General features: G+C 58.7%; 51 protein-coding genes and 2 pseudogenes (1 of these 53 running past the window's edge). 18 read left to right on the top strand and 35 right to left on the bottom strand.

Annotated elements, in window-relative coordinates; all coding sequences use genetic code 11:
* From FHX09_RS07015 to FHX09_RS06950, 14 genes are all read right to left on the bottom strand, one after another.
* On the bottom strand, nt 1-710 hold the 5' portion of the coding sequence (locus FHX09_RS07015) for an ABC transporter permease (protein ID WP_184449592.1). Its footprint begins 232 nt before the window's first position; only the first 710 of its 942 coding nucleotides appear in the window; its start codon is at nt 708-710; its stop codon lies off the left edge, out of view.
* The gene (locus FHX09_RS07010; protein WP_183723169.1) at nt 698-1756 is read right to left on the bottom strand and encodes an ABC transporter permease; all 1059 of its coding nucleotides are present in this window, start codon (nt 1754-1756) and stop codon (nt 698-700) included. The genes FHX09_RS07015 and FHX09_RS07010 overlap by 13 nt, the downstream gene beginning before the upstream one ends.
* Complete coding sequence (locus FHX09_RS07005; protein WP_132593661.1) at nt 1746-3272, bottom strand: ABC transporter ATP-binding protein; 1527 nt, start codon at nt 3270-3272, stop codon at nt 1746-1748. Before FHX09_RS07005 ends, FHX09_RS07010 begins: the two co-directional genes overlap by 11 nt.
* Nucleotides 3269-4693 carry an amidase gene (locus FHX09_RS07000; protein ID WP_183723173.1) on the bottom strand — a complete coding sequence of 475 codons (1425 nt, stop codon included), beginning with the start codon at nt 4691-4693 and terminating at the stop codon, nt 3269-3271. The genes FHX09_RS07005 and FHX09_RS07000 overlap by 4 nt, the downstream gene beginning before the upstream one ends.
* A gap of 15 nt (nt 4694-4708) precedes the next feature.
* Nucleotides 4709-5695 carry a BMP family protein gene (locus tag FHX09_RS06995; protein WP_132593657.1) on the bottom strand — a complete coding sequence of 329 codons (987 nt, stop codon included), beginning with the start codon at nt 5693-5695 and terminating at the stop codon, nt 4709-4711.
* Nucleotides 5696-6103: 408 nt separating this feature from the next.
* Nucleotides 6104-7015: an ABC transporter permease gene (locus FHX09_RS06990; protein ID WP_007801382.1), complete on the bottom strand. Its 912-nt coding sequence runs from the start codon at nt 7013-7015 to the stop codon at nt 6104-6106.
* The gene (locus FHX09_RS06985) at nt 7012-8112 is read right to left on the bottom strand and encodes an ABC transporter permease (protein ID WP_184449590.1); all 1101 of its coding nucleotides are present in this window, start codon (nt 8110-8112) and stop codon (nt 7012-7014) included. The genes FHX09_RS06990 and FHX09_RS06985 overlap by 4 nt, the downstream gene beginning before the upstream one ends.
* Nucleotides 8109-9632: an ABC transporter ATP-binding protein gene (locus FHX09_RS06980; RefSeq protein WP_132593653.1), complete on the bottom strand. Its 1524-nt coding sequence runs from the start codon at nt 9630-9632 to the stop codon at nt 8109-8111. Before FHX09_RS06980 ends, FHX09_RS06985 begins: the two co-directional genes overlap by 4 nt.
* A 3-nt stretch (nt 9633-9635) precedes the next feature.
* Nucleotides 9636-10733 (bottom strand): BMP family ABC transporter substrate-binding protein, encoded by a 1098-nt coding sequence (locus FHX09_RS06975; protein ID WP_132593651.1) that lies wholly within the window; start codon nt 10731-10733, stop codon nt 9636-9638.
* 24 nt (nt 10734-10757) lie between these two features.
* Nucleotides 10758-12137: an amidohydrolase gene (locus FHX09_RS06970; RefSeq protein ID WP_184449588.1), complete on the bottom strand. Its 1380-nt coding sequence runs from the start codon at nt 12135-12137 to the stop codon at nt 10758-10760.
* A 1-nt stretch (nt 12138) separates the two neighbouring features.
* Nucleotides 12139-12798, bottom strand: a complete 660-nt coding sequence (locus FHX09_RS06965; RefSeq protein WP_007801387.1) for a glutathione S-transferase family protein — start codon at nt 12796-12798, stop codon at nt 12139-12141.
* Complete coding sequence (locus FHX09_RS06960; RefSeq protein ID WP_132593645.1) at nt 12795-13640, bottom strand: aromatic ring-hydroxylating dioxygenase subunit alpha; 846 nt, start codon at nt 13638-13640, stop codon at nt 12795-12797. Before FHX09_RS06960 ends, FHX09_RS06965 begins: the two co-directional genes overlap by 4 nt.
* Nucleotides 13637-14290 (bottom strand): Rieske 2Fe-2S domain-containing protein, encoded by a 654-nt coding sequence (locus tag FHX09_RS06955; protein ID WP_132593643.1) that lies wholly within the window; start codon nt 14288-14290, stop codon nt 13637-13639. Before FHX09_RS06955 ends, FHX09_RS06960 begins: the two co-directional genes overlap by 4 nt.
* Nucleotides 14291-14443: 153 nt before the next feature.
* Nucleotides 14444-14719, bottom strand: a complete 276-nt coding sequence (locus tag FHX09_RS06950; RefSeq protein WP_007801390.1) for a hypothetical protein — start codon at nt 14717-14719, stop codon at nt 14444-14446.
* 350 nt (nt 14720-15069) lie between these two features.
* Between FHX09_RS06950 and FHX09_RS06945 the strand changes: the two genes are divergently transcribed.
* Complete coding sequence (locus tag FHX09_RS06945; protein WP_184449586.1) at nt 15070-15351, top strand: hypothetical protein; 282 nt, start codon at nt 15070-15072, stop codon at nt 15349-15351.
* Nucleotides 15352-15499: 148 nt separating this feature from the next.
* On the opposite strand, the gene FHX09_RS06940 is transcribed toward FHX09_RS06945, so the two are convergent.
* Nucleotides 15500-16519: a LacI family DNA-binding transcriptional regulator gene (locus FHX09_RS06940; RefSeq protein WP_184449584.1), complete on the bottom strand. Its 1020-nt coding sequence runs from the start codon at nt 16517-16519 to the stop codon at nt 15500-15502.
* A 146-nt stretch (nt 16520-16665) separates the two neighbouring features.
* Between FHX09_RS06940 and FHX09_RS06935 the strand changes: the two genes are divergently transcribed.
* The 8 genes and pseudogenes from FHX09_RS06935 to FHX09_RS30430 all read left to right on the top strand — a co-directional run.
* Nucleotides 16666-18999 carry an alpha-L-rhamnosidase gene (locus FHX09_RS06935; RefSeq protein ID WP_184449624.1) on the top strand — a complete coding sequence of 778 codons (2334 nt, stop codon included), beginning with the start codon at nt 16666-16668 and terminating at the stop codon, nt 18997-18999.
* 73 nt (nt 19000-19072) lie between these two features.
* On the top strand, nt 19073-20347 hold the full coding sequence (locus tag FHX09_RS06930; protein ID WP_132593733.1) for an extracellular solute-binding protein: 1275 nt from the start codon (nt 19073-19075) through the stop codon (nt 20345-20347).
* Between the two features lie 59 nt (nt 20348-20406).
* Nucleotides 20407-21270, top strand: coding sequence for a sugar ABC transporter permease (locus FHX09_RS06925; protein WP_132593635.1), 864 nt, complete (start codon nt 20407-20409; stop codon nt 21268-21270).
* Nucleotides 21267-22091 carry a carbohydrate ABC transporter permease gene (locus FHX09_RS06920; protein ID WP_132593633.1) on the top strand — a complete coding sequence of 275 codons (825 nt, stop codon included), beginning with the start codon at nt 21267-21269 and terminating at the stop codon, nt 22089-22091. The genes FHX09_RS06925 and FHX09_RS06920 overlap by 4 nt, the downstream gene beginning before the upstream one ends.
* 3 nt (nt 22092-22094) lie before the next feature.
* On the top strand, nt 22095-23075 hold the full coding sequence (locus FHX09_RS06915; protein ID WP_132593631.1) for an ABC transporter ATP-binding protein: 981 nt from the start codon (nt 22095-22097) through the stop codon (nt 23073-23075).
* Nucleotides 23076-23284: 209 nt separating this feature from the next.
* Nucleotides 23285-23707, top strand: a complete 423-nt coding sequence (locus tag FHX09_RS29695) for a hypothetical protein (protein ID WP_348649159.1) — start codon at nt 23285-23287, stop codon at nt 23705-23707.
* Nucleotides 23676-24176: a GNAT family N-acetyltransferase gene (locus FHX09_RS06905; protein WP_183723175.1), complete on the top strand. Its 501-nt coding sequence runs from the start codon at nt 23676-23678 to the stop codon at nt 24174-24176. Before FHX09_RS29695 ends, FHX09_RS06905 begins: the two co-directional genes overlap by 32 nt.
* A gap of 63 nt (nt 24177-24239) precedes the next feature.
* Nucleotides 24240-24434, top strand: a pseudogene (locus tag FHX09_RS30430) (hypothetical protein); the annotation flags it as partial.
* Between the two features lie 77 nt (nt 24435-24511).
* Here the strand turns inward: FHX09_RS30430 and FHX09_RS06900 are convergent.
* From FHX09_RS06900 to FHX09_RS06890, 3 genes and pseudogenes are all read right to left on the bottom strand, one after another.
* Nucleotides 24512-25543: a helix-turn-helix domain-containing protein gene (locus FHX09_RS06900; RefSeq protein ID WP_132595281.1), complete on the bottom strand. Its 1032-nt coding sequence runs from the start codon at nt 25541-25543 to the stop codon at nt 24512-24514.
* Nucleotides 25519-26691, bottom strand: coding sequence for a type II toxin-antitoxin system HipA family toxin (locus tag FHX09_RS06895; RefSeq protein ID WP_184449582.1), 1173 nt, complete (start codon nt 26689-26691; stop codon nt 25519-25521). Before FHX09_RS06895 ends, FHX09_RS06900 begins: the two co-directional genes overlap by 25 nt.
* Nucleotides 26692-27279: 588 nt before the next feature.
* Nucleotides 27280-28618: pseudogene (locus FHX09_RS06890) on the bottom strand (IS1182 family transposase).
* Between the two features lie 378 nt (nt 28619-28996).
* Between FHX09_RS06890 and FHX09_RS06885 the strand changes: the two are divergent.
* Complete coding sequence (locus FHX09_RS06885; RefSeq protein WP_184449580.1) at nt 28997-29176, top strand: hypothetical protein; 180 nt, start codon at nt 28997-28999, stop codon at nt 29174-29176.
* Between the two features lie 36 nt (nt 29177-29212).
* Entirely contained in the window at nt 29213-29713 is a 501-nt protein-coding gene (locus FHX09_RS06880; protein ID WP_132595275.1) for a hypothetical protein, read from the top strand.
* A 130-nt stretch (nt 29714-29843) separates the two neighbouring features.
* Here FHX09_RS06880 and FHX09_RS06875 read toward each other — a convergent pair whose 3' ends face one another.
* Complete coding sequence (locus FHX09_RS06875; protein WP_184449578.1) at nt 29844-30182, bottom strand: hypothetical protein; 339 nt, start codon at nt 30180-30182, stop codon at nt 29844-29846.
* Between the two features lie 257 nt (nt 30183-30439).
* Between FHX09_RS06875 and FHX09_RS06870 the strand changes: the two genes are divergently transcribed.
* Entirely contained in the window at nt 30440-32188 is a 1749-nt protein-coding gene (locus FHX09_RS06870) for an adenylate/guanylate cyclase domain-containing protein (protein ID WP_184449576.1), read from the top strand.
* A gap of 460 nt (nt 32189-32648) precedes the next feature.
* Nucleotides 32649-33926, top strand: coding sequence for a DUF3422 family protein (locus FHX09_RS06865; RefSeq protein WP_132588880.1), 1278 nt, complete (start codon nt 32649-32651; stop codon nt 33924-33926).
* Between the two features lie 128 nt (nt 33927-34054).
* Here FHX09_RS06865 and FHX09_RS06860 read toward each other — a convergent pair whose 3' ends face one another.
* From FHX09_RS06860 to gabD, 4 genes are all read right to left on the bottom strand, one after another.
* Nucleotides 34055-35596: a SpoVR family protein gene (locus FHX09_RS06860; RefSeq protein ID WP_132588881.1), complete on the bottom strand. Its 1542-nt coding sequence runs from the start codon at nt 35594-35596 to the stop codon at nt 34055-34057.
* Between the two features lie 10 nt (nt 35597-35606).
* Nucleotides 35607-36923 carry a YeaH/YhbH family protein gene (locus FHX09_RS06855; RefSeq protein WP_132588882.1) on the bottom strand — a complete coding sequence of 439 codons (1317 nt, stop codon included), beginning with the start codon at nt 36921-36923 and terminating at the stop codon, nt 35607-35609.
* Nucleotides 36924-36948: 25 nt separating this feature from the next.
* Nucleotides 36949-38898 carry a PrkA family serine protein kinase gene (locus tag FHX09_RS06850; RefSeq protein WP_132588883.1) on the bottom strand — a complete coding sequence of 650 codons (1950 nt, stop codon included), beginning with the start codon at nt 38896-38898 and terminating at the stop codon, nt 36949-36951.
* Nucleotides 38899-39307: 409 nt separating this feature from the next.
* Nucleotides 39308-40762 (bottom strand): NADP-dependent succinate-semialdehyde dehydrogenase, encoded by a 1455-nt coding sequence (gabD, locus tag FHX09_RS06845; protein WP_184449574.1) that lies wholly within the window; start codon nt 40760-40762, stop codon nt 39308-39310.
* A gap of 245 nt (nt 40763-41007) precedes the next feature.
* On the opposite strand from gabD, the gene FHX09_RS06840 reads away from it, so the two are divergent.
* The 4 genes from FHX09_RS06840 to FHX09_RS06825 all read left to right on the top strand — a co-directional run bounded on the left by FHX09_RS06840 (nt 41008) and on the right by FHX09_RS06825 (nt 43339).
* Complete coding sequence (locus tag FHX09_RS06840) at nt 41008-41703, top strand: RNA polymerase sigma factor (protein WP_132588885.1); 696 nt, start codon at nt 41008-41010, stop codon at nt 41701-41703.
* Between the two features lie 87 nt (nt 41704-41790).
* Nucleotides 41791-42315 (top strand): DUF4142 domain-containing protein, encoded by a 525-nt coding sequence (locus FHX09_RS06835; protein WP_184449572.1) that lies wholly within the window; start codon nt 41791-41793, stop codon nt 42313-42315.
* An 11-nt stretch (nt 42316-42326) separates the two neighbouring features.
* Complete coding sequence (locus tag FHX09_RS06830; protein ID WP_132588887.1) at nt 42327-42644, top strand: cupredoxin domain-containing protein; 318 nt, start codon at nt 42327-42329, stop codon at nt 42642-42644.
* A 107-nt stretch (nt 42645-42751) separates the two neighbouring features.
* Nucleotides 42752-43339 (top strand): YigZ family protein, encoded by a 588-nt coding sequence (locus FHX09_RS06825; protein WP_184449570.1) that lies wholly within the window; start codon nt 42752-42754, stop codon nt 43337-43339.
* A 13-nt stretch (nt 43340-43352) separates the two neighbouring features.
* Here the strand turns inward: FHX09_RS06825 and FHX09_RS06820 are convergent, their stop codons facing one another.
* The 12 genes from FHX09_RS06820 to FHX09_RS06765 all read right to left on the bottom strand — a co-directional run bounded on the left by FHX09_RS06820 (nt 43353) and on the right by FHX09_RS06765 (nt 56374).
* Nucleotides 43353-44375: an LLM class flavin-dependent oxidoreductase gene (locus FHX09_RS06820; RefSeq protein WP_184449568.1), complete on the bottom strand. Its 1023-nt coding sequence runs from the start codon at nt 44373-44375 to the stop codon at nt 43353-43355.
* Nucleotides 44376-44519: 144 nt separating this feature from the next.
* Entirely contained in the window at nt 44520-46064 is a 1545-nt protein-coding gene (locus FHX09_RS06815) for a DHA2 family efflux MFS transporter permease subunit (protein ID WP_132588889.1), read from the bottom strand.
* 45 nt (nt 46065-46109) lie between these two features.
* Nucleotides 46110-46487 carry a VOC family protein gene (locus FHX09_RS06810; protein WP_132589067.1) on the bottom strand — a complete coding sequence of 126 codons (378 nt, stop codon included), beginning with the start codon at nt 46485-46487 and terminating at the stop codon, nt 46110-46112.
* A 294-nt stretch (nt 46488-46781) separates the two neighbouring features.
* Nucleotides 46782-47003 (bottom strand): hypothetical protein, encoded by a 222-nt coding sequence (locus FHX09_RS06805; RefSeq protein WP_132588890.1) that lies wholly within the window; start codon nt 47001-47003, stop codon nt 46782-46784.
* A 310-nt stretch (nt 47004-47313) separates the two neighbouring features.
* Complete coding sequence (locus tag FHX09_RS06800; RefSeq protein WP_132589068.1) at nt 47314-48408, bottom strand: helix-turn-helix domain-containing protein; 1095 nt, start codon at nt 48406-48408, stop codon at nt 47314-47316.
* Nucleotides 48409-48543: 135 nt separating this feature from the next.
* Nucleotides 48544-48882: a hypothetical protein gene (locus tag FHX09_RS06795; RefSeq protein ID WP_132588891.1), complete on the bottom strand. Its 339-nt coding sequence runs from the start codon at nt 48880-48882 to the stop codon at nt 48544-48546.
* A gap of 18 nt (nt 48883-48900) precedes the next feature.
* Nucleotides 48901-49455, bottom strand: coding sequence for an ATP-binding protein (locus FHX09_RS06790; protein WP_132588892.1), 555 nt, complete (start codon nt 49453-49455; stop codon nt 48901-48903).
* Nucleotides 49456-49459: 4 nt separating this feature from the next.
* On the bottom strand, nt 49460-51817 hold the full coding sequence (locus FHX09_RS06785) for a SpoIIE family protein phosphatase (protein WP_132588893.1): 2358 nt from the start codon (nt 51815-51817) through the stop codon (nt 49460-49462).
* Complete coding sequence (locus FHX09_RS06780; protein WP_132588894.1) at nt 51814-52992, bottom strand: class I SAM-dependent methyltransferase; 1179 nt, start codon at nt 52990-52992, stop codon at nt 51814-51816. Before FHX09_RS06780 ends, FHX09_RS06785 begins: the two co-directional genes overlap by 4 nt.
* Nucleotides 52989-53447, bottom strand: a complete 459-nt coding sequence (locus FHX09_RS06775) for a ubiquinone biosynthesis methyltransferase UbiE (protein WP_165933063.1) — start codon at nt 53445-53447, stop codon at nt 52989-52991. The genes FHX09_RS06780 and FHX09_RS06775 overlap by 4 nt, the downstream gene beginning before the upstream one ends.
* A 59-nt stretch (nt 53448-53506) precedes the next feature.
* On the bottom strand, nt 53507-55249 hold the full coding sequence (locus tag FHX09_RS06770) for an EAL domain-containing protein (protein ID WP_132588896.1): 1743 nt from the start codon (nt 55247-55249) through the stop codon (nt 53507-53509).
* A 246-nt stretch (nt 55250-55495) separates the two neighbouring features.
* On the bottom strand, nt 55496-56374 hold the full coding sequence (locus tag FHX09_RS06765) for a LysR family transcriptional regulator (protein ID WP_184449566.1): 879 nt from the start codon (nt 56372-56374) through the stop codon (nt 55496-55498).
* 115 nt (nt 56375-56489) lie between these two features.
* Between FHX09_RS06765 and FHX09_RS06760 the strand changes: the two genes are divergently transcribed.
* A complete protein-coding gene (locus FHX09_RS06760) occupies nt 56490-56708 on the top strand; it encodes a hypothetical protein (protein ID WP_132588898.1) in 219 nt (72 codons plus the stop codon).
* Nucleotides 56709-56849: the final 141 nt, after the last annotated feature.

Here is a 56849-nt window from a genome sequence, read left to right as displayed (position 1 = left end):
ATGCAGATCCAGCCGCGACCCTGTACCATGGTCGGAAAGAAACTGTTGAAGGCCGAAAGTGTCAGGAAGGCGCCGCCCATGCCCATCAGCGCGCTGCCGGCGATCACGGAGCCATAACGAACCCTCATCGGATTGAGCCCCTGGGCCTCGGCGGCATGCGGATTTTCGCCGGTCATGCGAATCGCAAGCCCGACCGGTGTGCGCATGAGGATATAGGCCATGATGAGCGCCACCAGGATCGCTAGGTAGGTCGGTGCCGTTTGTGTGAACAAGGCAGGGCCGGCGAAGGGCAGGGTCGAAAATCCGGGAATGGCAACTGGCTGGAAGGGCACGATCGTCGGCGGCGTTCCCGCGACGGGAACGATCAGCCGGAAGATATAGTAGCTGAAGCTCGATGCGAAAAGCGTCACGCCTAGGCCCGAGACATGCTGAGACAATCCCAGCGTCACCGTCAATGCCGAATGCAGGAGGCCGAAGATGCCACCGGCAAGCGCCGCAATCAGAAGTCCCGTCCACAGATCGGCGCCGTGATAGACTGAAAGCCAACCGATCATCGCGCCGAACGTCATGATGCCTTCGATGCCGAGATTGAGAACGCCTGCCCGCTCGCACAGAAGCGCCCCGAGCGTGCCGAAGATCAGCGGCGTGGCGATGCGCAACACGGCGGCCCACAGGCCGGCGGAAGCGATGATGTCGATCAGTGTGCCCATCGGCGGATCCTGTATTGCGTGAAAAACAACGCGATCAGCATGGTCAGCAGCGACAAGGCAACCGTGACATCTGCGATATAGGTGGGAATGCCGAGGCTGCGGCTCATGCCGTCGGCGCCAACGAACATCGTTGCAGTGAAGATTGCCGCGAGCACGACACCAAGCGGATTAAGGTTAGCAAGCATGGCGACGACAATGCCGGCGTAGCCGAAGCCCGGTGACAGGTCCGTCGTGACATAGCCCTTGACGCCCATCACCTCGATTGCACCAGCAAGGCCTGCCAGCCCGCCTGAGAGGCAGGCGACTTTTACGAGCGTCGCTGCGAGTTGAACGCCGGCAAAGGCAGCGCCCGAAGGATTGAGCCCGGCTGCCCGCGATTGCATGCCGAAGACCGTGCGCGATTGGATGAAATAGACGATCGCAGCAAGCGCCACCGCAATTGCAAAGCCGATATGAAGGCGCGAGCGGGCAATCAGCTTCGGTAGCATGGCGTGATCGACAACGCCTTGAGATTGCGGCCAGCCGAACGCCATGGGATCCTTCAGTACACCATCGATCAGCATGGAGACGAATAGCACGGCGATGAAATTGAGGATGAGGCTTGTGACGACTTCGTCGACGGAAAAGCGAAGCCGCAACCAGAGCGGAACAAGGATCAGTATCATTCCGGCGATGGCGCCGATGATCAATAACAGCGGGATCAGGATCAGGGCAGGCAGGCTGCCGAGCATTTTCGAGCCGCAAGCTGCGACTGCGACCGCGCCGAAATAAAATTGCCCCTCGGCGCCGATATTCCAGACGCGGGCGCGAAAGGCGACTGCCGCTGCCAGTCCCGTCAGGATCAGTGGTGTTGCGCGGGTCAGCGTTTCCGTGGCTGAAAGTCGCGAGCCGAAGGCGCCCAGCAAGATGCGCCGGTAGGCTTCGAAGACCGGCGCACCTGCAATGGCGATCAGGATGCCTGCCAATACCAGGGCCGCCACGATCGCAAGCAGGGGGGCAAGGACCATCATATAGAGCGGGCGGTATTCGCGCGGTTCAAATCGCATGCTCGGCCCCGCTCTCGTCTTTCCATTCCCCAGACATCATAAGCCCCAAAAGGCGTGCATTTGTCTGATCCGCGTTGATCGGTGCCGAAAGGCGACCGCCAACAATCGCCTGTATGCGATCGGCCAAGGCAATGACTTCATCCAGGTCCTCCGAAATCAACAGCACGGCGGTACCCTGGCGGCGCGCTTCCAGGATACGGCTGTGAACTGCGGCAACAGCCCCCTCATCAAGCCCTCGCGCCGGCTGGGCGGCGATCAGGATGCGCGGGGGCTCGTAAAGATTGCGACCGAGGATCAGCTTCTGCATGTTGCCGCCGGACAGAAGCCGGGTACGGCTGGCGGGATTTCCTCCGCGCACATCGAACGTGTCGATGATCTGCTGTGCAAAGGCCATGCCGGCCTTGCGGTCGACCAGTCCGCTTTTCGAAAAGGATGACAGACGCTCCAGAATGGCGTTTTCCCAGATCGCCATCTCGCCGATTGCTCCGTCCCGGTTGCGGTCCTCGGGAATGCGCCCGATGCCAGCGCCGACGATGGCGGCTACATCCAGATCGTCCATGGGCTTGCCGAACAGCAGCAGCTCGCCTGCCGAATGAGATAGGGTGCCGGAGAGGATTTTACCCAATGCCGCCTGACCGTTGCCCGATACGCCGATGATACCAAGAACCTCGCCCGCGTGCAGGTGGAAGCTCACTCTTTTCAGTCGCTCGACACCACCAATCTTCACTGTGAGGTCGCGTGCCTCCAGCGCAATCTCGCCCGGTACGTTCGCTTCGCGGGTAGGCCGCGTCACACGATGGCCAACCATGAGTTCCGCAAGCTCGGCCTTGCTGGTCTGTGATGCTTGTCGCTCGGCTGCAACTTTCCCGCCACGCAGGACAACGATACGGTCAGCGGTCGCCATGACCTCATCGAGCTTGTGGGAGATGAAGATCAATGACAGGCCTTGTGCGGCCATCTGTTTCAGCGTCGAGAAGAGCGTTTCGGTTTCAATCTGTGTGAGAACGGCGGTCGGCTCGTCGAGGATCAGGATGCGTGCATCGGTATAGAGTGCCTTGAGGATTTCCACGCGCTGTTGCTCGCCAACCGAGAGGTCGCCGAGGCGTGCGTCGGGATCGACTTTAAGGCCGAAACGCTCGGCGATTGCCAACAGCTTCTTACGGGCCGTATTCGTCTGCGATCGGAGCGACCAGAGCGTCTGCGTGCCGGTCATTACGTTTTCAAGAACGGTCAAATTGGGGGCGAGGGAAAAATGCTGGTGGACCATGCCGACGCCGGCCCGGATCGCGGCGCGGGGCTTGCCCTGCGGCAGCTCCACATTGTCGATGAGTATGCGGCCGGTATCGGGCACATAGTGGCCAAAGAGAATGCTCATCAGCGTCGTCTTGCCGGCGCCATTCTCGCCGAGCAAGGCGACGATTTCGCCCCTCGCCAAGGTCAGCGAAATATTGTCGTTGGCAACGGTGCGGCCGAACCGTTTGCTGACGCCGTCGATCATGAGGACGAGTGTGTTCATGCGACAAGCCCTGCGATCGGGTAGCGGTGCTGCCAACGGCCATCCGCTTCAAGATTTGCCGCAAGCGACAACAAGAGCGCCTCCTTGCCCATTGGCGCCATGATCTGGACTGGCAAGGGCAGGTTGTCGGCGTCCGTGCCGAAGGGAAGGGTTATGGCCGGAAAGCCCGAAACATTGGCCAGCGATGCCAAGGGAGCGAAAGTTGCCATGCGCTCGAGATGCAGATCGGTATCGAAGTGATTTGTCGGGAAGGAGCCAATCGGTGGTGGAGCCGCCGACAGCATGGGCATGACAATGACATCGACCGTGTCGAAGGCCTCCCACAAGACGCGACTTGCCTGTACCGCACCATTGAGGGAGTTCCAAAGAGCCGTTGCCGGCATGGCGCGTCCACGCGTGACGAAAGCCTGCGTCATTGCTTCGGCTGCCACAATATCCAGTTCGAGGCCGTTTACCAAGCCGGCGATATTGACAGAAACAATGTCGCCGAACGCTCGAGTGCTGGCTGTTACTGCTTCCTGGAATTGAACCCAGCCGAGTGCGATGAGCCGATGTCGCTGCCTTTCAAGATGCTTCGCAGCCGCTTCCACGGCCTGCAGCCGATCGTTTGCGATCGGATAGCGATCGCCCGCATCTGTCAGCAGACCGATCCGAAGGGGGGCGGCTTGCGCGTCGGGTTGTGGAATGTCGGCGAACGGTCCCCTCGCGTTGCCGGAGACGGCGTCGAAAATCCGGGCCGTGTCGCGCACGGAACGTGTGACGGCGAGTTCGCTGGCAATGCCGCCGAGATGATTGCCGAAGGAGGGGCCGGCAGGTACAGCGCCGCGGGTCGGTTTCAGGCCGACCAGACCACAACATGCGGCTGGCACACGGATCGAGCCGCCCGCGTCCGTCGCATGTGCGATCGCAACGATGCCGGCGGCGGTGGCTGCTGCCGCGCCGCCGGAGGAGCCGCCCGCAGTGCGGGTCGGATCCAATGGATTGCGACAGATCGGACCTATCGCCGGCTCGCAAGCGAGCGAAAGGCCGAATTCCGGGCTGGTGCTCAATCCGAACGGGCAGAGACCGGCGCTGCGAAATCGGCTGGCAAGATCGCTGTCTACACCTTTGCCTTTACGCCTGAACAGACGTGACCCGGCCGCCACCGGCAGTCCCGCAAAGGGACCACCGAGATCCTTGGCAATCGTCGGCACGCCGGCGAACCGCCGCGTTGCAAAGTGCTCCGGTTGTTCCAGCGCTTCCCGGTCCATGGCCTGCGCGGCGCGGCGTCCCATTTCGGGATCGAGATAGGCTATGGCGCCGATGGCTTCATACGTCGCACAAGCGGCAAGGGATGCCTGCATGGCATCCATGCAGGCAAGCTTGCCGGATTTGATGGCGCCGGCCAGCTCTGTGGCATCGGCGGATAACGGGCTGCTCATGACAGAGCCGATTGGCTACTTCGGTTGATCTGTAATCTTCGGTACTTCGAAGGCGCCTGCTTTGATATCGGCGCGAACCTTCTCCATAGCGGCTTCGGCTTCCGCGGGCGCAACACCCTTGCTGTAGACGATGTCGCTTCCGCCTTCCTTCATTAGGCCATAGGCCGTGTAGTTGCGGCCAACCGGTTTGCCGGCGACGACATTGGCGATCGCTGCGTCGAGAATGGGACGGAAGTACCACATGGCATTGGCAAAGACCGTATCGGGATAGCGCGGCGTGTAATCGATGAGTGATCCCACGGATTTGATATTGCGCTCCTTGGCAGCGTCGGCAGTGCCGATGCGCTCACCGAAGAGAACGTCGGCACCGGCATCGATCTGTGCGAGGCCCGCCTCGCGCGCCTTCGGCGGATCGAAGAAGGTGCCGATGAAAGAGACCAGATGCTTGCAGTCCGGGTTGACCGCCTTCACGCCTGCGGCGAAGGCATTGATCAGCATATTGACTTCGGGGATCGGAATGGCGCCAACGGAGCCGACGATATTGGACTTGGTCATCTTGCCCGCCAGCATGCCGGCGAGATAGGCGCCGTCATAATTCCAAGTGCCGAAGACGCCAAAATTGCTGCCCGCTGCTTCGCCGCTGGATCCAAGAACGAAGGCTGTGTCCGGATAGTCGGCCGCAACTTGGCGTGCTTCCTTTTCCACGGCATAGGCCTCGCCTATAATGAGCTTGTTGCCCTGTTCGGCATATTCGCGCATCGCGCGCGGATAGTCCGTGCCCGAGACGCCTTCGGAAAAGACGTACTCTATGAGACCTTCCTTGGCCGCGTCCTGAAGCGCCTTATGAAGACAGGAGTTCCAGGCGTTTTCGACCGGGGATGCGTGAATGCCAGCGACTTTGAGTGGTGCCGCGGCGCGCGCAACCGATGCGAAAGCGCTGACACCGAGCGCAAGGCCGGAAGCAATGACTGCTCGGCGTGACAATATGATTTCATTGGACATTTTGCGTTCCCCTGGTTTTTGATCATTTGGTAAAAACCATAGGAGGAGGCCAAAAAAGTGTCAAGTAATCGATGTGCTCAAATTATATGCTGTCGCTCGGCGGTTATTGAGCATGTGCCTGCTTCGGTTAGGTTCGGCATCTAAGGATGAGATTTCGCGCGACCGGATCCTCAAATCGGCTGCAATCGCGCCAACAGGATCCATGCACTCTTTGGATGTTATACGTCGGCTTCGGTAGTTCACCCTTGTTGCCGTCGGTCACGAACGCCAACGATGCCGCTGCCCCGATCGAGTGGCACCGGCTGAAAGTAGGATCGACGCTTCGCGGCAAATCAAGGAACGGTGGCAGGCTGTCCTCGCGCCGAGCAGTCCCGCTAGGGCTGGAATGCGATCCGCTTTGCGTTTTGCCTAACGTTCGAAGGGTTCGCCGAGCGAGGCGACGCCGTTCAGCTTCAGCAGGCGACGATCTGCCGAAATGATGCCGAGCACGATGATGGTGACGAGATAGGGCAGGCTCGCCAACAGCTGCGATGGAACATTCAGCCCCGTCGCCTGGGCCGCCAGGCTCATGAGTGATACGGCCCCAAAGAGGCATGCTCCGAGGAAAATCCGACCGGTAAGCCAGGTTCCGAAGACGACGAGTGCGATAGCGATCCAGCCACGTCCGGCGATCATCCCGTCAGCCCAGAGCGGGGTGTAGACAATTGCCGCATAGGCGCCAGCAAAGCCGGCCATCGCGCCGCCAAAGGCGACGGCAGCAAATCGAACGGCGATGACGTGATAGCCAATGGCGTGGGCGGCCTTGGGATTTTCACCGACGGCGCGCACAACGAGGCCGATCTTCGAATAGGCAAACATCGCCCAGATGGTGACTGTTGCTGCAATCGACAGCCACACGACGATGTCCTGAACGAAGAGCCCGCCGACAATTGGAATGTCCGACAGCCCAGGGATTGAGAGTTTCGGGAGCCCTTTGACCGTCAGGCTCTCATAGGTCTTTCCGAACAGCGCGGAGAGACCCTGGCCAAGGATGCCGATCGCCAGACCCGTTGCCACCTGGTTGGCGCGAAAGCCAAGAGTGATGGCCGCGAAGATCAGGGCGAGGACAGCGCTGCCAAGTCCCGCAGCCACGAACCCCAGAAAATGCCCTCCACCGTGATAGACGACGATGAACGCGAGCGCTGCCCCGAGAGCCATCAGTCCTTCCACGCCAAGGTTGAGGACCCCGGCACGCTCGACCACCAACTCGCCGAGCGCGGCCAGGAGAAACGGCGTCGCAGCCGCCAGCATGCCGGCAAGAATGAACTCGATGGCGTTCATGGCTGACCCCGATAGGCGGCCCGCCGCCACTCGAAACGATACCGAACGAAGGCGATGGCAACCAGATAGGCGAGCAGGAGACTGCCCTGGAAAACACGCACAGCAGCGATCGGCAGGTTTGCCGACACCATGGCGTTGTCGCCGCCGATATAGAGCGCGGCCATGAACAAGGCGGAGACGACAATGCCGATCGGATGCAGGCCGCCGAGGTAGGCAACGATGATGGCGGAATAGCCGTAGCCGGTCGAGATCGATCGTTGCAGCTGCCCTAGGGGGCCCGCGACCTCGGCTGCGCCGGCAAGGCCGGCTGCGCAGCCGCCGATCAACAGGGATAACCATATTGCTCGGCTCTCCTTGAACCCGGCATAGCCGGCGGCGCGCGGCGCCAGGCCGCCGACCTGGAGCTTGTATCCGGCAAAGCTCTTCTGCATGAAGACCCAGGCAGCCAATGAAAGGGCGATGGCGATCAAGAGGGAAACATTGACGCGCGTCCCGGAAACCAGGATCGGCACCATCGCGTCATACTGGAACATCACGGATTGAGGGAAGTTGAAGCCGTTTGGGTCCTTCCAGGGTCCCAGAAGCAGGTAATTCAGAAGCTGCGCGGCGACGAGACTGAGCATCAGCGAAACGAGGATCTCGTTTGCATTGAGCCTCACGCGCCAGAATGCCGTCAAAGAAGCCCACAAGGCACCGCCGAGCACGCCGAGGATCAGCATCAGCGGCCATATCCACTGCCCGGTTGCCTCAGGAAACCAGATGGGGATTGCGGAGGCGAAAATGGCGCCCAGAATGAACTGGCCCTCGGCGCCGATGTTGAAGACCTTGGCGCGAAAGCCGATCGCCAGACCCTGGGCGATGAGCAGAAGTGGGCCGGCTTTCAACAGCACTTCCGAAAACGACGCCCAGGAGAGGAACGGTTCGAGAAGCATTGCATAAAACACATCGACCGGATTGCGGCCCATCAGCACGTAGAGGCCGAGATTGAGCACGGTGGTCACCGACAAGGCGATGAAGGGTGCAGCCAAGGTTGCCGCAAGCGAAGCGCGCTCCCGGCGGACAAGCGTGGGCAAAAAGGTAGCGGACAGGGCGCTCATGCGATGACTTTCTCGGCGGCGGGCCGTGCGCCGATCATGTAGCGGCCAATGTCCTCGGGCCGGGTATCGCGCGTTACGAGCGGCGGGCTCAGCGTGCCGTGGTACAGAACCTGGATGAAGTCACAGAGCTCGAAGAGCTCCTCAAGTTCCTCGGAAATGACGAGAATGGCCGTACCCTCGTTGCGCAATGCGACCAGTCGCCGGCGCACGGCGGAGGCGGCACCGATATCGACGCCCCAGGTCGGTTGCGCGACGAAGAGCAGCTTGGGCGCCAGCATGATTTCCCGACCGACGATGAACTTCTGCAGATTGCCGCCCGAAAGGGCACCCGCTTCGGCATCCGGGCCGAGAGTGCGGACATCGTACTGGCGAATGCAATCACTGGTGAAGGCGGTTGCCTTCTCCTTGTCGATCAAACCGTGCCGCAAGAGGTTCAAAGGGTGAGCCGTCAGCAAGCTGTTGAGAACGAGCGACATTTCAGGGACCGCACCGCGCCCCAGCCGATCCTCCGGAACGAATGCAAATCCGAGCTGGCGCCGGGCAGCTGCATCGAGCCTGCCCACGTCCTGCCCCATCATATAGATTCTGTCGCGCTGTTCTTTCGGTAGAACGGCCTCGCCGGAGATCAGCGAGGCGAGCTCGCTCTGCCCGTTGCCCGAGACGCCCGCAATGCCGATGATCTCGCCGGCACGCACCGTAAGCGTGATGTCGGACAGGGGCACGGCGAAGGGATCGTCGGGGCGATGGTCCAGGCCAATGATCTCAAGTCGCTTCTCGCCGCCAGACAGCGGCACCGCTGGCATCGGTTCGGGCATGTCGCGACCGATCATCATCCGGGCAAGATCATGGGCGTCGTGTTCGCGCGGATCGACATGTCCGGTGACACGCCCGCCGCGCAGGATCGTCGCCCTGTCGCAGATGGCGCGGATTTCCTCGAGTTTGTGCGAAATGAAGAGGATCGACACGCCGCCGTCGCGCAGCCGGCGCAAGGTATCGAAGAGCTTTTCGACCAACTGTGGAGGTAAAACGGACGTGGGCTCGTCGAGGATCAGCAGCCGTGGATTGGTCATCAGGCTGCGGATGATCTCCACGCGCTGCCGCTCGCCCACGGAAAGTACGTGCACATGGGCGAGTGGATCGACCTGAAGGCCGAAGTCACGGCCCAACGCGCGGATGCGTTGTATGAGGTCGGCTTTCTTGCCTGCAACGACCAGCTGAATGTTTTCCACGACAGTCAGCGTCTCGAACAGCGAAAAGTGCTGGAAGACCATGCCGATCCCCTTGCGCCTTGCCTCTGCAGGCGAGGCGAAGGTCAAAGGCTCGCCCTCCCAGACAACGGTTCCGCTGTCTGGCTGCTCGACGCCGTAGATCATCTTCATCAGCGTCGATTTGCCGGCCCCGTTTTCCCCGAGAACTGCATGGATCGACCGCGGTGCTACGTCCAGATCGATGCCCTGGTTGGCATGAATCTGGCCATAGCTCTTCGAGATGCCGCGAAGCGATAGGAGTGGGGCCGTCATGGCTTACTTCGGCAGAGGCGTGGTCACGCCCTTGACGTGCCAATCCATGGCGACGATTTCGGCCTCCGTCATGGTTTTGCCGGAGGCCACGCCTTCGCTGCCGTCGGCCTTGGTGATCGGCCCGGTGAAAGGCGAAAGGCTTCCATCGGCGATCTTTGTCTCTGCGGCCTTGATCTTGGTCATCGTATCGGCCGGGATCGAGGGGCTCCAGTCAACGACCTCGACAACCTTGTCCCCGACACCAAGGAAGGTATTGGCGCCCTTGAATGTGCCGGCGAGATGAGCATCGACTGAGGCCTTGAAGAAGGGCGACCAGTCGGTCGAAACGCATCCGAGGTAGGTCTTCGGGGCGTAGCTCTTCATCGACGAGTTGAGGTTGAAGGAATAGACGCCGGCTTCCTCACATGCCGAAATAACAGAAGGTGTGTCCTGCGCATTGGAGAAGATCACGTCACATTTTTGTGCGATCAGGGCCTTGGCCGCTTCCTGCTCCTTGGCCGGGTCGAACCAGGAGTTCACCCAGACGACGGAAACCTCGATATCGGGGTTTACTGCCTGAGCACCCAGCGTGAACGCGTTGATGGAGGTGATCAACTCGGGGATGGCGAAGGCGGAAACCGAACCGAGCTTGCCGGTCTTGGAAAGCGCAGCAGCAGCCATGCCGAGCAGATAGGTTCCTTGGAAATACTTGGCCGCGAAGGGTGAGAAGTTGGGAGCCACCTGGAAGCCCGATGCATGCAGTACGGTGACCTGAGGATTGCGACGAGCGATCTGCAAGGCACCGTTCTGATATCCGAAGGAGCCTGCGATCAGGAATTTGTTCCCGTCTGCGACCGTCTTGTTCATGATCCGGTCGGCATCCGGGCCCTCCGGAATATTCTCAACGACAGTCACCTTGACCTTGTCGCCATAGGCGGCCTTGATCGGCTCAAGGCCGGCAGCAAGCGCGTGCCCCCAGCCCACGTCGCCGATCGGCGAAGGGACGACAAGCGTGATGCCGAGCGGTTCATCGGCTGCCAGCGCCGAACGACCTCCAAAGGCACCGGCGAGGCCGACAGCTGCTGCTCCCTGCATCAATGTTCTGCGAGTGATCTGTGTCATGGTTTGGTTCCCCTTTTTGGTGTTCTAGAATTCCACGGTTGCGAGAGCTGCTTCGGCCTCGGCAAACAGCCGAGCTTCATCAAGGCCCACGAATTCGCCTTTCTCCCAGACGATGCGGCCGTTGATCATCGTCAGATCCGCCGGCATACCGATGCCGACCTTGGCAATCAGGCTCAGCGGATCGTGTCGTGTTCCGACGTAGTCCATCCGCCGGGTGTCGATAGCAAAGAGGTCAGCGGCCATACCTGGCGCAAGTCGGCCAATGTCGCGACGGCCGAGCAGGGCAGCCCCGCCAGTTGTTGCGTAACCGAGGAAATCGACCGGAGGCGGAACGGGATGCTGGCGCGTTGATGCGGTCAGGCACTGCAGCATGTAGGCAGAGTGCACGCAATGCATCAGGTTTGAATTGTCGTTCGAGGCTGCTCCGTCGCAACCGAGTCCGACGCGCATGCCGAATGCCGCCATGGCGGGGATATCGGTCACCTCGGCACCGACCAGATAGACCGGCTCAGGGCAATGCGAGACGCCGGTGCCGCTTGTTGCCATCTTGCGAAGTTCGTCGTGCGTCAACTCCCAGCAATGGGCGTAGAAGGCATCCGGACCGGCAAAGCCGAGTTCCGCGCAATAATCGACGGTGCGCATTCCATGGCGGGCCGCGATGACCGCACTTTCGCCCTCGCCAACATGCGTATGCATCTGGACGCCGCGATCGCGTGCCAATGCGACCGACTCGACGAACGTCTCACGGTAGCAATTGACCGGCTGGCAGGGTGCCACCACCACCTGGCGCATGCTGAAGGGGCTGGCGTCGTGGTAGGTGTCGATCAGGCGTGCGCAATCACCAATGAACTCGTCCGTCGTCTCCAGCATGGCATCCGGAATGGTCGAGCCTTCGGACTTTGGCAAGGTGTTGCCGCCACGACCGGCATGGAAACGCATGCCCAGGAGATCTGCTGCCTCGAACTGACGGTCGATCAGCCGCTTGCCGGCATGCCGTGGGAAGCAATACTGGTGATCGAAGGCCGTGGTACAGCCATGCTTGATCATCTCGGCCATCGCGGTCACCGAGGAATGATAGAAGCAATCCTCGTTCAGCCGCGAAAAGATCGGATAGATGCGGTCAAGCCACTCGATGACGGAAAGCTTTGTCCAATCGAGATCTGCGCGGTTGCGCACGAAGCACTGGAAGAAGTGATGGTGCGTATTGACGAGCCCTGGATAGACGAACCAGCCCGTGGCGTCTTGAACCGTGGTGCCGAACGGCAGTTCGCTCTGGTCGAGATTTTCGCCGATGGCCTTTATCGCCGGGCCAGTCGTCAGAATATCGACATTGCGATGGACCGTCGGCCCCCTGTTGTCGTTGACGATGACGGCTGCACAGTTCTTTAAGAGGTAGCCGGCCATCTTATTCCTCGCCCGGTGCGATCTGTGGCTCGGGCTTCAACTCGTGCAGCCGGTGTATGCCTGGCATCTCGATGAACGCGTCGAGCGCGCGTACGGCACGGGACCAGAGGCGTATCGCGGGATAGGGATCGAGCGAAACGCCACCGTCCGGCGCGAGCGCGACATAGGGAAAGCAGGCGATGTCGGCCACTGTCGGGCGATCTGATGCGAGGAACCGCTTGCCGCACAGGCTCTGTTCGACGAGCCCCGCTTCCAGTTCGCGCAGCGCCGCGATGCCCTGCGCCTGAAGCGTCGCGATATTTCCCGGGCGTCGCAACATCTCATGAAGACGTGCGCCACCAAGGCTCGCGGTCAGCCGATGCGAGAAGGAAAGCCACTGCTGCACTCGGGCGGCTTCGTCGGCTGTTGCGCCACCCAACCATTCAGGCGCGCTTTTTGCGGCGAGATAAACCAGCATCGCCGATGATTCTGTCAGAAGAAGATTACCGTCTTCCAGGATCGGGATGGAGCCGGCAGGGTTGAGCGCCATGAGTTCGGGGCCGCGGTGCTCGCCGCCCGGATGAAAATCCACCGGTCTGATATCGAGCTTAACGCCTGTGAGTGCCGCCATCAGGCGCACTTTGTAGCAACTGGGAGAAAGGATGTAGTCGTAGAGCTTCATTGCGCCACCAGCTGCGCGCCATAGGTGTAGTTGTGCCGTTTCAGCCAGCGTCGATACGCGACCGACGTCAGGTCGGCACGTGTGGGAATCTCCATCCCGGGATCGAGCGGTAGAAGACGCGGGATCTGGTTTTCCAGGATCGATCGGTCCTGCAGGAAGATCGTCTGCTGAAAGTGAATGAGGTCGGTCATCGACGTGTCGTCGTCAAACAGTGCCATCCACGGCCAAACGTCGCATAGATCTTCTGCCAACGGTTGCACAAAGAGGGTGATGACATCCCACTCGCTGGGGCGGGGCGGGCAGGTCTTGTAGAGCACCGAGCAGGTCGGGGCTGGCACACGATACATGTATTCCGTAGTGATGCCGCCGCTTGCCGACTTCGCTGCCTGCGGCTGATAGAACTTCACCTGGGTTGCCCAAACCTCGTCTTCGACGTCCCGGATTTCGACCTTGTAGTTCTGAACCTCCGTGTGCGGCTCTGCGCCAAGGATATCCGTGTGCACGAACGGGAAATGCGCAATGTCGAGAAAGTTCTCGACCGCGCGAAGCGGTGAGCAGCGCACCCGCACGACGCCGACATCGACAAACCGGCGACCCGGCTGGTCGGCCTCGGGGATGGCGAAGAGCTCCTTCTGGGGAGCGCCAAGAGACGACCAAACGTGTCCGTAGCGAACGCGGACAGGCAACTCGCGCCCCGTGTGAGACGTCACCTTTGCATTTCCGTCGGCTGCGATCGAGACCTCGATCGGTTCGCCCATCAAGGCGGTTTTGTATGCACTCTTGCTTAGTTGGCTGAAGAGGGCGACGGGGTACCACTCGTTGAGCATAGCTCCCTGTGTCATGCGCTGATCCCTTTCGCCTGGAGACCCTCGGCTTTCCGGCGCAAGGCTTCCGCGGCGCGTGACGCTAGGATGCGGTTCAAGGGAGTAGCATTGCCCTCGATAAAGACATGAACGAGCGTCTGATCAGGCTCCTGTTCGACGAGCAAAAAACCGATCTCTTTCGAATGAAGCGACTGGCGAAGAAAGCCGTTGGCATTCTTCTTTGTGCCGGCCGCAGCCTCGATAGCAGCAATGCCGGCCTGAGCTGTCAACGAGCGTAGGGGAACGAAGCCGTCAAATCGTGGCGGTTGATCCGTGGGTTCTCCAACGGCCACCCAGATCACCCCGTCGGCTTCCTCGATCTGTTGTGTTGCGACGCGGATCGTTTCCGGCGGCGTAAGGCCGGGATGCGCCGGAATACGCAGACAGTTTCCGGCCTGTGCGTAACTCCAGCCATGATAGATGCAGGACAGAGCCTCGCCGCGGACAAAGCCATGTGAGAGACGCATGCCACGATGAGGACAGCGATCTGCCGAAGCTGCAGGGCGCCCCGAATCACTTCTCCAGAGGGCGATCGATCCGGCTGACGTGCGCGCCGGCATTACCGTTCCTGACGGCAAATCCGCGGAAAGGGCGACTGGCGTCCAAATGCCCGTCGTATCGGATTGCATAGCTAAACTTTCTTAGCATTATCAATATATTGCCTGCGTCAGGCACGACGCCAAGATCCCTGGCTTGTTGCAGGCGACCATCACGTTTGCATAATAATTTCGCATTGGCAACGCTGATTAAATAAGGGGCAGTGGAAAATCGAACGGTCGTCGCTATCCCTGATTTTCGTCGTTCACGACCGGCGTGCGGAGTATCGTTTCCACCCAGACATCAATGGGCCCGAGCGAGCACCCCATCTCCATCATATCGATCAATTCCACCGGCCCGGCGACTTCCAGTTCGACCCGATTGGCACTGGTGTGAGATATGGCCTGCGACAGGCCAAGCTTTGCCGCGTGACGGCGAATCCAGGGAATGAAGGAAGCGGCCTCAAGGTCGCCGACGATCGTTATCCGTTCCTGCAGGTGGCTTTGATGCTGTTCCATCATGAAAGTCTCGCGCTGGCGCCTCGATGACAGCATAGCGTCTAAATGAGCTTTCGAAAGCCAAACGATACGCTTGCGTACAGGCGGCGGTTCGCATCGAAACGAAGGTTCGCCCTGCCGAATTTCCTCGCGTTCACCTGCTTCTGGAGGCGGCCAGCCATCGATGGCGGCGGTCTCGCCGGTGACCGCGGTTTTTTGACATGCGCCGGCTGCATGAAAGCCATGCCTTGTCTCGACGCGCCTCGGTGTCCATTTAAGGGTGAGGCGATCCTCGCCTTACATGCCCGCCAATGAGAAAGATTATGTAGCGGCTGCAAGGCCGCTTGGCGGCTATGTGCGTTTGGGAGCTCTCGATGCAGGAACCTGGCAAGACACTTGACGAAATGACGCTGCACGAACGATCGAACATTATGTCGATGGTCGCGGAAGCGCTGGAAGAGACTGCAGGACAGGCACAAGAAATTGGTGACATCCGCTATGCCGCCAATTCGAGCTGTCTTGCGCACACGATCCGCGGACTTGTCAGCGATCTCTCGCCACGTGAGCTGAGGGCGGCGACCATTCTCCTGGAACAAGGGATCTCGCTCGTTGCTTCCTTCGAGAACCGGATGCGCGGTGGAAGCACCCTGCAATAGTCGTGAGGCTAAGTCGCACGCCGGTTTGTCCGCTACCGTCTCGTCTCGAGTGTGCACCGTCCAAGTGAACCACACAAAAGTGCGTTCTTTCTCGGCGAGAAATTGTGGCCGGCTCGACCGACGGCTCTTGGTGTGGATTTGCCAATCATCATAGACTGCCGCGTATCTCCACGTGAGGTTCGATCAGCAGGTGTCGAACATCTTCGCGGCCGTCGATACGGCTCAGGAGCGTCTCCGCAGCCGTGCGACCCAGTTGAGCGGCATTTTGGTCTACGCTGGTCAGCCCGACGAGAGGTATGGCTGCGAACGGAGAATTGTCGTAGCCGACGATGGCGAGGTCTTCGGGAACGCGTATGCCATTGGTTCTGGCCGCGTTGAGGAGTGGGACGGCATCAAGATCCGACCAGACGAATACCGCGCGGGGGCGATCTTGCGCTGACAGGAAATTATCAATCGCGACCTTTCGGTCCGTCGCAACAGGCGGCAACCGAATGATCCGGCTTTGCAGACCGGCTTGCTTCATTGCTTCGACATAGCCCATTTCGCGCTGAACGGCGACGACCGACGCAGGCGAGTCCAGGAGATCATAGCTCACCATGGCTATGTCGCGATAACCTTGGCGCAGTGCAGCTTCGACTGCCAGGCACCCACCCTTCCGATCGTCGGAGTTGACAGTGTCGTAGGTCTCAGCCTGGGGCTCGTGATGCGCGATCACAACGATGGGGATTTGACGAGCGTAGCGCTCCAGGACCTTTCCAGAAATCCGCGGGGCTATTATCAACACCCCATCCATCCGATTGTCGATCATGGATTCGATCATCGAAGCCTCGATCGGGCTTGCTGAGCGCCCGAGCCCGATGAGCGATTTGTAGCTGCTTTCCGACAATGCGGTGTTGGCGCTTTCAATGACGCCGGCCAGGAACGTGTTGGACAGTTCTATCACGAGAACGCCGATCGTGTAGGTGCGACCGCGCATTCCCCGAGCGGCCACAGAGGGGCGGTAATTCAGCTTCTCGATCGACGTCTCGACCTTGTGCCGCAGAATGTCGCTGACGCCATAGGCGTTGCGGAGCACTTTGGAGACCGCCGCGACGGAAACGCCCGCATCCTTTGCCACATGGCGGATGGTGATCCTCTCGTGCGGCGCGTCAACTAACTGATTTGTCATTATAAAGTGTCTCGTTTTCTGCTTTTCCGAAATTATAGGCATAAAAACTCTTGCACGGCAATCGAGAGTGTAGAATGATATACATAGAACGATATACACAAGGTATTTAGTCCCGCCGGAGGACAGGCGGTTGAGGAGGTTGCATGATGAAGATTGTCTCGGACCACGGCGTCGCCGCGGCCAACAGCCTTGCGGGCTCTCAGTTCCAGTTCACCGCATCGATGATCGCGCCCTCATGCGATGGCGGGCAGGGGACCGCAGGCACCTTCATTTCCAGAGAGTTTTCGCTGGAAGCTGTACCGGCCGGAGCGACATTGCGCATTTCCGCGCTTGGGCTTTACCGTGCCTTCATCAATGGACACCGCGTGGGGGACGATCTCCTGACGCCTGGTTGGACCTGCTACGACGACCGGATCGCATTTCAGGCCTATGACGTCACGGATCTGCTCAAGTCGGGCCGCAATCGCATCGAGATCTGGCTGGGTGACGGTTGGTACCGGAGCCAGCTCATGTGGGCGTCCAATCCGATATTTAACTGCTGGGGCGAGCGAACGGGGGCGATTGCAGAATTGAGCGCAGCCGGAACGCCGCTGGTTGCTACGGATGAGAGCTGGAAGAGCGGCAACACGCCAGTTATCCGCAACGGCATCTACTTCGGCGAGGATTATGACGCACGCATCGAACCGAAAGATGCCTACGGCGTGGAGGTGCTGGCCTTCGACAAGCAATTGCTGGTTCCGCACGAGACGAGGGCGGTCAAGGAGCTTGATGGGCGTTCCCCTGTCGAAAGTTGGACCGAGACCGACGGGCGAACTGTTTATGATTTTGGCCAAAACGCCGGCGCCTACATCCGCATCCATGTAAAGGGAGAGGCGGGCGCGCAGATTCGTGTCGAGCATTCAGAAGTGCTCGGACCCGACAGGTTTTTTGACAATCGCAATTATCGCAGCGCACGTGCTGAGCTGCGCTACACGCTCAAGGGAGTGGGCGAAGAGGTCTATGCACCGCTCTTTACCTTCATGGGCTTCCGATATGCTCGCATCACCGTGACAGGTCGGGCGGAACTGGTGGCCATCACCATGATCCCTGTTACATCCGTGCCAGTGAGCACGGGCGGCTTTACCTCAGGCATTGCTGCGGTCAATCGCCTTGTCGAGAACACCGTCTGGTCGCATCGCTCGAATTTCATCGAGGTTCCGACGGATTGCCCGCAGCGCGACGAACGGCTCGGCTGGACGGGCGATGCGCAAGTCTTTGCCGGCACGGCTTGCTGGCTTGCCGACAGCGGTTCGTTCCTCGTCAAGTATCTTCGCGACGTGATGCACGACCAGCGCGCCGACGGCGCGGTTTCTCACTTTTCGCCTGACCCAACTCGGCTTCACCCAATCGACGGGCGCGGGGATTGGGCGGGGTCGACAGGCTGGGGCGACGCAATCGTCATCATCCCGTGGCAACTCTACCTGCATTATGGCGATGCCTGTGTTCTCGAGGAATGCTTCCCGGCCATGCTGCGTTGGCTGGACTATCTCTGGGGCATTTCCGACGGACCGATTATCCGTCCTCCCGCGGTTTGGGGGGATCATGGTTTCACCTTTGGCGACTGGCTGCAGCCGGTCGGCGACAACCGCAAGCCGCGTCCGACGGTGGCGGACGATTGCGCCGCGACCCTCTACCATTTCATTTCGACGCAATTGACCGCAAAGATCGCCCGCACAATCGGGAAGGGCACCGAAGCGGCGCGTCTTGATGCGCGCGCGGGTGAAATCAGATCGGCCTTCAAGCACGAATTCTTTTCGCCATCCGGTCGCATAGCGCATAACGATCAGACCTCCTGGGCTTTGGCGTTCCTCTACGGTCTCGTACCGCCGGAGTATGAAGAGGCTGGTCGTGAATATTTCCGCCGGGTCTCGGAAGAGACCGATGGCGTCATCGGTACGGGTTTCATTGGAACACCCGCTGTGCTGCCCGCCCTTACGCGTCTTGGGATGATGGACCTGGCGCAGAAGATGTTTCTGAACCGCAAGGTCCCCGGCTGGCTATATCAGGTGGAGCACGGTGCAACCTCGATTTGGGAGCGATGGGATGCACTCGCCGAAGACGGCACGATCTACGATCCGGACATGAACAGCTATAACCACTATGCCTACGGCGCTGTGTGCCAATGGCTCTTCGAAGATGTCGCCGGAATGAAGCCGCTGGAGGACAAGCCTGGCTTCGAGGAGATAGCCTTCGATCCCGCAATTCTTCCGGCGCTCTCGCCGGTGTCGGCCTGGCACGACACTCGCTTCGGACGCATCGAGGCCGGATGGAGGGTGGAGGGGAGCGCCGTCACCTGCCGCCTTTCCTTGCCAGAAGGCGTGACTGCGCGTCTTGGGGGCAGGGAGGATCGCAAGGCGCTGACTGCGCACGGTGAACTGGTCGCGCCGGGCCAGGAGGTCAGGCTCGGCAAGGGAGAGCACACCATCACGTTTTCGATTTGATAGAGAAGCTTGCGGGCTTTGCCCGCAAGCCAGCAGCCCAAATCATTCCGGTCTTCAGGAGGAGGAAATGACTATGAGAATGACGAAGTGCAGCATCCTTGCCGCAAGCATCATGTCGCTGGCCACTGGCGTTGCTCGCGCCGATGTAACGCTCAGCATCCTGATCGATACCAATCCCGAAACGATCGCCTCATTCGATGTTGTCTCGAAGGCCTATACGGAAAAGCATCCGGATGTGAGCTTTGACGTGGAGCAGCGTGCTGGAGGATCGGAAGGCGACAACATCATCAAGACACGTCTCGCCACAGGCGAGATGGCCGACATCTTTCAGTACAATGGCGGTTCGCTTTTTCAGGCGCTGAAGCCGCAAGAGACGCTGGCAGATCTCTCTGACCTCCCGTCGCAGGCTGGAATCCTCGACAGCTTCAAAAAAGTTGTCACCAGTCCCGATGGACACGTGCGTGGAACGCCGTTTGGCCCGGCCATGGGGGGTGGCATTTTCTACAACCGAAAGATCTATGCAGAGCTCGGCCTCACCCCGCCTAAGACATGGGCGGAGTTCATGGCCAACAATGAGAAAATCAAGGCCGCCGGCAAGGTGGCCGTAGCGCAGACGTATGGCACCACTTGGACGTCGCAGCTCTTCGTCCTTGCCGACTACTTCAATGTCCAGGCGGAGGTTCCGAATTTTGCTTCCGACTATACCGCCAACAAGGTCAAATATGCGAACACGCCGGCTGCCATGCGTGGCTTCGAGCACCTTGAGGAGGTTGCGAAAGCCGGCCTGCTCAATGCTGATTTCGGTGCTGCGACGTTCGACGACGGAATGCGAATGGTAGCCACAGGTGAGGCTGCACACTATCCCAATCTGACCTTCGGCGTCGGCAACGTTCAACAGAACTTTCCTGACAATTTGAAAGATCTAGGCTTCTTCGCTCAACCCGGCACAGATGCGGCAAAGAACGGGCTGACGGTGTGGATGCCTTCTGCGCTTTATGTTTCGGCAAAGTCAGAGCATGTCGAGGAAGCCAAGAAGTTTCTCGACTGGATCGGCACCAAGGAGGCCTGTGATCTCATGGCAAAGGCTGTTCCCTCTGGCCCGTATCTGGTCAAGGGTTGCGAGCTCCCGAAGGACATTCCGCCGGTCGTTTCCGACATGTTGCCCTATTTCGAACTTGAAGGACGTGCCGCGCCTGCGCTGGAGTTTCTTTCGCCGGTGAAGGGGCCAGCGCTCGAGCAGATCACGGTTGAAGTCGGAACGGGAATTCGGTCCGCCAAGGACGCAGCAGCTCTCTACGACCAGGACGTCGAAAAGCAGGCCAAGCAGCTCGGCCTGCCCAACTGGTAGTAACCTCCCAGCCGATCCCCACCCGGTGCTCGTCCGGGTGGGGTGCTCAAGGAGCCCCCATGGTTACGCGCAGATCGCCTTACCCCTACTGGTTCGTCCTGCCAGCGGCGGTGATTTTCACCGTCCTTTTTCTGGCGCCGACGATTGCCTCTTTCTGGTTCAGCCTCACCCGGTGGGACCTCTTCACCACGCAGTTCATTGGTCTGGACAACTACCGGCAGTTTTTCCGTGAACCGTTCCTGGTCCAGGGCCTCGTCAATACCGTCATCTACGCGGTGCTGACATCAGGCGCCAAGACCGTACTCGGCTTGCTTCTGGCAGTGCTGTTGACATCGGGTCTGTGGGCACAGGGCTTCCTGCGCACAGTCATTTTCTTTCCAGTTCTTGTGTCGACCATCGGCGTCGGCATCACCTTTTCCATGCTCATGCACCCCACCCGGGGTCTTATCAATGTGGCGCTTGCTGCCGTGGGCATTCATGGTCCGGGCTGGCTGACGGATCCGGCACTGGCGCTCTATTCCATCGTCTTCGTCGATCTCTGGAAAGGCATAGGGCTCGCCACGGTCATCTACATAGCCGGGCTCGCATCCATCAGTCCGGACTACTATGAGGCGGCCAGAATCGATGGCGCAACCGGCCGTCAGATGTTCTTCCGCGTGACCATCCCATTGGTGAAGCCCGCAACGGTTACGGTCGTGACGCTATCGCTGATCGGCGGCCTGCGCAGCTTCGATCTGATCTGGGCAATGACCCGCGGCGGACCTGGCTTTTCCTCAGATGTTCTGGCGAGCGTCATCTACAAGCAGTACCAGGCGGGCTTCTATGGGCTGTCGACGGCCGGAAACGTCATCTTGTTCGTTCTTATCGGGCTGATCGTTTTGCCCCTCACAGCTTGGTTCAATCGCAAAGAGGTGGATCTGTGAGGCGTCGCCAACTTTACACGGGTGTCGTAGCACTTGCCGCTTCGGGCGTGGTCTTCGTCCTCCCCTTCCTGTTCATCTTCATTACAGCCGCCAAGACAAAGCAGGACGCGGCGTCGTTGAGGTTCAGCCTGCCTGTTGAGTGGCGCCTCTGGGAAAACTTCATCGAGGTGCTCCAGGCCCGCAACTACATGCTGCTGCTGGCTTACTTCAATTCAACCGTTATCACGGTGGTTGCGGTCACGCTTCTCGTGCTGTTCGGTGCAATGGTGGGATACGTTCTGCAACGCCGCCCCTCGCGTTGGAATACGGTGATCTATGGTTGCGTTCTAGCGGGGCTGATGATCCCGCCCGCAGTCGTGCCAACCATCTGGGTGCTGCAGTCGCTTGGCCTTTTCAAGTCGATCTCAGGTATGATCCTGATCCAGGTCGCCTATGGTCTCGCATTTACGGTGCTACTCTTTAGGAGCTTCATCGCGACGATACCGCGCGATCTCGATGAAGCGGCGATCATTGACGGCGCCAAACCGCTCCAGATTTTTTTCCGGGTCGTCCTCCCGCTATTGAAGCCGGTGACCGTCACCGTCATCGTCGTGCAGTCCATCGCCATCTTCAACGACTTCACGAATCCGCTGTACTACCTGCCGGGCCGGGAAAACGTAACGGTACAGCTCACCCTCTATAATTTCCAGGGGCAGTTCCAGACCCAATTCAACCTCCTGTTCATGAACATCCTGCTGGTGACCATTCCGCCCCTCATCGTTTTTGTGTTCTTCAACCGGCAGATCGTGGCGGGCATGACCGCCGGCGCAGTGAAAGGATAGGCAATGACCAGCGTTGTGCTTGACAATGTCCGCAAGAGCTTCGGTAGCCTTGATGTGATGAAGGGCGTCGATCTTACGATCGAGGCGGGGGAATTCTGCGTCTTCGTCGGTCCTTCAGGTTGCGGAAAATCGACTTTGCTGAGGATCATTTCAGGACTTGAGACGTCGAGCTCGGGAAAGGTGTTCATCGACGGCAAGGACGTTACCGATGCCGAACCCTCCCAGCGCGGCATCGCCATGGTCTTCCAGTCCTATGCCCTTTATCCTCATCTGACCGTGGCGGAAAATATCGGCTTCGGCCTGTCGCTTGCCAAACGGCCCAAGGCTGAGATCGCGGAAAAGGTCAAGCAGACCGCCGACATTCTTCAGCTTTCCCATCTGTTGGATCGAAAGCCCAAGGCGCTTTCGGGCGGACAACGGCAGCGCGTCGCAATCGGTCGCGCCATCATCCGCAATCCAAAGGTCTTCTTGTTCGATGAGCCCTTGTCGAACCTCGACGCTTCATTGCGAGCACAGATGCGTATCGAGCTGACTGAGCTGCACGCCAAACTTGGCGCAACGATGATCTATGTAACGCACGATCAGGTCGAGGCGATGACCATGGCCGACAAGATTGTCGTGCTCAACGGCGGAACGATCGAGCAAGTCGGAACACCAATGGCGCTCTACAACAATCCGGCCACGCCGTTCGTCGCAGGCTTCATCGGCTCGCCCAAGATGAACCTCTTCGAGGGAGAGGTGGCCAAACGTGAGAGCTGCAAGACCTATGGCATCCGTCCGGAGCACATTTCGCTTTCCACGACGGATGGAAAGTGGCGCGGCGTCGTGCGGCACATTGAAAGGCTGGGCGCGGACACGGTTGTCCATCTTGACTTACCGGAACTCCCGTCGCTTGTCGTACGTACGGAAGGCGATCGTTCGATTTCGGTGGGCGAAACGCTGTTCGCCTCACCGTTCAAAGGCAAGGAGCACAGGTTCTCCTAAAATGGCGAAGAGCGGCAACCGGGTGTCTTGCTCCCACGTTGTCCTGTCCGCCTTGATCTGTGATCGGCTTTCCATGGACGAGCAAAGGGAGTTTCTCCATGGAGAGTACGTTGGAGGTTCTCACGACCGCGAAGAACGGGCGTTGAGGTTCGCCGGCAGGGCCGGATGAGGTCAAAGCGCAGATCGTTTCGGAGAGCTTGCGACCCGGCGTGACGGTGAATGAGGTAGCAGACCGTTATGGATTGAAGGCCAATCACCTGTCCGCTTGCCGGACGATGGCGCGGCAGGGCAAGCTGGTTCTGCCCGAGGTCATGCCTGTGGTGCGTAAGAACTTTCGATTGGAGTTCGGCTTCGTTCCAAAACCTGATTCCAACATGGTGACTGTCCCCGGATCGCGTGTCGTGATCGGCCGCCGCTTGGCATCGCTGACCCGGTACTTGTTTACAATCTCAGAGATGTTGCGGCCATATGTTCGGTTCATTGCGCCGGAACTCTGCCGCCCTAATGCCCGCGCTTGCGACACGTCGCAAGACAGTTCAGCGATTCTGCGCTATAAGGTAGCAATTGTCACCAGGCATTTGCTACCTTTGGGGGTGCTTCATGGAAGTCCGAGCAATTGTTTCTTTGTCTGACTTCGAAGCGGCACATGCGCTCATCAAGGCCATGGGCAAATGGGACGCCGAAGAGTCACGCAAGTTCCGAGTGCCAGATGTTGTATTGATGGATTACATCTACGGACACACCATAGAGACTTTAATGGAAAAGTTCAGACAACGCGGCGCGGGGTTCTTCTTAGCCAGCGTCGATAAATATCTTGCCGGGTGCGCTGGCTATTCGAAGTCAGACGACGGTATCGCCGAACTACAGAAAATGTACGTTCGCCCCGAGGCGAGAGGCAGAGGCGTTGCGAAGGGCCTGATGACCGCCTGCCTAGATAGAATGCGCGATGATGGATACGCAAGTGTGAGGTTGGAAACTGTCACGTTTATGAGTGATGCCATAGCTCTGTACGAAGGCTTTGGTTTCAAGCGCAGTGGCCATTTCCGAGCCGTTCCCCAAAGCTTGAAGCCCATCACGATTTTCATGGAGAGGACGCTCTAAGCACCCAATCCCCGGTGAACTTCTTTCTGCCAAGCGACCGGCACTGCGGAGCAGGTGACGGCGAGTCTGGCCGTTGGTGCAGATGCCGAGCAGGTACTTTACATGACTTTGGACAAAGCGGCTGGCTACAAGTTTACTTATGAATCCGGGTCTATCGAAAATCCGCGTAATGACGCTTTCGTGAAGATTCTTGAGGGTTCAAAGCCGGCGTTTGTGAAACGCCGCCTTGCGTACCAGATTAAGTACCTCTCCGCTTGATGGGTGCCCTTCATGCTGACGTGGCCGAGTCCGTGGACTGCGGTCTTTGCGCCATCCCAGGCGGTTTGCGGTCACCGCTAGCGGCGCGGATGACGTGCTTTGCTGATGGGGCTATTCAACAAGCGTTGCACTTCCGCCTCGACGCGATTGAGCGAAAGCCCTGCCACGCCAAACCTCTCATAGAGCGACGTCAACAACGGGAGCATGCATTCGGCCAATCGGCTCTCGATGTCGTTGGCAGAAAACTTTGCCTCCAGCACGGCTTCATCGCTTCGCGCCGCATGACCTTCGACAAGCAGATCACTCAGCGGGTTAGCCCAGGAGCGCAACACGCGACCGCGCAGGCCCGTGAACATGGCGCGGAAATAAACCGTCACGGCTGTATCGGCATCTTTGCGAAGGAGCGATGCAAGCTTTTCCGCGTGCAACAGAACCTCACCCATCCGCCATAGGGGAAGCGTCGTGTCGAGAATCGTTCCGGCGGGGAATGTCTCTGCACCGTCTTCCTGATAACCGCGGATCAGGAACATGCGCCCCGAAGGTGCCGCACGCCAGAAATCGCAATGCGCAGGATCATTAAACCCGCGCTCGACTTCCTCGCCTTGCGGTGCAAGCCAACATTCAATCAGTCCATCAACTTCACGCGGCTGAATAGCCTCGCGTGTCGGAAGCCAGAACGGCGGCCAGCCCGTTTTGCGAACTACGGCCTTTTCAAGAATGCGTTCAAAGGCGATCAGCTCCGGCATCTTGAGATCGCCCTCAAGCCAGTAGTCGAACCGATACCAGCCATTTGGAAACCGCGCAGGCGAATCCTGGGGGAGCGGAGCAACCAGATTACGCCAACGCTCAAATGCATCGCGCACGAACCGGGCTTGCGTGTCCCCCTCGGTAGGCTCATCCACCAAACCCACGACGCGCAGGATATCGAGCGCTTTCGCCAGTGTCAGGGTCGTTTCACCACGCTCAAACGCAGCCATTGTCGGATGGCTGACACCCGCCAAAGCCGAATGATCTTTTTGTGTAAGACCTTCCGCCTTGCGACGGCGCAAGGTTTCTTCCACGTACCGTTGCCACGCGAGCGAGGCTATGTTTCCAGTATTCTCAGGCATGAATTGTCCACGATCTCTTTGAATCTATGAACGAAGCCGTCCGGCGGCTCCGCGTCGGGCGGACGGATAATGGATGCAGCCTTCTCCACCTGCCGCTTTAGCTGTCTGAATGTCTGGTCGATGGCCCTGTCCGGCAGGCCGATTTCCTTGCCGAAGGCACGGAAAATCGCCTGGTTGGCCGCTTCCAGATGGATTTTCTCACCGCCGATTGACAGCGCCAATGTCTGGTCGAACCCGTCATAAAATGCGGTGTTGACCACATCATAGGCGGGGGATAGCCGTAAGCCCGTTGGCGTTTCCAGAAGGGAGAAGTTTTTCAGGTGGGCATCGCAATTCCCGATCAGGGTGAAGACGATCAGGCGATTGAAAAACCGCAAGAGGTCGATTGGGGCGCGCGATGAGTGCCGACGAATGATCGCGGCAATATCCTCGTAGGTCGCATCATACTTGCCTGCGTAGTCCTGTCCCTTGGGCTTGCGGAGTATCTGCGCACAGTCTTCGAGGCGCAGTTTCTCGCCGTTCGGTTTCCGGTCGAAGCGGGTAACAATGAGCGCCGTTTCGTCAACAGCCGCGATGAGCGAGGTCGTGAACGCGGTCACTTCCCTTTCGCCAAGGACGGCGGCGGTCCATCGCAGGCTCAGGAGTTCATTCCGAACGAGGTTGTCTATCCGGTCGGAATTGAATTTAGCGATATAGGGCGCTGATCCCGTCGCACTCGCGGGAACAAACCTGTTTTCATCGTCCTTGGTGACAAGCAGTTTCTTCTGCACACCTGAAACCGTGCGTCCGGGGCTGGCCGTGGCTTCGGTGATTTCCGGGAGCTGTGCGGCATCGACCGGCGGCCGGATGCTGACGGCCCCGATACAGTCTGCGCCGTAACGAAGGAGCAGCCCAAGGTCGTCTTCTTCAACGACATGTGCCGAACGTGCCTGTTGTTCGCGTAGCCATCCTTCCGGGCCGAGGTGCTGGAAGAACGGATGCAGGCCGACCTTCCATTCATGTTCGCGTTGCGTGGAGGGGAAGCAGCAGGCGATATTGCCTTTATTCCAGTCTGAACGATAGGCGAAGCGGGTTCCGCCGTTGGCCGTTTCGACCAACGTGCCGGCGGATTCATCCTTGAACAAAATGTCTGCGCTTCTCAGTGCCATTAAGTTATGCCTTCTCTCTCTACCTCATGAGCGCCCGATGGGGGCGTTAACGAAGCCATATGTCAATTGTGGTGTATGATTTGCGAGAAAGTCAAGTTATAACGCGATTGCAGGCATTTCGCGCGAGAAAAGCAATCTTTAGCTTTATATCGGTCCGATCTGTGCCAGTCACAGCTCGCCTGTGAAACTATGGCTCGAATCTAGTGTAATAAATTCATTCGCGGCAGGCCGTTTAGAATTTTTCGGAAATGCGGCGATCGCTGCAAAAACGGAATTTCTTAAATCGTTCAGGGCGTCTCGGGAGAAATCCCGACCACCCTCTATGGCAAGCCACCAAACCGCAAGCGGTTTCACCCCGTGCGGGTGACGATCCTATGACGCAAAGACTATCGAGGATAGTCTCCTTAGGAGGGTGCATTGTCCAGTATCTGAACGTCTCTTGCCGCCGAGGCGGATCGTCTGCCTTCGGCGGATATCGTTGAAAAACTCGATGGATTGGCCGCTTAGCCCGCCGTTTAGGGGTTTTGGGCAGGGAGTTATCGGTTATCTGCCCTGCGCCTGTGCGCAAGGTATCGAGTTATGCCGCTCTTATACGGCGAAGACGCCGTGCGGCGACCTTTGTGGTCTGAGTTTGGCCAGTCTCCTGAGGTTTTGGGCGGTTGCTGCAAGCAGGAATTCGTCTCGCGCCCCGCACGGACCTCGCAGCCTCAAGCGGGCCATCCGAAGAATGCGCTTCAAGTGTGCGAAGAGCATCTCGACCTTCTTGCGACGATGCCGGGACTGCTCATATTCTGGCGTGGCAGCAATCGCTCGGGCGACATCGCGGGCATCTTCGTTGAGATCACGCGGTACCTTGCGTGCAACCGCATTCGGACAGCAGCGCTGTTTGAGTTCACAGGCGTCGCAGTCCTTCTTGCTGGCGCGATAGAGCCGTGTCCCTTCGCTCGTGATCCCCGATCTGGGCGTTGCATAGGTTCGGTGGAACTGCTTCAGCTCCTTGGCCGCCGGGCAGATGTAGCGATCACTCTCACTGTCCCAGGTGAAGTCCGAGCGCGAGAAGGTCCCGTCGGTCCGGTTCGATTTGTCGAAGACAGGAATGTGGGGCGCGATCTTCTTTTCCTTGACCAGCCAAGCCAGATTGTCGGCAGAACCATAGGCGCTGTCAGCAGCGAGATAGTCCGGCTTCAAGCCGAAGCGGTTCTCTGTCCTATCGATCATCGTGCGGGATGCTCCCACCTCCGCCTGGCGGATGGCGCATGTCGCCTCCACATCGAGGATGACGCCGTGATCGGTATCGATCAGATAGTTGGTGGCGGAGGCGAAGAAGGCATGGCCTTTGTGAGCACCGGTCCATTGAGCTGCCGGATCGGATGGGGAGATGAACTTCGGCGTTACGGCAGAGGGAGCACCAAAAGCCGCGTCATCGAGAACCGCCAGATATTCCTGCACCGATCGACCGGCATCCTCGTTGGATTCCCATTCCGCGCCAGGCACCGAGCGCTGCTTGTTGGCGTCCGCCGCGATCAAGCTGGCATCGATGGCAAAGCCTTCCGCGCCGACCAGTCCCTGCGCCAGACAGCGCTCCACCACCGTCTCGAACATATGCCGCAGGATGTCGCTTTGCCGGAACCGGCCATGACGGTTCTTCGAGAAGCTGGAATGGTCCGGCACCTTGCCGACCAAGGCGGCAGAACCAGCGATAGGCGAGATTGAGATGGACCTCTACCCGATGATCAGCATCCGTATCATCATCAGCTCGGGATCAATTGAGGGACGGCCGGTAGCTGTAGAACGGCTTCAACTGCGCTCGAACGCTATCCAGGTCGAGATGGCGGTCAATCCCGCGCAGCAGATGGTCTATAGGGACGTGATCATCGAGGCAGAAGTCGTAAAAGAGTTGCGCCGGAACTGTCTGACATCCCATCATTCGCCTGATCCCACAAATCACTCAGAGGAGTGAATCACGCGTCCCAAGCCTCGGCAATGGCGAGTTTTTCAACAGTATCGGCCCTTTGCAGACATCGAAATTTGTAGTGATTTGCCTTACCGTTTGGAAATTGCGCCGTGATAGGAATTGCAACCAAAGAGCGATCATAAACAGGACTGCTAGCCAAAGGGAACGGTCTTGAGGGCGATTACACTTCTGGTATCAACGGTGGGAATTTACTTGATTTCGCTTTCCGCTATGGCGGAGCCGAAGCGGCAATCGGCCTATGATGATAGGCCGATGGCATGCGCAGTGCTTTACAGAGCCTTGGCAAGGGCTAGTAAGGACACTGGGGACGAAGCAAATTCCGATCGATACATGGCCAAGTTCAAGGTCTTATATGAACAGGGCGTTGCAAATGTTCTGGCAGTAGGCGGCACAAGGGAGCAAGCCCACAAGGCCACCCAAAACTTTGCCGATATCATTGAGGAAATGGCCATTTCAAAGCCCGAGGCGGTGCCTTCGTTCGTAGCGATGTGCAAGCGCGAGTATCCTTGACCGCGCTTCAGTAGGGAAAGAAGGACTTTGCCAGGGATGCTGCATGTGATCTTGTTCAGACGTATTCTTCTTTTAGCAGCCCTCTTCGCGGCACCGCCCGTGTGCCTAGCAAGTCCGTTGTACATGACCTCTTTACATGAGTCGCTGCTAGGTACTCCCATGGGCAGCATTCGAAAAATGGGCACTTTGACGGCACCAGATTTCGAGGCGGTATGTATTCTCCGCCCATATCAGGATCGACTGGACATAAGCGGCGACCTCGCCGCAAGGGTAAATGTTCATCTCGCGAAGATCGAGTATTCCTCCGATGAGGGACACTTCGCCTTTGTTTTCGTCAGAAAGCAAGGCATCGAAATAGAACGGATCAAGCGATCACAAAAACTGGATTTCTTTGGCAATCGAAAGCTGCCGGCGGCAATTTCCGATGCCGTGCCTCACAATTTTTCCCAAGAAGACTGTGCTAGTGGGCCTTCCGCTACCATCATCAAGATAACGTTCGACGACCGGACCTACTTCCTCTTTGGTCAGGCACCGTAACAACAATATTGTGAACGATGACCGCTTGTAGCGCTCTGGCGGACGAGGCTGTTGTCGCCTTCCGGCCCAATGCGGACTCCCTCGTCGCTGAGGTGAGATCATCGGCTGTGGTGATGCCCGCGCAAAGAGGTCACGTCAAATAAGGCATTATATCCACCCCGTCCCCCGGAAAAACGGTGATGTGCGGGTGGTCTTCGAACAGTCGTGCAGCGGCATCAGCGCTCTCCGCTTCGACCACCAAGTAGCCGCAGAACGAGTTCACCGCGTTGACGACGCCCTCCTTGGTCATGCGTGTCGTCTTGCCCACCATTCCGCCAGGATCAAGGATGGACGAAGCATTTCTTTCTTCCCACGCCGACCACTCTTTTATGCCGACGGCGTCGACTGCATCCTGCTCGGCTTTGGGCAGGTTTCGAAAGGCCGCCAGGTCCTCGGGCTTCATGGTGTAAACGGCAAGAAACCGGGGCATCAGCACATCCTCCATTCATCTTAAAGGTTGCCAATTTATACGTCACGCTTCGGAAGTCACCCGCCGACAAATAGGCGTGGGACGTGGAACGGCGGCTTTTGGGCGCATAGTTTGTTGCTAGTCCAAGACTTGCCGTCTAGGTGCGAGCGAAACATGGCTCAGTCGACCTTTTTAGCGAGCGCGACGGGAAGTGTCTCATGGTTGCATATATGCTAATCTAAATAGCCGTTGAGGGCTTGACGGGTGGTGGGGCGACAATGAAGCAAAGGCTTTCTGTCATCATGGCCTCTGACGTGGTCGGCTACAGTCGACTGATGGGGATCGACGAGAAGGGCACACTTTCGGCTCTAAAGTTGCACCGACACGAACTTTGGGACGTGAAAATCGCATCGTATCAGGGCCGTACAATCAAGCTTGTTGGCGATGGGATGCTGACCGAGTTTCAGACTGCTGAAGAGGCGGTTCTATGCGCGTTCGAGATACAATTGGAGATGCGAAAACGCAATGCGCAGGTCCCCGCTGATCGAAGGATAGAATTTCGGATCGGGATAAACATCGGCGACCTCATCTTTGAGGACGACGATGTCTATGGCGATGGCGTCAATGTGGCAGCACGCATCGAAAACATCGCGAGACCGGGGGGCATAGCGATATCCGCATCGGTGCGTGACACTTTGGGCAAGCGCCTGGGCATTCGCTTCGAAGATGCAGGCGAGCACGCGCTGAAGAACATTGGGCGGCCAATTCGCATCTTCAACATTATTGTCGACGAGAGTGGAGAAGCGTCGAGTCCCGAGCGCACGTCGACATTTGAGCCGAGAGTGCAGTCAGTCGGAACATACCGTGGGCGGGAGTTTTCGCCGAATAGAACACTGCTGTACGTTTCGAACTTCTCCAATTTGAGTGGCGATCCGGACCAGGAATATTTCGCGGCTGGAATAACAGAAGATGTCGTTGCCGGTTTGGCACGGTTCTCCAGGTTGACTGTCGTCGTTCAACGACCGCCCTTAGAACCGGCGCACGCCGAGCCGATGCCGTACTACATGCTGGACGGCAGTGTGAGATGGCTTGGTAATCGTGTCAGAGTGAACGCCAACTTGACCAATGTTGCCGGAGAACAAATCTGGGCGGAGAAATACGACTTCGACCTTGTCGACATCTTTCACATCCAAGACGAGTTATCCTGTTCCATACCGGCTGCTCTGAGCGTCAAGATCGAAGAGGCAGAGCGGCAGCGTGTCTTGAGCAAGCCCGTGACGTCGCTGAAGGCGTATGATCTTTACCTGCGAGGCAGGCATCTTCATCAGGGCTCGAACCCGGACGAGGTCCGACTTGCGAAGGCGATGTATCTTGCCGCAATCGAAGATGATCCGGAGTACTCACGGCCATATATTGGGTTGGCCTGGATCGAGCTAAGAAAGCTGAAATGGAACGAAATCGTCGAGATCGACACCGCCCTTGCGACCGCGTCGGCCCTGCTAAGCAAGGCCCTGAAGCTTAATCCAATCGATGCGGATACCCATTGGGCTCTTGGCGTTGTCCATCTTTGGAGGGGGGAAGCTGAACGAGCCGTAGCCTGCTATGAGCGTGCTCGAGAACTAGCACCCAACAACTGTGACCTCCTCGCAGAATATTGTGATGCTCTTGGTTACCTTGGACGCTTGGAAGATGCCATCAGGATGGGGGAACTCGCCGTTCGGCTCAATCCGAGCCGCCCCGACTGGTACCTTTGGGATATCGCCGCAGCCAAATTTCTTTCGGGGAAATATTCCGAGGCGCTATCCCTTCTGGAGAAAATGGCCGAGCCTGGACCTGCCTACCGCCTGCTTGCAGCGACCTATGCCCAACTGGGGAGGCTGGAGGAAGCGCGCCATGCCGCCAGCGAACTCCTGAAGGTCAATCCTGACTTCTCGATAAAACGGTACAGCTCCCGTGCTCCCTATCTCGATAAGACACTCATGGCCAAATACATCGAAGGTCTGCGACTCGCGGGTCTGCCGGAGTAGATGGACGAGTTGCCGAGCCCCTACCGCAGGCGCTTCTGGCAGCTTCAGCGAGAAGTCGAAATTTGGAAAGCGCAAGGGACGCGGGCAATATCAAATGATCGCTCCCGTCAAACCCGGACCCACGGGTACCAATGTCAACGACTTCCGGGCAATCCTCGTTCGTTAAATCTCACTGCAGATGAGTTGCTTCTTTGATGCTTTGCCTGTGGCAAACGGTCGCGCGAACCGATCGCGCTGGACAGGCATATGACGAGATGCTTGCATGCCCTCGCCTGAGGGGCGATGTGGGGACATCATCATGGACATCAGAAATCTCCTTGCGAGTTGGCGAGGGGCGTACGAAGGTGTTGACGCTGATCGCAAGCGACCAATCCAGCCTGTTCAGTTCCCTCTTCATCTCAACCTGCCCGCGGCACCAGTATCGATGACCGGAAAACCCGCCACCGAAAGGAATGCATGGATGACGCAAGGAAGCTTTGGCTTTCCGCCTGCGGATCTTCGAGGACGCGCTTTGGGTGAGATTCATGCCCGGCCCTATGCGCTTGTTCAGGCGCCACGCGTCATATTCCAGCTCGCTTTTTTGACGGAAAGCGCCGGGGATAACGACCATGAGATGCTCGCCGACCTATCCCGCTCCAGCGGCGTTGCACCGCCTGCCCGCGAAACCAGCCATCATGCGATAAGTTGGGGGCAGGGAACGCTGCGCTGGGAGCGGCACACCGAGTTCTCAACATACTTTTGGGACTGTCCATCGCCCGAGAGGTTTGGCGCGCCGATAGCCGTTCATCCCTTCGGAGACAGTTTTTCGCCGCCGGGGCCCTTCATATCAGGGATCCGTCTGGAGATCCGGCCCGATACATCGGATACAGCGCAGGAGATTGCCGTCTTCGATCCGACCAGCCTGTGCCGAAGCGAGCTGAGAAACGGCCAGGCGACGATCCTGACCGATTTCCGCCAAGACGGTGACGGATTGACGAAGTTTTTGGTGATCGATCGCGGCATGTCCGACAGTGCGCGCGGCGCGCTGGTCCAGCGCCTTCTCGATATCGAGACCTATCGCACGCTCGCAATGATGGGCCTGCCGCTTGCGCAGTCGCTCTCGCCCGAAATACGTCAGATCGAATCCGGCCTGACCGCGATTACACAGCGGATGAAGTTGCACGCCCGCGACGAGGCGGATCAGATGCTGTCCGAGATTACGCGCCTGGCAGCGGAGCTCGAGGCGAATGCGGCGCTCAGCCTCTACCGGTTCGGAGCCAGCCGTGCCTACTACGAGATCGTCCAGGAGCGCATTCGCGCGCTCGCAGAAACCGCGATACCTGGTAGCGAGACGCTCGGTTCTTTCCTGGAACGGCGACTGGCACCGGCCATGCGCACCTGTCAGTCGGTCGAGGAGCGTCAGGCGAATCTTTCGCGCAAGCTGGCCCGGGCCACCGCGCTGTTACGAAGCTGGATCGACGTCGAACTCGAGCGTATCAATACGACGGTGCTGAACTCGATGGATCGCCGGGCACAGCTGCAGCTGCGCCTGCAGCAGACGGTCGAAGGCCTGTCGGTGGCGGCAATCTCCTACTATGTCGTCGGGCTCTTCGGTTACCTGGCAAAAGGCGCGCACAATGTCGGCCTCGAAGTGTCGCCCGAGACGCTGACCGGCCTGTCTGTTCCGATCGTCGTTGCTGGTATGTGGCTCGTCGTGCGAAGCATCAGGCGTAGACATGCGGAAGAGGACAAGCATTGAATTTCGGCGTCGTGCAGATGCCGCAACGTCCACCAAGGCATAACCGGGGCTGCGGCAAGGCAAACGCATTCGCTGATTGCGAGAGCGGCGATGTCGTGCCAACGGGCCTCAGGGCGACCAATCCGGCTTCAGATCTCAGCTGTCGAGCACTCGTAGAAAACCGCGCCGGTTTCAGCATCGACGCCCCTCAGGCTTACGTCGTAGCCCCAGAGGCGGCGAATGTGGCTCAGCGTGGCATCGCGTGTGCCTTCTTCCAGTAGGATGCCGTTCTTTACATTGTGCTGCAGCCGAAGCTGCCGATCACCAAGCAGGTCGACATCGATAACTTGGATATCGGGCTGTCTGGCGCCGACGTCGTAACTGTGGGCAAGCGCCGAGCGGACCTTGGAATAGCCGCGCTCGTTATGGATTGCAGATACTTCGCAGTAGTTGTCGGTGGAGCGATCGGAGAGCAGAAACAGGCGGAACTTACGGATCATTGCCGGGCTGAGATATTGCAGCATGAAGGACTCGTCCCGGTGGTTTGCCCAGGCGTCGAGCAGCGTCCCCTGCCAATCGCCATTGCCGGCAAACGACGGAAACCAATCGCGATCTTCCTGCGTCGGTTCCATGCACATGCGCTCGATGTCCTGCATCATCGCGAACCCCAAGGCGTAGGGGTTTATGCCAGGAAAGCGCGGGTCATCGAAAGCGGGCTGAAATACGACGTTGGAGTGGCTTTTCAGCAATTCCAGCATCGCCCCCTCGCTGATCCGGCCCTGATCGAAGAGGCGGTTGATGATCGTGTAGTGCACGAAGGTCGCACAGCCCTCGTTCATCACCTTGGTTTGGCGCTGCGGATAGAAATATTGCGCAATGACGCGAACGATCCGGAGAAGCTCGCGCTGCCAAGGATCGAGGATGAGGCTATGCTTTTCCAGGAAATAGAGCAGGTTCTCTTCTGGAAGATTGAGAACCTTCTTGCGTTCGGATGCGTCGCGTTCGGCATCTTCCGGGTCGCGGCTTTCGGTTGCCAGCGGCAGCGTACGCCACAAATCGCTGTAGGTCTGCTCTTCGTATTCCAGTCGCTCCCGGGCGCGCTCTCTGACCTTTTCGGAAGAAAGGCGGGGCGGGCGACGGTAGCGGAATACGCCCTGATCCATCAAGGCGTGCGCTGAATCGAGGATCGCCTCCACTGCGCTCAACCCGTGCCGTTCTTCGCACTTGGCAATGTATTTCTTCGCGAAGTCCATGTAGCTCAGAATGGCGCCAGCGTCGGTCCATTGGCGGAAAAGATAGTTGTTCTTGAAAAAATGGTTGTGGCCGAAGGCGGCATGCGCGGTCACGAGCGCCTGCATTGCCATGGTATTTTCTTCCATGAGATAGGTGATGCAGGGATTGGAGTTAATGACCAGCTCGTAGGCGAGGCCGCGCTGTCCCTTGCGATAGAGGTGATCTTCGAAAATGAAGCGTTTGCCGAAGGACCAGTGCTGGTACATCAGGGGCATGCCCACCGAGGAGTAGGCATCCAGCATCTGCTCGGAGGAAATGATCTCCAGCTGGTTGGGATAGACGTCCAATCCCATCTCATCGAGCGCAATCGTCTCGATGGCATCGTAGGCGCGCGAAAGAGTCGCAAAATTCCAATCGGAACCATCAAACAGCAGGCCTGAACTTGAGCGTCTCGCCATTTGGTCGTCCTTACTTGCGCGTACGCATGGCAGGCTGTCGGGTAAAGAGCTTGCGGAACACGGGATAGATATCTGCGGGTCGGGAGATCCGCGTCATCTGGAAATTGGGCACTTCCCCGTCGACCGTGCGATAGGCGCGCCACAGCGATGTGCCGTTGTCGGTCGTTCCAAAGATTTCCGTTTCGCGCTCGTCGATGATCTCGACATAGGCATAATACTGGCAAAGACGCATCAAATGGTCGCGAAGCAGTGCCGCACAGCGTTCGGAATCGCCGCTGATGTTATCGCCATCGGAGGCCTGCGCGGCGTAAATGTTCCACAAATGTGCCGGATAGCGCTCCTCGATCACACGAAGCATTTCCTCAAGTGCGGTGGAAACGACCGTCCCGCCGCTCTGTTTGCTGTAGAAGAACGTCTCCTCGTCGACCTCGCGCGCTTCGTCGGTATGGCGAATGAAGACGATATCGATCCGCTCGTAACGGCGGGTCAGGAAGAGGTGCAGCAGGACGAAGAAGCGTTTTGCAAGATCCTTTTCCCGCTCGCCCATGGATGCCGACACATCCATCAGGCAGAACATCACGGCGCTGGCATTGGGAAGCGGCTGGCGCTCGAAGCGGTTGAAGCGAATGTCGACCGGATCGACATAGGAAATGCGCCGACGTCTGCGCTCCATCTGCTCCAGTTCCTCGCGCAGCGCCTGTAGGCGCCGTCGGTTTGCAGTGGATAACGCCTTCTCGGCTTCCAGGGCGGCGATCTCGTCCGCAAGCGCTTTCACCGCGGCTTCGCTCGGCCGCTGCAAGGCCATGCGGCGGCCGAAGCTGTTGCGCATGGTGCGCCCGACATTGATGTTGGTGGGTGTTCCGGCTGTGCTGAAGCCGACGCGGTGCGGCTTGTAGGTCACCGTTTCCTTGAGATTCAGCTTGACCATATCAGGCAGCTCAAGGTCCTCGAAGAAAAGATCGAGAACCTCGTCGCGGGATAGAATGAACTGAAAGTCATCCTCACTCTCGCCACGGCCAGCGCCGCGGCCGCTGCCGCCACCACCGCTTTGCGGTCGCGACAGCTTGTCACCCGCCATGTATTCCTTGTTGCCGGGCAGAATATACTCGCGCTCACCGCTGTCGGAGGCGGGCTGAAAGGTCGGCTCGCCTGCGCCACGCTTCGGCATCGGGACGCCATGGGCGGCGTCCACGTCGGCAATCTTGTCGGACTTGACCTGTTCCTTGATGGCCCGCTTGAGTTCCTCGCGGGCACGCTTCAGGAAACGCTGCCGGTTGCCGAGGCTCTTGTCCTTCGGGTTGAGCCGGCGGTCGATGAAATTCGGCATCTGCCAATCTCCCGGTTCGGCATCGTCAACCGGCTTTGTTGACCCTCATGTACCAATCGACGAGCCGCCGGACCTGGCGAACCGTGTAGCCACGCTGCGTCATGCGCTGGACGAATTCGGCGTGCTGTTTCTCTGTCGAGCTGTCCTTCTTGGAGCCGAAACTAATGACCGGCAGGAGATCTTCGACCTGACCGAACATGCGCTTCTCGATGACTTCGCGAAGTTTTTCATAGCTCGTCCAGGAGGGATTGCGCCCATGGTTCTTGGCGCGCGCGCGCAACGTGAATTTCACGACCTCGTTGCGGAAGTCCTTGGGATTGGCAATGCCCGCCGGCTTCTCGATCTGCGACAGCTCGCTATCGAGTATCTCCCTGTTGAGGATTTGTCCGGTATCGTAGTCCTTGAAGTCCTGGTCTTCCAGCCATGCATCGGCGTAGGCGATATAGCGGTCGAACAGGTTCTGCCCATATTCGCTATAGGATTCCAGGTAGGCTTTCTGGATTTCATGGCCGATGAATTCGGCGTAACGCGCAGCAAGCTCGGACTTGATGAAATCAAGGTAGCGCGCCTCGGTTTCCTTCGGAAACTGTTCGCGTCGGATCGCCTGCTCCATGATATACATCAGGTGTACGGGGTCGGCTGCCACCTCCTTGGTGTCGTAATTGAAGGTTTCAGAGAGAACCTTGAAGGCAAAGCGCGTACTGATACCGGTCATGCCTTCGTCAACACCGGCGGCGTCACGATACTCCTGTACGGACTTGGCCTTGGGATCGGTGTCTTTCAGGTTCTCGCCGTCATAAACGCGCATCTTGGTGTAAAGCGGTGAGTTCTCATGGACGTGGAGCCGTGTTGCAACCGTGAAGCGGCTGAGATTTTCGAGCACCTCGGGGGCACATGGGCTCTTTGCCAATTCGCTCTCGCGCAGCAGCTTCTCGTAGATTTGCCGCTCCTCGGTGACCCGCAGGCAATAGGGCACTTTGACCACGAGGATGCGGTCGAGGAACGCCTCGTTGTTTTTGTTGTTCTTGAAGTGCAGCCACTCGGACTCGTTGGAGTGAGCAACGACGATGCCCTGGAAGGGGAAGGCGCCAAAGTTCTCGGTGCCGTTATAGCTGCCTTCCTGCGTCGCAGTCAGCAGCGGGTGCAGCACCTTGATAGGCGCCTTGAACATTTCGACGAACTCGAGAAGTCCTTGCGTGGTTCTGTTCAGTCCGCCGCTATAGGAGTAGGCGTCCGGATCGGCCTGGCTGAAGTTTTCCAGCTGGCGGATATCGACCTTGCCGACGAGCGCAGACACATCCTGGTTGTTCTCATCACCCGGTTCGGTCTTGGCGATTGCGATCTGCCGCAGACGGGAAGGCGTCAGCTTGACGACACTGAACTTCGAGATGTCGCCGCCGATCTCGTCGAGCCGTTTCGTTGCCCAGGGCGAGATCAGGCCCGTGAGCCTGCGTCGTGCAATCCCGTACTTGTCTTCCAACAGCCCTGCCATCCGTTCAGGATGGAAGAGGCCGAGAGGAGACTCGAAGATGGGACTGATTTTGCCGTTAACGGCCAAGGTGTAGATCGGGCGCTGCTCCATCAGCCTCTTGAGGCGCTCGGCAAGCGATGATTTGCCGCCGCCGACCGGCCCAAGCAGATAGAGGATTTGCTTTCGTTCCTCGAGCCCTTGAGCGGCATATCTGAAGTAGCCGACGATCCGCTCGATCGTATCTTCCATTCCGTAGAAATCAGCGAAGGATGGGTAGATCTTGACAGTGCGGTTGGCGAAAATCCTGCCAAGCCGCTCATCTACGCTGGTATCGATCAGGGTCGGCTCGCCGATTGCTTCGACCATTCGCTCCTGTGCTGTCGCATACAGGCTTTTATCATCGCGGCAGGCCAGCAGATATTCCTGTAGGCTCAATTCTTCTTGCGCGGCGCTTGTGTAAATTTCCGAGAAAAGATCGAAGACGTCGCTTTCACCTTTTTGCATGATGCTCTCCCGCGGCCGGCTGGTTGAAACGGGATGGCTGCCCTGTCGGCGCGCCCACTGAGAAAACGGCAGAACCTAGTATTCGTTCCTTCAAATACTTAGAGGAATTCGAAATTGGCTTGGGAAGGCCATAGAGCATCTTTATCGTCTCCATTCTTGCGCTCGATCGCGACTCAAATGTTGAGCAGTGCTGATTGCTAATATGGCACGAAAGACGTGCAATAACCATGGCTAAGGTAATCACGCTATTGGTAGGAATGGCGTAATTTCGGTTGATACAACGCTACGCCGGCGAACAAAGTTACACCTTTGGCTGGTCGCATTGTATTGGACGGTGGCCTTAGAACCCCTGCCGTTCCTACCAAAGAAGAGTGTGGGGACCGTGCGGTCTGCGTCAGCCCCCGGGCATTCAACTGATGCCGCCGAGGCAGACGTATTTAATCTCCATAAATTCTTCGATGCCGTATTTTGAGCCCTCTCGCCCCAGGCCGGAGAGCTTGACGCCGCCAAATGGCGCTTCTGCCGTCGAGATCAGCCCGGTGTTGACGCCGACCATGCCGTATTCGAGGGCCTCGGCCACCCGGAAGACGCGGGCAAGATCCTTGGCATAAAAGTAGGAGGCCAGGCCAAACTCGGTGTCGTTGGCCTGCGCGATCACGTCGGCCTCATCCTTGAAGCGGAAGAGCGGCGCCACCGGGCCGAAGGTCTCCTCGCGGGCAACGACCATCTCTTTCGTGACGTTGGCGAGCACCGTCGCCTCATAGAAAGTGCCGCCGAGGGCATGGCGCTTTCCTCCCTGAACGACGCTCGCCCCCTTGGCAAGTGCATCGGCAACGTGCTCCTCGACTTTTTCCAGAGCCGGCTGATCGATCAGCGGCCCGAGAATGACACCCTCGTCGAAGCCGTTGCCGGTCTTCAGCCTGCCGACGGCGGTCGCAAGCTTCTCGGCAAAGGCATCGTAGACGCCGTCCTGCACGTAGAGCCGGTTGGCGCACACGCAGGTCTGGCCGTTGTTGCGGAACTTGGCGATCAGCGCGCCCTCGACCGCCGCATCGAGATCGGCGTCGTCGAAGACGATGAAGGGGGCATTGCCACCGAGTTCCAGCCCAAGCTTCTTGATCGTCGCAGCGCTCTGCTTGTAAAGCTCGGCGCCTATCTCGGTGGAACCGGTGAAGGTCAACTTGCGGACGGTCGGGTTGGCGGTCATCTCGGCGCCAATCTCGCGTGCCGAACCGGTGATGACAGAAAACAGCCCTTTCGGCAGCCCGGCGCGTTCGGCGAGCACGGCAATCGCAATGGCCGAGAACGGCGTCTGGCTGGCCGGCTTTAGCACCATGGCGCAGCCGGCGGCAAAGGCCGGCCCCGCCTTGCGGGTAATCATCGCATTCGGGAAATTCCAGGGGGTGATCGCCGCGACTACCCCGATCGGCTGTTTCATCACCATGATGCGCTTATCGGGCTGGTGACCGGGAACCAGATCGCCATAGACGCGCCGGCCTTCCTCTGCGAACCATTCAATGAAGCTTGCACCATAGACGATCTCACCGGTCGCTTCGGCAAGCGGCTTGCCCTGTTCGAGCGTCAGGATGCGGCCGAGGTCATCCTTGTTCTCGATCATCAGCTCGAACCATTTGCGAAGAATGCCCGAACGCTCCTTGGCGGTGCGCGCTGCCCAGCCCTTTTGGGCAATGCGTGCGGCCTCGATCGCGGCTTTCGTTTCGGCTGCTCCAAGTTTCGGTACGCGGCCGATGATTTCGCCTGTTGCGGGGTTGTTGACTTCGATCGCATTCGACAGATCGGCCTCGATCCATTTGTCGCCAATGAGGGCTGCCTGACGAAAGAGTGTCGAGTCCTTGAGGTCCATCTTATCCATCCCATCCAGAAACTGCGTTGGTCCCGCTTTCTGCGGCCGCGTCGGTAAAGCCTTTACGGCAATGTCGGCATCTTTTCTGTCGTGTCAAACTCATCCACTTAAAAATGGTCGCAGCATGCAGATGAGCGGCTGGGCCCACGGCAATGTCAACGCCTTTGACAGCCTAAATGCAGGCGCATGATTTTCGGGAACCTTTCCGATCGAGCGCCATCTATAACCATCGCAAGGAGATGACCATGTCGCACATTCGAACCGATCGGGCAGAAGCACTCGATACGCTCGCCGATGTCGAGCTGGCGCGTCGCGCGGTTGCACGTGATCGCCACGCATTTCGTGCAATCATGACGTCTCACAATCAGCGGCTTTTTAGGCTCGCAAGAAGCATCGTTCGCAACGACAGCGAAGCCGAAGATGTTGTTCAGGAAGCCTATGTGCTGGGATTTGCACACCTCGATCGCTTCCGGGGAGAGTCGTCGCTGGCGACCTGGCTATCACGCATTGTGATCAACGAGGCACTCGGGCGTCTGCGAAAAAAACGGCGGACGACGGGCTTGGTGAGTTCGATGGAGCAAAGCGGTGGAGCGACGATCGTCCAGTTTCCTGTCGACAACCCCAGTGGCGATCCGGAGCGGACGATGGCGCAGCGACAAATCTTGCAGCTGGTCGAGCAAGCAACCGATGCGCTTCCCGATATCTATCGAACCGTCTTTGTCGCCCGAGTCATCGAGGGGCTGAGCATGGAGGAGACGGCTGCGCTGCTTGGCCTACGGACCGAGACCGTCAAGACCCGGTTGCATCGCGCCAGACGCCTGGTGCGGGAGCGCCTCGACGAGCAGATCGGTCCCGTGCTCCTTTCCGCATTTCCCTTTGCCGGTCGCCGTTGCGAGCGTCTGACGGCCGCCGTGATGAGCCGTCTCGGCTTTCCCGATTAATCGCGGGAACCTAATCGTTAGGCCGGCATCCAATGTTCGTTCCAGAAAACAACGCCCAGCCTCGCCGGCTCGGGCCAAGGAGGTTCCATGCATACCCAACAGATGACAACCTTGACCGCGCTTTGCCTGCTCGCAATTGCGCCATCGGCATGGGCCGCGGACAAACCGACGGACCCGCAGATCGCTCATATCGCCTATACAGCCGGTGTCATCGACGTAGAGGCAGCAAAACTTGCGATCTCGAAATCCAAGAACAAGGACGTTGTTGCCTTCGCTGAGGACATGGTGCGAGACCATGAGGCCGTGAATACGCAGGCTCTCGCATTGGTCAAGAAGCTCAAGGTTACGCCTGAGGACAACGCTACGAGCAAGGCGCTGGCCAAGGCTGCGACCGATGAGCGGGCGAAACTCGCCAAGCTCAACGGCGCGGGCTTCGACAAGGCCTACGTCGCCAACGAAGTCGCCTACCATAAGCAGGTCAACGGCGCGCTCGAGACGCTGTTGATCCCCTCGGCGAGCAATGTCGAGCTCAAGGAACTGCTCGAAACCGGTCTGAAAATCTTCCAGGGCCACCAGCAGCACGCCGAGCACGTTGCTGCCAACCTCAAATAGGAGATTTCGACATGCTGCGACGGCATCTGTGGATCGCTGCGGTATCTGCGTTGACAACAGGTGTCGTTCCGGCGCGGGCAGAAACGGTCACGGTGACAATCGAAAAGATGAAGTTTTTGCCCGCCGAGATTAGCGCAAGGCCAGGCGACACCATTGAATGGATCAACAAGGACATTCTAGCCCATACGGCGACCATGAAGGGAGACTGGGAGGTGGTCATTCCTCCCGGCAAATCGGGACGAGTGGTGCTGAAGGCAACCGCCCCGGTCGACTACTACTGTCGCTTTCATCCGAACATGAAGGGTCGGATCTCGATGCCGGCACAATAGTGGGGTAAGGGCAGCGCTGCGTCCACGGAGAGACTCTCCACTGTCATGTCCGCCGCCGCCCGATAAACCGTCTTCGCTCGGCGCTCGCGCTGCCCTATACAGCTGTCATGTATTCGCTGGAACGAACCACATCCCTTGAGCAGATCGTGAAAAAGAGCCGGTTTCTGGCGATCGGCGTACCGATCGCCAGTGAGCTCGAAGCGAAGGAGGCGCTTGCAGCGCACTCCCAGGCCGATGCAAACCACAACTGCTGGGCTTGGCGTGTTGGTCATACGTACCGCTTCAGCGATGACGGCGAGCCAAGTGGAACAGCCGGAAAACCCATACTGCAGGCGATTGACGGTCAATCGCTGGACAAGGTCATGGTTATCGTGACGCGCTGGTTTGGCGGCGTTCTTCTTGGCACGGGTGGATTGATCCGCGCCTATGGCGGCACGGCCGCCGCCTGCCTCCGGGCCGGCGAGCTCGTCGAGCTCGTTCCAACGTTGCAAGGAACGATCCGCGCCGGGTTCTCCGACCTTGCCATCCTCAAGGCAAGGCTCACCGCCTTCGAGGGCGTGCAGGTCCTGAGCGAGGCATTCTCTGGCGCGGGTGCGGAGATCACTGCCAGCTTTCCCGAAGCAAAGTCAGAGGAAATTGCCCGGCTGATCGCCGATACGACAAGCGGACGCAGCGCGCTCGCCCTAAAGCAATAGACGGGCGCGAGAGTTAACGCCAGCCGAGGGCAGGGGCTACGTGCTTCAGGATCGCTTCGATCACATGGGCGTTGTAGTCGACGCCAAGCTGATTGGGGACGGTCAGCAGCAGGGTATCGGCTTCGGCAATCGCTTGGTCTTCGGCGAGCTGTTTGACCAGCGCTTCCGGTTCGGCCGCGTAGGAGCGGCCAAAGATGGCCTTGGTGTTTTCGTCGATATAGCCGATCGAATCCTGTTCCTTGCCGCCGCGACCGAAATAGGCGCGGTCGCGATCGTCGACGAGCGCGAAGATGCTGCGGCTGACCGATACGCGTGGCGTGCGACTATGGCCGGCTTCTTTCCATGCCTCGCGGTACGCACGGATTTGCGCCGCCTGCTGGACGTGGAAGGGTTCGCCTGTTTCGTCATCCTTCAACGTCGAACTTTGCAGATTCATGCCGAGCTTGGCTGCCCAGACGGCGGTTGCGTTGGATCCGGCACCCCACCAGATGCGGTCGCGCAATCCTTCCGAATAGGGCTCAAGGCGCAGCAGGCCGGGTGGGTTTGGGAACATCGGACGCGGGTTTGGTTGGGCAAAGCCATCACCTTTCAGCGCTTCCAGGAACACTTCGGCATGGCCACGGCCCATATCGGCATCTGTCGAGCCGTCCTGTGGTTGGTAGCCGAAATAGCTCCAGCCATCGATGACCTGCTCGGGCGAACCGCGGCTGATGCCGAGTTGCAGGCGCCCGCCTGCGATCAGATCCGCGGCTCCGGCGTCCTCAGCCATATAAAGCGGGTTTTCGTAGCGCATGTCGATGACCGCGGTACCGATTTCGATGGTCTTCGTCTTGGCACCGACTGCCGCCAGCAAGGGGAAGGGGGAGGCAAGCTGCCGAGCAAAATGGTGGACGCGGAAATAGGCACCATCCGCACCAAGTTCTTCGGCGGCAACGGCGAGGTCGATCGATTGGAGCAGCGCGTCGCCTGCGGAGCGGGTCTGCGACTGGGGCGAAGGCGTCCAGTGGCCGAAGGAGAGAAAGCCGATTTTCTTCATGATTTTGCCCGTTGGATATCACGGTTTGCCGTGGGATTTGCGATTGGTTTAACATGGGAAGCGGCATCTGCCATGAAAAGACGACTGAACGCTCTGTTCACTCTTTGAGGTTGGCATCGCCAAATGAAGGGCCTTCCCGCAATTTCATTGTGGCGGAGCGACCGGTCTTGCGAATGGCAGAAAGAGCAGTGCGCAGCCTGTCAGTACGGCGACGATCAGCCAAGCCTCGTTGATCGCCTGGACGCTTGCTGCCGTCTGCACCAGCGGATCCAGCGCGGCGACGGTGTCGGGACTGAAGGTGCCTGCACTGCCGGTGATCGTGCCGGTTGGAGCCCCGACAAACGCTGCCGTGGCTGCGTCGCCGGCTCGCAGTTGATCCCATAGCCTCTGCCCAAGCGGCTCCGACCTCGTGTAGATGATCGTATCGATCATTGCGATGCCGATCGCCCCGCCAAGATTGCGCATCAGATTGAAGAGCCCGCTTGCATCAGGCACCTGCGCCGGCGGCAAGGTTCCGAGCGCGAGGCGGGTCGGTGGCAGCAGACAGAACATGATCGCTGCGCCGCGCACGACCTGGGGCCAGAACATGGCGTCGTAGTCGGAGCGTGGATCCTGAAATGCGCTCATCCCCAATCCGATTGCGAACAATACGAAGCCTGCGGCCGAAAGCAGGCGCGGATCCGTTCGCTTTTCCAGCGCAACGGCGATCGGCGCGACGATCAGCTGCGTGATACCCGTAACCAGCATCGTCGTCCCGATTTCCAGGGCGTTGTGCCCCCTGATGAAGGCAAGGAAAACCGGCATGAGATAGACCGAGCCGAAGAGCCCGATCCCCAGCACGAAACTGAGGGCCGAACCGATCAGGAAATTCCGGTCGTGGAAATGACGCAGGTCGACGATCGGGCGTGTCCTGCGCAGCGACCGCGATGCAAACGCGGCCCCACAGACCAGGCTTACCACCAGCAGGCTCAGAACATAAGGCGAGATCCAGCCGCTCGTCGGCGCTTCCTTCAGTCCCAACTCGAGGCTCGTCAGTGCCAACGCCATCATCATAAGCGACAGACTATCGAGATTTCGAAGTTCGGAGGTGTCGCCCTTTTGCGGCGGCAAGAACCGCCACGCCACGAGCGCCGAGACGATCCCGGGGATGATATTGATGAGGAACAGCCAGTGCCACGAGTAGGTCGACGTCAGCCAGCCGCCGATGATCGGGCCGACAGTTGGGGCCAGAACCGCCAGTACGCCCGCAATTGTTGTGGCGATTGCCTGCCGCTCGTTTGGAAAGAGGATGAAAACAGCCGAAAACACCGCGGGAATCAACGTGCCGCCGGAGAAGCCCTGAAGCGCCCGCCAGGCAACCAACTCGCTGAAGTCGCTGCTTGCCGCACAGCCGGCAGAAGCGACGACAAACAGGCCGATGGAGGCGACGAATAACCATCGCATCGTCAAGACGCGCGTCAGCAAGCCGGTCAACGGTATCGCGACCACCTCCGCGATGAGGTAGATGGTCTGGATCCAGCTCATCTGGTCTGGATCGATATTGATGGCCTGCTGGATCGTTGGCAGGGATGTGGCGACGACCTGCACGTCCAGGATCGCCATGAACATACCGACGCACATCGCAATAAAGCCGACCCAAATCACCGCTGAAGGCGAACGAGAGGAGGCCGGCTCAAGGTGTTGCGACATGCGGTTGCCTTGCGATCAGGGGTATTTGAGGCGACCCGCGGGCCTTCATTCAGGGTGGTGGAAAAAGGCTTCCAAGCGATAGCCATCCGGATCGATGACGAATGCTGCATAATAGAAGGACGCGTACTCGGGACGTATGCCGGGTTCGCCATTATCCGTCCCGCCATTGGCTATACCTTTTGCGTGAAAGCCTCTGACACCTTCCTCGCTGTCGGCAACAAAACAGAAGTGCAATCCCGACTCCATATCGGGGGCAACCGGGCGCTCCGCGAGCTTTATCCAAAGCTGGGGTTGTTCGCCGCCATATCCCAGCCACTTGTCACTCGTTGAAAGCCTCGCATAGCCCAAAGGCTCAAGTGCTGCATCGTAGAATTTGCGGGCGCGCTCAAGATCGGACACGCCGATAGAAACATGATGGAACATCATTCCTCCTTCTAGGCGCGGCAGTCATTCTCATTCGAGCCGCTGCCGATGGCTGCTCGCAGACTGTACAGCGTGATATCTGTAAAGCAAATGACTGCTCCCGATTGTCGGTCCTGGCACCGACTTGATCTATCGAGGACGCGGCCAAGGGTGTTGAACTGGGCTAGCCAGGGCGCAACGACCGAGGCCCACCGCTTCGCGTCATCTGCAAAGCGGCGGGCCTCGGGCCGGTTGAAGGGATGTTGGCATTTCCGCGTTTGCCCCCAGCTGCGATACGCGGAACGGTACTCGGTACTAGTTTGCCGCAACCCTTCGAGCGAGAGCCATTACGTAGTCATCGGCGATATCGGCCAAGGTCAGGGCAACCTCCGATTCCTTCCAACCGGCAGCAACGGCTCGCTGCACGAAAGCCCGAAAGGCCTGTGCAAGGACTTCCTCGCGCTCGACGACGCGGTAAGGATCATTCGCAGGATATCGAGGATTGCTGATCTGGATCGTAGGATTGGTCGGTTCCATGACATGCCCCTGAATGTTGCTTCATTGACGAAGGGGAGCGCATTTGCTGTGCGTTCCGTCTGACTGACTGCACTGCGATTATGCTTCTTTATTAAGGGCTTACGGGACGCCTGTCGTTAGCTGCGCATCCAGAAACTTGCAGCAGCGTCCATTTCTGCTGCCTTTGGTCGTGCCCCAGCCGCTTTCGCCATGATTGATTTTGGCACACGGATGGGCGTGACGCGGGCGATCAGAGTGGTCGAACGGGTGGGGGCTATCAGCCGTCGGCATCCTGCCGACGGCCGCTTTAACGCGACCGGAATGGCAGCACTCAGGCGCGGCGGGTGTGCCCGAGTGTTTTCAGCCACGTGTCGAAGGATTGGGCGCTCTCGGCCTCGGACTCGGGCTCGACCGAGTGCCCGAGATAAGAGGGCATGGCCACGTGCCTCGCCTCGCGCGGGCTGTAGCCGAATTCCTTGCTGAAGGCGCGGCTGAAATGCGCGGCCGAGGAAAAACCTGCTGCAAAGGCGATATCGACGATCTGTTGCCGGTTGGAGGTATCACTCAAAGCGGCGTGTGCGGACAAAAGCCGGCGTCGCTGAATATAGTGATGCACGCCGCCGTCCGGTTCGAAAGCCTGATAGAGCCGCGTGCGCGAGACGCCCAATTCCCGGCACAAACGGTCGGTTGTCAGGTCGGACGACATCAAATTGTGCTGGACGAAGTGGTAGACGCGCTCCTTCAGCGGCAGATTGTTGTGCGGCTCTGGCGATGAGGGGTGTGCTGACGACGACGAAACCCAGGTCAGGATCATGTCACGGATGGTCTGGACGACATGCGGAAGATCAACCTCCGCCAGCTGCGCGAGCTTCGCCTCCACGCCGTCCAGATAGTCGATCAGGAGCTTGGCACGCGTTCCGGAAAGCGCGATGTTGTTCTTGATCTCGGTGGAGGCGGGATGGAGCAGTTCCCGAGGCAGATACAGGGACAGGGTTTGGGTGTCCGTCGATCGACCGCGAAAGGGATGCCCCAAACTGCGCAACTCGACCTTTCCAGGTTCGCCCTCGGAAACGTGTCCACCGACTTCCGTCCATGTCCGGCCGCTGCGCAATACCGAAATATGCCAGTGATCGATAGGGCTTGACCTCACCTTGGCTTCCGAACGCATGTAGCTATGGGCGGGGGTGTTTTGCTGCACGATGAGCATGCCGCCGAGGTTCCAGGCCGCGTGGTCGGCCGCAAAGCCCATGGGAGAACCATCCGGGCGCCTGATATCGACAAGCGGCGCGACGTAAGACTGCCAGCCGGCAAATTGCTGTTGCAGTTCGAGGTCGCGCGTGGAAAACCGCAACGGCTTCAATGCTGGTGGCGGTGCGGGCTGCTCTTCTTGTGGTTTTGTCTCGCGAGGAAAGCGACGACGTTCCATCTGCACAGCCCTGCCGTCGTCACCGACGCCGGCATCGGATGGTGCGGGGGAGGAGCGAGATCGTTCATCTGGCAATTCGGCCTCCATTATCGATCAGGCGAGCGCTGCCCTTTCTTTTCACTCAGTGGTACGCCGTCAGGTCATCCTTAGATCCACGCCCGGGTGGAGTTTCTTGAGGTTGGGCAGCGACTTCGTCTGCCACGAAATCTGTGATGACCCCAGCACGGTCAAATGAATATCCGGGCGGTTGCGCGCTTCGATCGTCAGTTTGGCGAGCAGGTTTATGCCGGAGGAATTGAGGAACTCCAGGCCCGTCAGGTCCAAAGTGGTTTTGCCGCCCCCATTTTCGAGCGCCTTCATCGCGAGTGCTTGGACAGGCGCATACGCGTCAGGTCCCGACAGACGCATTGTCCCATCAAAATAGATGGTGCTGCCTTCGGACCAGACGCGGTAGGCTTCTTCTCTAATTTCCATGGCGCACCTCCTGCCGTTTCATGCCGGAATTGCCATCGCGGCATATGTTTCAAGCCTTGTTCGTTCGCGAGGGTTGTCCTCCTCGAAGAGCCAGGCAAACTGCACCTCGTAGTCGCTCATCAAGGTCAGCAGACCCAAGCCGGACGCATCGCCGGTCGCGGTCGTGGCATTTGACTCGATCTGCCTGATAAGCAGATCGCCGGGATCGCCGCTCGTTACCTTCCCGAGCAGTTGCTTGAATCTGTCGGCCGTCTCGCTGTCGACAAAATTGGACACCCTGAGTCGAAAATAATCCGGTTGTGCACGTGCTTCTACCACGACTTCTCCACGAACGCGAAACCTAATGGCGTTCTCGATCAGTTCGTTTGCGAGGTAACCGATGTCCTGCTTGAGCTGATTGTAGATCCGCTTCGATGGACGAAACCTTGGCGCCATCATCTCGGCGATGAAGTCGGACGTCATGCCGGAATGCTTCCAGGCGAGATCAAGCGGACCGTCAAACAACCGAAGCCGGAACGCGTGAGTAGTATCGGGGGAGGTGAGGTGTTTCTGTCCAAAGAGCGTGACGGTCATGTCATCACCTATGCCGCATCACAACCAGCGTGATGTCATCATGTATTTTCTGCGTTCCGATATAGGCCATCAGCCCTTCGATGATACCGTCCTTTACCTCTTCGGCGGTTTGGCCGTGCAGGCGCCGTGCGCTCTGACAAAGCCGATCGATGCCGAACAGCTCGCCCCGTGTATTTTCGGCTTCCGTGATACCGTCCGTATGAAGCACGATCAGGTCGCCTTTCTCGAAGGATATCTCGCGAGTATCAACAAAAGGCGAGATATCGGATTCAAGTCCAACCGGCAGGCCGAGGTCACCGGTATCTATGCGCTCGACCTCGCCTGTCTGGCGAATGACAATGAGGTCCTCATGTTGTCCAGAGATCGTGAGGCGCTCACCATCGTAGTCAAGAAAAGACAAGCTGAGATGCTTATTGGTCCTCGTCCGCTCGATATTCTTGAAGATCGCTCGGTTCAGGTGTGCAAGGAATTTCGATGGGTCGGTTTCTCCCGCCTCGAGCAAGGCGCGGGCGACCGATTGCACCATCAGCATCAGAACGCCGCTCTCCAGGCCATGACCTGTAACATCGCCAATACCGATCTTCAGGAGCCTGCCGTTCTGCAAGACGTCATAGTAGTCGCCACCAACCTCGTCGGCGGGACGCATATAAGCGGCAATTTCCAAATGCTCTACCGCGCCGAGCTCCGTTGCGCGTGGCAACACCATCATCTGGATGTGTCGGGCCACATCGAGCTCGGCGCCGAGGCGTAGGTTTTCGCTCTTCAGCTGCGTATTCAATGCCGAGATTTCTTCCTTTGCCTCCTCGATCTCTTTCGTGCGTTCCTCGACCAGATTTTCGAGGTTCTCGGTGTGGAAGCTGATCTGCTCGGCCATGCGATTGAAGGCAAGCCCCGCCTGCGCGACCTCATCCTTGCTGGTAATCGCCACCCGCACGGAATAGTCCTTCGCTTCAATGCGCTTTGCCGCGGCCGCCAGGGCACGGATCCCGCTGGTGATGCGCTTCGACGCCGCAAATACTGCGGCTGCGACGATGAGCAGTGACACGAGAACCGCGAGGATCTGATAGAGCAGGATACGGTTGGTTGCCCGCGCTATCTGCTCCCTGGCAGCGATGAGCGAGGCATAAATCTCCCGCTCTGGCACGACAATACCAAGCGACATGACTTCGCGCTGAACGGGGCCCTTGACCCAAAGATTGGAAGGGCGGAGCTGCTTGGTGACCACCAGATAGGGCACGTCCTCGCCATTTTCGCTCAGTGAAATGTGCTGAATGACGCCATCCGCATCGAGTGGAAGAGAGGCAATGGCTTTCTGCGAACTGTTTCGCAGCGAGCGGTCAACTCCTGTCACGCCTTGGTTGGTCGCATCGCTTGCCGCGCGCAAGCCGATGACCTTCTCCCCGGTTCGGTTGATTGCAACAACATTGCCGTTTGACATTGCGAGGAAGCCGAAACCGCTTTCGGCGACCTTCACGTGTTCGACGATTTCGGCAAGCTGATCGAGCGTGATGTCGGCGCCGGCCGTCCCGGCTACGTCGCGGCGATCAGCCGTCCAGAGAGGATGGAAGAAGCTGACGATCAGCTTTCCTGTTATGGCGTCGGTGTAGGGGGCGGTCTGGGTGATGTTTTCAGGAACGGGGCGGGAGGCTGGATTTTGCGCCCACTGCTGCCAAGATTCGTAAATGCCGGGGAAGAAGAAGTCCCAGAAGTTCGCCTCATTGTGGCCGGGATAGAGCTTGTCGAATGTCTGCGCCTGATCGGTATAGGGAGCAGTTCTGAAGATCGGCCGCTCTTTCGGGCCGATGTAGTACATTTGAAGTTTGGAGGCTCCGTTTTGCAGGAGGTTCGGGGCAACGAGATCAATAACGGCACTGGTTTCGATATCGGCCTGCACTTGCGGCAGCGGACGATGATCCTTGTCGAGGAGGTAGCCCCAGACACTGACGACGGATTGTGAGCCGGGAGCGTTCTGCGCCCAGCCGCCGATACTGTTGAAGCTTAGGGTCACAGCATCAGGGTCAGCTGTGGCCATTGCGTCGCCAACCTCGTTGTTTCTGATCGGTCGATCGATCTGCGCCTGTAGCACGCCGGCGAGGGCCTTAACGTCGGAATGCACCTGGTCGAGAAGCAGCCCGACCTGCGCGACCGTGGAATCGGTGGAGGAGCGGATATAATCCTGGCTCGCTCTTTCAAGGCCCTCGCCGACCTGAGTGGTCGCATCGCGCGACAGACGTTGCACATTCCAGAGCGCAAGGCCGCCGCTGACAAGAAGATCGAAAAGCACGGCGCCGCCGACGACGATGATGAATTTCGTCCGAAACGAGCGCAATCCGAGGCTTGGTTTCTTTGAAGCGCCGGTCATAGCGGCTTTTGCCCCGACGCTGCCCAGATAGGCCAGCCGGCATAGCCTCTCGGGTGAAGCGCGGCAAAGATATGATCTCTAAAGCCCTGCCTGAACCGCGCGATGAATTCGGGCGCGTCTCCTCGTCTGACGGACATTTCCCCGGCATAAACATCTTCCCAGGCTTCAATGACGTCGGCGAATTCCTGCGGATTGCCGTCGAGGTTGGTAACCATGAAACTTTCGATCCTCACATCCTCGAAACCAGTATCCAGCAGCAGGCGAGAACCCTTTGGCCCCATTTCGACGTCCATGTCGAAATGGCGAAAGAGCTTGGCAACCTCGTTATAGGTCCACTGGATGCTGTCGGCGCGGGGCTCACCCAGGCAGTGGGAGTTCTTTTCGTTGGTGATGTAGACCCTGCCGCCCGGCTTGCAGATGCGATAAAGCTCCCTCAACAGGAGTTCGGGTCGGTTGAAGATCTGCAGCGAGTGCCGGCACGTCACAAAATCGAACTGGTCGTTTTCGAACAGCATCTGCGATGCATCACCATAAGTGTACTCGATATCGCGAACGCAGAAGTCTTCCGCAACGGAGCGCGCATAGTCGAGGCTTGCCATGGAATGGTCGAGCGCGACTATCCTGGCGGGGCCGAATTCCTTCCTGACAAGCATTGCGAAATCACCGATGCCGCAGCAAATGTCGGCGATCGTCATGCCGCTGCGAAGTCCGTGCCGTGGCAGGATCTCCCGCTCGTGACGCCAGGTCATTTTCGTCTGTGTCCGGAGGATAGGGATGAAGCTCTCGTTCTCGACAAATGTCTGACCGGGATAAAAGGCAGAATCATATATCTCAATGGAGATGTTAGGCGAGAGTTCGCTCAGGTGCCGAAACACCTGCGTTGCCCATGTGACAACACTCGACGTCAGAACGACAATCCTGAGCTCCGGCCGCGAGCGGGAGGCGTCGACCAGGACCCGCGCCAGGGCACGGAATGCCGTGCTGTTCATGTGGGTAACGCGTTTCAGATTGACGTAGAAGATCCCTTGGACCGTTTCAATCTTGTCGCGCAGCAGTAAGAGATCATCCGCGATGTCGGTGATCGAACGGGGTCGGAGAACGCCGGTTGCTACAAACTCCTGATTGCCGGTGTCGAATTGCGTCGTAAAGACAGGTGAAGAACCGTTCGGGGTCAATGGAGGAGCCTCTCGAGCGGCAGGTCGACAACGAAGGTGAGCGCGTCGGCGCTCGAGGCGCGTAGCTCTATGTCCGCGTCATAGTTGACCGCCAATCCCAATAGGACTGCTTGCTCCAGGGGAGCCGTCTCGTCGGCGATGACCTCTACGTAGTTTGCCAGTTTTCCGCTGTGTTTCAGACCCTGGACGAGTTCAGAGTAAAAGCGACGCTGTTGCGACGGGCACGGAAAGCTCAACTCGATCCGTTCTATCTGTTCATGACGATAGAAGGCGCATATCAGCTCACCCTCTTGCGCGTTCGAGCGAAACGATATCTCGAGGAGTTCGTTGAGGGCCGAAGAAAGAAGATTGGAGTGGCGCAGCGGATCACGGCGGTCATGGCTGACCATTCGGGCGACATAGTTCGAGAGTTGATCGCAATGCAGCCAGTCGGCCGTGAACGTTGCCATCTCCATTTCCAGATTGAGAAGTTGCTCGAAAGCCGTGTCTGCTGTCGTCGCCGCCTCCTGCCTTTTCAACCTGCACCTCCTTGGCCAAGCGCCATCCCGGCTCCCTCCGGACCCGTCATGGTCCTCGTTGCGCCGCCGTTTCCCCGCCGCGCTTTCCGGTGGCCGATGAATTGGCCAATGTGGTCCACATGCATCGGTGGGCTCAGGAAGTGGCCCTGCAGCCTGTCGCAGCCCTCTTCCAGCAACCACGCGGCCTGTTCGGCTGTCTCCACGCCTTCGGCAGTGACACGCATGCCAAGCCCGTGCGACAGCGCAATGACGGACCGCACGATCGTCTGGCTCTTTTCGTCGTCCAGGAGGTCGTTGATGAAGTATTTGTCGATCTTGATGTTATCGAAGGGAAAATTCTTCAGGTAACTCAAGGATGAGTACTCAGTCCCGAAGTCGTCGAGGGAGATCTGGATGCCAAGCACGTTGAGGATGTTCAAAGTATCGAGGTTATTGATCGTGCGCTCCAGAAGGACGGTTTCCGTAATCTCGAGTTCCAGGCGTTCGGCGGGAAAACCGATAAGGTCGAGAGTTTGCGACACGCGATCAGTGAAGCCTGTTGTCAGGAATTCCGCCGGGGATAAGTTGATGGCAACGGTGTAATGGTCCGGCCAACTCAAGGCTTCCCGACAGGCTTCGTCCAGCACCCATTGGCCGATTTCGCTCATCAGCCCATCTGCCTCTGCCATCGAGATAAAGGCGATCGGAGGGATCACGCCGAGCCTGGGATGGCGCCAGCGCAGGAGAGCCTCGAAGCCGGTTACGGTGCGCGAGTTGTCGACAAGAGGCTGATATTCGAGGAAGAACTCTCTATGCTGAAGCGCGACTCTAAGGCTGCGCCTCAGCACCTCCCGTTGCTCCAGCACCACCAACATGCTGGGATCAAAGGTTCGCGCGCGGCGGCGTCCTTCCTTTTTTGCAGCATAGAGGGCGACGTCCGCTGCTTTCATTAACTGCTCGCCCTCATCGCCATCGCGGGGCGCAATCGCAATGCCGATACTGGCTCCCACAAAGACAGTGATGCCGTCTACCACGAATGGCTTCTTGAATTCGCCAACCAGCGCGTCAGCCAGTCGCTCGGCCTCACGTGGCTGCTCTTGAGCAGTCTGGATGACCGCGAATTCGTCACCGGCAAGGCGGAAGGCTGTCTCGTCCATGCCAAGCACGCTTCGGATCCTGCCGGCGGCAAGCTTCAGAACAATGTCTCCAGCGCCGTGCCCTAACGTATCGTTGACTGGTTTAAAGTCGTCCAGGTCGATCTGCATCAGCGCAAGACCGCGCTTGTCGTCGGTAGGAAGAAGCCGCCCCAACTCGTCGCTGAACTGCCGGCGGTTGGGCAATCCCGTCAGGACGTCATGGGTTGCCTGGTGCAGGAGCAGCGCTCGCTCCTGCTCGTGCGCAGTTGTCGTCTCATTGCGATCGGCAGCGCCGATTTCGACGATCGCCAACCCCTCCCTGGCCGGCAGCAGCAGCAGGTCGTACCGGTCGTGCGTTGATACACCTAACCGGATGGATTGTGGCCGGCCGGTATTAATGACGAGTTGTACGAGGTCTGCGGACGGAGGGGTTGCCAGCGCCGGGTAAATATCAGCCAACTTCGTGTGGGCCTGCTCGTTAAAGCCCGAGCGCTCGGCGAGTTTTTCGGACCAATCGACCAGAACGAGGTCGAGATCCCAGAGCGAGAAAACTGCCTCGGCGCGGTTGAAGAATTCGGATCCTTGTGGAACCAGCTTAGGCCAATTCGCACGATTTTCCGGCATATGGGTTGAGCCTCCTCGTTGCGCGGCGCCTAGATTCGTTGATGTATCCACCAGGATTGAATCAGCTCGTTGTATAACAGCTAGCGCATGCCGTGTTGTAGTCAATCAAAAACGCTACCATAGGGCCCCATTGTGCATATTCATGTGAATGGCAGATATGGGATGTACGCAGACAGTGCCCTTGTCGGATCAGGAGAACGACACATGACAGCAATGGCCACGCCGCCAACAGTATTCGCGCTAAAGCTAGCCTGAGAATTCGCGCAGACACTTCATAACTTCCCGCAGACCTTTGGTGAGGTGCTTGTCCCGGCGCAAAACAATGCCGAGCTGACGGACCAGGCGCGGCCTGACGGGCGACGTTATGAGAAATCCTGCACGGTCTTGCTTCAACGCGAGTGCAGGCAGCAGCGACCAGCCCAATCCTGCGGCGACCAGCTCCTTGATCGCTTCAACGCTTCCGAACTCCATCGCAGGCTGTATCCGGACGCCCGCGTCGGCGAACCACCCGTCCGTGGCAGCGCGCGTGTTGCCGCCCTCGTAGAGCATGAGAACCTTGTCTTTGAGAAACGCGGCGTCGGGTCCTCCTTCGGGTATTTCGCTGTCTTTGGGAGCCACTGCCAGCAACTCGTCCTCGTAGAAAGGCTCGATCTCCAGCGACCGGCCAGAGGCGGGAAGGGTGACGACGGCGAGGTCGAGTGCGTTTGCCTCAAGATCACGCAAGACCTCTTCGGTGTTGCCGATCCGGACGGTAATCTCAAGTCCCGGCATTCGCGTTCTCGCGGACGCGATTGCGCGAGGAAGCAGGTGTATTGACGCCGTCCCGCCGCTGCCGATTCTGACTCGACCGGCCGAGCCCTCTCGATGTGGCGTCATTGCATCGGCCGCCGCACCACACTCTTCCAGGATGCGCCTTGCGTGAACGAGGAGATCCGAGCCGGCTGGCGATGGCAGTGCGCGTCGCCCCACGCGCTCGATCAGCCGAACCCCAAGCCGCTGCTCGAGCAGTTTGACCTGCAGACTGACGGCCGGTTGGGTAAGGCCAACCTTGTCGGCCGCCGCCGTGAAACTCCCTAGATCGATGACGGTTACAAAGGCCAAGAGTTGATCAAGGTTGGGTATCATAAAAAATCCTAATGCTTTGTATAAGTGCAATAACCTTCCTTCGATGTATTCGCCAGCCTTATCCTATGGGCGTTCTCGTGATCGCATTGTGGATCGCTGATGACAGGAGAGTGCAATGTCGACCGACGTCGGGAAGGAACTGGATTTGAAAAGCGACGCTGCCCCACTGCGAAGCGCTCTGAGACGCGCACTGGCGTTTCTGTCCTGGCGCTTGGAGAAACGTCGCAGCCGGCGGGCAATCGCGGAGCTGACGAGGGATCAGCTTCAGGACATCGGGGTCACGCAGGAGGAGGCTTCGGCTGAGATCGGCAAGTCCTGGTTCTGGAATTTATAGCTGCAGGTGTCTCCACTCGTCCGCTGTGTGTCATCTTCGAGTGGGTTGCGAACGCCTCGAGCGAGACGCTGCGTTAGCGCATTCGTAAAGCGCCTTGACCGACCGGCATTCAATACGCACGTGAGAATGTGCTGATAGACC

The organism is Rhizobium sp. BK538 (assembly GCF_014197575.1).
In the GTDB taxonomy this organism is placed as follows: domain Bacteria; phylum Pseudomonadota; class Alphaproteobacteria; order Rhizobiales; family Rhizobiaceae; genus Rhizobium.
Note: the sequence above shows the minus strand (reverse complement) of the source record. Positions and strands in the feature narration are given on the sequence as shown.

What these genes read in the sequence shown, in the direction of transcription:
- FHX09_RS07010 (WP_183723169.1), bottom strand. Translation starts at nt 1,756, where the DNA reads ATGCGATTTGAACCGCGCGAATACCGCCCGCTCTATATGATGGTCCTT.
- FHX09_RS07005 (WP_132593661.1), bottom strand. Translation starts at nt 3,272, where the DNA reads ATGAACACACTCGTCCTCATGATCGACGGCGTCAGCAAACGGTTCGGC.
- FHX09_RS07000 (WP_183723173.1), bottom strand. Translation starts at nt 4,693, where the DNA reads ATGAGCAGCCCGTTATCCGCCGATGCCACAGAGCTGGCCGGCGCCATC.
- FHX09_RS06995 (WP_132593657.1), bottom strand. Translation starts at nt 5,695, where the DNA reads ATGTCCAATGAAATCATATTGTCACGCCGAGCAGTCATTGCTTCCGGC.
- FHX09_RS06990 (WP_007801382.1), bottom strand. Translation starts at nt 7,015, where the DNA reads ATGAACGCCATCGAGTTCATTCTTGCCGGCATGCTGGCGGCTGCGACG.
- FHX09_RS06985 (WP_184449590.1), bottom strand. Translation starts at nt 8,112, where the DNA reads ATGAGCGCCCTGTCCGCTACCTTTTTGCCCACGCTTGTCCGCCGGGAG.
- FHX09_RS06980 (WP_132593653.1), bottom strand. Translation starts at nt 9,632, where the DNA reads ATGACGGCCCCACTCCTATCGCTTCGCGGCATCTCGAAGAGCTATGGC.
- FHX09_RS06975 (WP_132593651.1), bottom strand. Translation starts at nt 10,733, where the DNA reads ATGACACAGATCACTCGCAGAACATTGATGCAGGGAGCAGCAGCTGTC.
- FHX09_RS06970 (WP_184449588.1), bottom strand. Translation starts at nt 12,137, where the DNA reads ATGGCCGGCTACCTCTTAAAGAACTGTGCAGCCGTCATCGTCAACGAC.
- FHX09_RS06965 (WP_007801387.1), bottom strand. Translation starts at nt 12,798, where the DNA reads ATGAAGCTCTACGACTACATCCTTTCTCCCAGTTGCTACAAAGTGCGC.
- FHX09_RS06960 (WP_132593645.1), bottom strand. Translation starts at nt 13,640, where the DNA reads ATGACACAGGGAGCTATGCTCAACGAGTGGTACCCCGTCGCCCTCTTC.
- FHX09_RS06955 (WP_132593643.1), bottom strand. Translation starts at nt 14,290, where the DNA reads ATGCAATCCGATACGACGGGCATTTGGACGCCAGTCGCCCTTTCCGCG.
- FHX09_RS06950 (WP_007801390.1), bottom strand. Translation starts at nt 14,719, where the DNA reads ATGATGGAACAGCATCAAAGCCACCTGCAGGAACGGATAACGATCGTC.
- FHX09_RS06945 (WP_184449586.1), top strand. Translation starts at nt 15,070, where the DNA reads ATGCAGGAACCTGGCAAGACACTTGACGAAATGACGCTGCACGAACGA.
- FHX09_RS06940 (WP_184449584.1), bottom strand. Translation starts at nt 16,519, where the DNA reads ATGACAAATCAGTTAGTTGACGCGCCGCACGAGAGGATCACCATCCGC.
- FHX09_RS06935 (WP_184449624.1), top strand. Translation starts at nt 16,666, where the DNA reads ATGAAGATTGTCTCGGACCACGGCGTCGCCGCGGCCAACAGCCTTGCG.
- FHX09_RS06930 (WP_132593733.1), top strand. Translation starts at nt 19,073, where the DNA reads ATGAGAATGACGAAGTGCAGCATCCTTGCCGCAAGCATCATGTCGCTG.
- FHX09_RS06925 (WP_132593635.1), top strand. Translation starts at nt 20,407, where the DNA reads ATGGTTACGCGCAGATCGCCTTACCCCTACTGGTTCGTCCTGCCAGCG.
- FHX09_RS06915 (WP_132593631.1), top strand. Translation starts at nt 22,095, where the DNA reads ATGACCAGCGTTGTGCTTGACAATGTCCGCAAGAGCTTCGGTAGCCTT.
- FHX09_RS06905 (WP_183723175.1), top strand. Translation starts at nt 23,676, where the DNA reads ATGGAAGTCCGAGCAATTGTTTCTTTGTCTGACTTCGAAGCGGCACAT.
- FHX09_RS06900 (WP_132595281.1), bottom strand. Translation starts at nt 25,543, where the DNA reads ATGCCTGAGAATACTGGAAACATAGCCTCGCTCGCGTGGCAACGGTAC.
- FHX09_RS06895 (WP_184449582.1), bottom strand. Translation starts at nt 26,691, where the DNA reads ATGGCACTGAGAAGCGCAGACATTTTGTTCAAGGATGAATCCGCCGGC.
- FHX09_RS06885 (WP_184449580.1), top strand. Translation starts at nt 28,997, where the DNA reads ATGGCCAAGTTCAAGGTCTTATATGAACAGGGCGTTGCAAATGTTCTG.
- FHX09_RS06880 (WP_132595275.1), top strand. Translation starts at nt 29,213, where the DNA reads ATGCTGCATGTGATCTTGTTCAGACGTATTCTTCTTTTAGCAGCCCTC.
- FHX09_RS06875 (WP_184449578.1), bottom strand. Translation starts at nt 30,182, where the DNA reads ATGCCCCGGTTTCTTGCCGTTTACACCATGAAGCCCGAGGACCTGGCG.
- FHX09_RS06870 (WP_184449576.1), top strand. Translation starts at nt 30,440, where the DNA reads ATGAAGCAAAGGCTTTCTGTCATCATGGCCTCTGACGTGGTCGGCTAC.
- FHX09_RS06865 (WP_132588880.1), top strand. Translation starts at nt 32,649, where the DNA reads ATGACGCAAGGAAGCTTTGGCTTTCCGCCTGCGGATCTTCGAGGACGC.
- FHX09_RS06860 (WP_132588881.1), bottom strand. Translation starts at nt 35,596, where the DNA reads ATGGCGAGACGCTCAAGTTCAGGCCTGCTGTTTGATGGTTCCGATTGG.
- FHX09_RS06855 (WP_132588882.1), bottom strand. Translation starts at nt 36,923, where the DNA reads ATGCCGAATTTCATCGACCGCCGGCTCAACCCGAAGGACAAGAGCCTC.
- FHX09_RS06850 (WP_132588883.1), bottom strand. Translation starts at nt 38,898, where the DNA reads ATGCAAAAAGGTGAAAGCGACGTCTTCGATCTTTTCTCGGAAATTTAC.
- gabD (WP_184449574.1), bottom strand. Translation starts at nt 40,762, where the DNA reads ATGGACCTCAAGGACTCGACACTCTTTCGTCAGGCAGCCCTCATTGGC.
- FHX09_RS06840 (WP_132588885.1), top strand. Translation starts at nt 41,008, where the DNA reads ATGTCGCACATTCGAACCGATCGGGCAGAAGCACTCGATACGCTCGCC.
- FHX09_RS06835 (WP_184449572.1), top strand. Translation starts at nt 41,791, where the DNA reads ATGCATACCCAACAGATGACAACCTTGACCGCGCTTTGCCTGCTCGCA.
- FHX09_RS06830 (WP_132588887.1), top strand. Translation starts at nt 42,327, where the DNA reads ATGCTGCGACGGCATCTGTGGATCGCTGCGGTATCTGCGTTGACAACA.
- FHX09_RS06825 (WP_184449570.1), top strand. Translation starts at nt 42,752, where the DNA reads ATGTATTCGCTGGAACGAACCACATCCCTTGAGCAGATCGTGAAAAAG.
- FHX09_RS06820 (WP_184449568.1), bottom strand. Translation starts at nt 44,375, where the DNA reads ATGAAGAAAATCGGCTTTCTCTCCTTCGGCCACTGGACGCCTTCGCCC.
- FHX09_RS06815 (WP_132588889.1), bottom strand. Translation starts at nt 46,064, where the DNA reads ATGTCGCAACACCTTGAGCCGGCCTCCTCTCGTTCGCCTTCAGCGGTG.
- FHX09_RS06810 (WP_132589067.1), bottom strand. Translation starts at nt 46,487, where the DNA reads ATGTTCCATCATGTTTCTATCGGCGTGTCCGATCTTGAGCGCGCCCGC.
- FHX09_RS06805 (WP_132588890.1), bottom strand. Translation starts at nt 47,003, where the DNA reads ATGGAACCGACCAATCCTACGATCCAGATCAGCAATCCTCGATATCCT.
- FHX09_RS06800 (WP_132589068.1), bottom strand. Translation starts at nt 48,408, where the DNA reads ATGGAACGTCGTCGCTTTCCTCGCGAGACAAAACCACAAGAAGAGCAG.
- FHX09_RS06795 (WP_132588891.1), bottom strand. Translation starts at nt 48,882, where the DNA reads ATGGAAATTAGAGAAGAAGCCTACCGCGTCTGGTCCGAAGGCAGCACC.
- FHX09_RS06790 (WP_132588892.1), bottom strand. Translation starts at nt 49,455, where the DNA reads ATGACCGTCACGCTCTTTGGACAGAAACACCTCACCTCCCCCGATACT.
- FHX09_RS06785 (WP_132588893.1), bottom strand. Translation starts at nt 51,817, where the DNA reads ATGACCGGCGCTTCAAAGAAACCAAGCCTCGGATTGCGCTCGTTTCGG.
- FHX09_RS06775 (WP_165933063.1), bottom strand. Translation starts at nt 53,447, where the DNA reads ATGGAGATGGCAACGTTCACGGCCGACTGGCTGCATTGCGATCAACTC.
- FHX09_RS06770 (WP_132588896.1), bottom strand. Translation starts at nt 55,249, where the DNA reads ATGCCGGAAAATCGTGCGAATTGGCCTAAGCTGGTTCCACAAGGATCC.
- FHX09_RS06765 (WP_184449566.1), bottom strand. Translation starts at nt 56,374, where the DNA reads ATGATACCCAACCTTGATCAACTCTTGGCCTTTGTAACCGTCATCGAT.
- FHX09_RS06760 (WP_132588898.1), top strand. Translation starts at nt 56,490, where the DNA reads ATGTCGACCGACGTCGGGAAGGAACTGGATTTGAAAAGCGACGCTGCC.